This window comes from Kribbella qitaiheensis (genome assembly GCF_014217565.1).
Classification (GTDB): domain Bacteria; phylum Actinomycetota; class Actinomycetes; order Propionibacteriales; family Kribbellaceae; genus Kribbella; species Kribbella qitaiheensis_A.
On record NZ_CP043661.1, the window covers coordinates 1 to 56,025 of the forward strand.

The following is a 56,025-nucleotide window of genomic DNA, read 5'->3' on the forward strand; positions in this document are numbered from 1 at the left end:
ATGACTGACCATCCGGGCGAAGAATTTGTCGGCGAAGAGCCGCTGGTGGACGACTTGGTCGACGAAACGCGTCGGCCCGAGGACGTCCCGCACAGTGAACAGCCGGCCGATGACCAGCCCGATCCGCTCATTGCCCCCGAGCAGCCGAACTGATCCGGGTTTTCACGGCAGTACAGGGGGAACCGGGTCCGCAGGAATCACGGGGCACTCGAGGGCCCGGCGATTCCAGGTCCCGGTGTTCAGAAAACAGCGGCGGGGCCGCCCCGGCCGGGCAGGAACTAATCGGGTGGTTCGATCGGGCCGCCCTGCCTTCCGGGTAACCCGGGCCGCCTCGCTTCAATCCTGCGTGCCGGCGTTGTCGATGAGCTGGCTCGCGATCTGTCCGAGTGGCGTGCCGTTGGTGCGGGAGAGCTTCAGCAGGTGGTCGAAGGCCTCCTCCATGGTCACGTTCGAGGTTTGGACCAGGACGCCCTTGGCCCGTTCGATCACCACCCGCTCGTCGAGGGCGGCCCGGATGCGGGCGACGACGTCTTGGGCGGACAGCCGGCCGGAATGAATGATCGCCACGGTGGCGATGTCGGCGAACGCCTGGCCCACCTCGCCGATTCCGTCGGTATCCGGGCCGGCACTGAAGAACAGGTTGAGGGCGCCCAGGGCGTGATCGTGCCACAGCAGCGGATAGGCCCGCGCAGCGGCGAACCCGGCGGCCTCGAACGCGTCCAGGAGTTTCGGCCAACGGGCACCGATCTCATCGACACCTGTCGCGGCGACTTGCTGCCCGGTGCGTACTGCTTCGACGCAGGGCCCGTCGTCGATCTGCAGCTGGTACAGCTCGAGCTCGTGGGCCCGGTGGCTGGTCGAGGCCAGCAGTTCGAGCTTCTCATCGTCGGGTCGCGCCAGCACCAGGCCGCCCGCGGCCGCGCCGACAGCGCGAGTGCAGCCGGCCAACAGCGAGGTGGTCACGCCGACGACATCGTGTTCGACCGTCAGGGTGGTCGCGGCGGCGGCAAGTTCGCGGACCGCGCGTGCCTGCATCGCGCCGGTACCCGCCGCGCCCTGGTCGTACTGCGATGTCATGAGTCTCCCTCGAGGAAGTGGAGGCGACGGCCAACGACCTGATCGGCGATATCGGCCAGATTGGTGTCATTGGCGTAGGCGTGCGCGCGCAGGATCGCCAGCGCGTCGTCCGCGCTGAGCCGGAGTTGGGCAATGACCATGCCGGTTGCCTGATGGATCCGGGATCGCGACGACCACGCGCCCGCACCTTCGACACCGTCGCCTTGGCTTGGGTCGCGCAGCAGCGCCACCCCTACCGAGTTGGCCAGGAACTGTGCGGTGTCGTCCGCCTCGGCGACTTCGGTGGCGCCTCGCAAGTACAAGCTCAACGTGCCGAAGGTCTGGCCGGCCCGGGTGCATGGCGAAGCAGCGGATCGAGATGTCTTCGCCGACGACCTGGCGGGCAGACCGGGTGAACTCGGACCAGCGCAGGTGGTCCGCTGCCGCGCCGAGTCGCGCCACTACCGGCTGCCCGGTGTGGAATGCGTCCATGCAGGGACCCTCGCCCAGTACGTCCTGCAGGTCTTCCAGCCGCTTCGCGGTCTCGTCGGTCGCGGCCAGCATCAGCCGGCTGGGGGAGTCGTTGTAGACGCAGATCGAGGCGCCGTCGGCACCCAGGATCAGCCGGCACGCCTCGGCCAGCCGTTCGGCCAGATGCCGGTTCCGGTCGCTGGCCGCAGCGAGCCGGGCCAGCCGCGCCAGAATCGCCACTCGCTCGGTCATGCCGATCTCCACCTCCGGCAAGCGATCCCCGTAGTGGCAATCCACTCACACATCCCGTTGTCCCGCCAACGCTACTCCTTCCTTCGGTCACGTTCAGTGCGAGCGGACTGGGTGCCGATGGCACCGGAACCGAGCGGCGCGGCTAGCGGCGTAGCTGCAGTTCAGCGCTTGCAGAGCGAACTGCACGACCGCATCCACGGTCTCCTCGACGCCGCCGGCGTCACGCAACTCGACCGCCAGACGAGCGAACTCGGCAGCCGTCTGCCCACCGCTCGTCGCCAGGCCGGACTCCATGGGCGGCTCAATCTGAGCACCACGCCGTGCGGCGTCATCCATACCGCCATCATGCGCCCAGGCCGGACCGGGCCGGCCCTCAGCGGGGAGCGCCGGCCCGGATGACCACTCCTGGCGAATGGCGTCGGCCGGCATCCACGAGTCTGAGAGAGGAGCGAAGACGCCTGGAAGGGTGCGCAGCTTCATGCGGTGAACACCTCCGCGAGCCACGGGACGACGCCCTTCGGGCCGAGCGTCCGGAGGTGGTCGACCGGTGGCTTGTCGACCACCGCCCGTACGTCGTCCAGGCCGCCCGGCGCGAAAGGCTCGGCGGCGTCGATGAGATCGTGCAGGCAGCGGCGGGTCGGCCGGGACTCACCGGTACGAAGGTCCAGCAGCTCGCCACGGACGCCGTCGCGAAGCGCGGCCCATCGGTTCTCCGCGATCCGCCAGGTCGGCGCCGGCGATTGAAGCGTACCTAGCCGATGGAGCTCGGCCAGTCTCGCAGCGAGCGCGTAGACGAACCGGGCGATCGCGCTGGTCAGACCTGTGGTCGCCTGTACGTCGAGGACCCGCAGTTCGAGAGTGCCGTAGCGCAGGTGCGGCCGGAGCTCCCACCACCATTCCGAGCTGCCCATCACGGAAGCGCCCCAGGCGAGGTCCGTGGCGAACTCCTCCCAGGAGTTGATGATCGGGGGCACTCCCTGGCGGGGCAGCTCGGAGGCGATCACCGGTCGTACGGAGCACAGACCCGTGTCTCGTCCGCCGGCGAAGGGAGCGGCGCCCGCGAGCGCTGCCAATTCCGGGAGAAGGTCCCGCAATGCGTGGTAGACGCTCAGCGTGCAGTCGGCGTCGCCGAAGGCCAGATGCACCTGCAGCGAGGAGACCAACTGCCGGCCGATGACTTCGCCGTACCGGGCCCTGAGCCTGGCGGCCCTGCCCGTGGGAGACAACGCGTTAAGTCCGTCGACGAGTGGGTGGACGGGTGCGGCGATCACCGCCAGATCGGAACCACAGCCGGCGGCCAGCAGTTCGCGGCACGAGCGCAGCTCGTCGACGGCACCCGCCACGGTTTTGTGAACGGACGTGGCGATCTCGATCTGACCAGCCAGCAGTTCCGGCTTCACTCGCGGATCGCCGATGTCTGCTATCAGCGCGGCGGCTTCGGCGGCGGGCAGCCAGGTCCCGCGGTGCACCAGCAGGAGTTCCTCCTCGAACCCTACGGTCCCGGGGACCGTGCTCGAGAACAGCGATCGCAGCACCTCGGCGTCGGGCGGCGCTCCGGTTTCCGGTCGGCCGGAGACCGGAGAACCGCTGGATCGTTGGACCGGCCGTCGATCGATCACGGGCACATCCAGCATCGAGTCTCTTGTCCCACTCCCGTGCCGGGGTGGCCTGACGGCTTGGTCATCTGCTCGCTTTGTTCAGCCGGCGGCGATCTGCGGACAGTTGCCCTCGGCACCGGCGGAGCGGACGATCGCGTCCGGAAGGTCGCGTAGCGCATCCTCCACAACGCGGGCGACCGAGTGGTCCCAAGCGGCTTCGTCACCGGCCCAGACCTGATGGATAAGGACCGCCGACACTCTTTGCATGGACCTGTTGCAGCGGCGGGCCAAATTCTGCAGAAGCTTGTCGGCCTGGCCTAGGTTCAACCCGAAACACTCCACCAGGACGCACCTGGCCTGTTCCAGGCAGGCGGCATCCTTGCGGGCGAGAAAGAGATTCGGTGGGAGAGAAACCCCGGCGGGCCGCGGTTCGCTCGACCTGAGTGAATCTGACTGGCTCATGGCGTGATCGCCTGTTCGTGCTCAAAGCCGCAGGCAGTCTCTCAGGCTTCTTCGTAACCAGTGCGCCAACGGAACACTCCGGTACCCCGCTAGCGGTCCTTCAATCACCGATCCCGACATCCTCGAGCGACGTGGATCTTCGTCATCACCCTCTGCGCTGTCCACCAACTGCTACCGCGGATGCGGACGCGGTGCGAACGGTTCCCCGCGGCCGTTCATCTATTCGCCCGCGGCCGGGAAACACCGGAGATCGGAGAGCCCCGCCACTCATCGCGCATGTGTGGGTCATCGCCGGGTACTGGCACGCCCCGCAGGCCTGGGTGATTCCGAAGGGTGCCAAGAACGCCGGCGCCGGGTGTCAGTGGGCCAAGACCCTGACCACCGTGGACACCTGGAACAAGGCGGCCGCGGCGCGGATGCGGACGGTCCAGCAGAAGGGCACCTTCTTCACCGGCCTGTTCACCGGCAACAATCGCCGACGAGCAGATCAAGGCCAAGTACCTCAAACCCAGTGGCGACGCCGGTTTCGACGAGGCGATCAACAACTACTACCAGAGCCTCGACGTGGGGAAGGCGCTGAACCCGTCGGCGCCGGATCCGAGATCGATGCCGCCTGGAAGAGCGCCGTGACGAAGTCGTTGGCCGGCCAGGTCGCTCCGCAAGCGGCACTGGACCAAGCGCAGAACGTCTACGCGTTGATCTTCGTACCGACCGGGACCGTCGTGGCGCTGGCGCTGGCGATGATGCTTTGCCGGGTGGGCCGCGCGGCCGGGTTCTTCCGGACCTCCTTCTACCTGCCGGTGATGACCCCCGCGGTGGCGGCCAGCGCGATGTTCCTGCTGCTGCTCAACGGTCAGCGCGGCCTACTGGGGTCGGTATCCAGGGACCGAACTGGACCACGGATCCGGGCTGGCTGAAACCATCGCCGATGATCTCGGGCGCCTTGTCTTCACGATCATCACGCACACGATCGCCGCCCTGCAGATGTTCGACCAGGCCTACACGATGTTCTACGGGCCGCAGCTGAAGGCGACCGCGTCGGAAGAATCGCTTGTCTACATGGTCTACCTGTTCCAGAACGCCTTCCAGTTCTTCAAGATGGGCTACGCCTCCGCGATGGCATGGCTGCTGTTCCTGATCATCCTCGTGATCACGGTGATCCAACCGCGGATCGGCAAGCGCTACGTGTACTACGAGGGCGAGAGTGAGCGATGATGGTCGACTCGGCAATGGTTCACGTGCAGGCGGTCGAGAGGATCGCCGAACCACCGACGGCGACGCGCCCGACCGTCCCCGTCGGGCCGGATGGCGGCGGATCTCGTTCTATCTCGGGCTCACGGTGGCCACCTTCGCCTGCTGTTATCCACTGCTGTGGCTGGTCAGCGCCTCGCTGAAACCGAAGGCCCAGGTGTTCGACAACCGGCCGATCCCGGAGATCTTCCAGCCACAGAACTATGTGGAGGTCTGGACGACGGCGCCGGGCAGTTCCTCCTGGGCGTCCCCGGGAGTTGTTCGAAGCCGCGCGGGTCGACGGCTGTGGTTACTTCGGACTGTTCCGGCGGATCGCGCTGCCACTGTAGTACCACTGGGAGATCGCCATGGCGGCGAGCGTGATCGCCACGGTGCCGATGATCATCCTGTTCGCCCTCGGCTCGCCGACCTGACCTATCGGTCGCGTTGACCGAGGAATTCCGCCGGAACCGGGATTGCGGCGGTTTTCGGGGGATACCGAAGGCGCACTTCATCCCCTGGCCGGTTCTGCATCGGCTTTCAGAAAGGTAGGACCGTGGCTGACATGAATCGGGGTGCCATGACCGCGACCCCATCCAGAAGGCGGCAACTGCCGTCGGAGTGGTATTCCTGGCTGTCGGTGTGCGCGGCTTCATTCCCGGGATCACCACCGACTACGACCTGCTTTCGTTCGGCGGGCACCATCCGATGGCGAAATTGCTGGGTATTTTCCAGGTGTCCGTGCTGCACAACATCGTCCACCTGCTGTTCGGAGTGGCGGCCCCGGCCCTGGCCCGTACTGTCCAAGGCGCCCGGGCCTACCTGATCGGTGGCGGCATCATCTATTTGGTGCTGTGGATCTACGGGCTGGTGATCGACGAGACCAGCTCGGCCAACTTCGTGCCGCTCAACACGGCCGACGACTGGCTTCACCTGGTGCGCGGTACCACTGCCCGGGTCGCCAACGTCCGGCCGCCGCTGGATGGCGCGTACGGTGGGAAGTGGGCCACCTTCACCTGGTAGCCCCCCCCGGCTGGGTGAAGGTGGCTTCGCAGCGGCGCTATTGTTCTTTGCGGTCGGTGCGGTGATCCTGTGCCTAGCCGCACTTTTCCTAGGGGGGAATTGGAATGAGCCGATCAAGGTGGCGCGACGTCGCGCTGGATTTCCTGGAACGGATGGGTTGGTCCGCCGGGCAACTGTTCTTCGCGACGTTACTCGCGGGCGGTATGGCGGCCTCTGCCGCCGACCTGCCGTGGAAGTACGCGGGGACGATCGCCATCGGCGGCGCGGTGTCGTCCTTCGTTCTCACGGTGGTGCAATACCTGGCCGGATTAACGAATCTCAGCTTCTGGCCCGATGCGCTCGTACGCCTGCTGAAAACGTTCGTCAGCTCGTTTGCGGCCTCGATCGCCGCCGCCGGCGTCCTCGACATCCTGACGTTCGACTTCAAGACGGCGTTCAACGTGGCGTTCCTCGCCACGATCGGGGCCCTGGGCAAGGGCCTGCTGGCCCGCGAATCCGCCAAGGCAACTCCGGACGCCAGAGGCCCAAGCCCCTCGACACTACCGACCGAGACCTACGAAGCCGCTGTGACTGCTCCGGTTCCAAGCCTGAAGGGTGCGGGTGGCTAGTCAAGGCCTAGTGCCCCGAGTCCGAAGTTCTTTGACGTGGACCGGCGCCCACTGTCAAACAACTTCGGACTCGGGGCACTAGGTGATGATGTGGTCGAGGGATTCCAGGGGGAGGAAGACAGGTTCTCGGGTGGCGATGGATTCTGTGTGGGGGCCGGCCAAGGGGTCTGCTGACGCGTAGGCGGTCAGGTCGAGGCCGGTTGCGTCGGCGAGATCGGTGACGGAGATCTGGAAGGTTCGATAGGGGCCGAGGACGAAGCCCTCGACTGCTTCTACGCGGGAGCGCTTCTCCAGCAGTTCGCGGATGAGGTCGCCCTGGCTGAGCAGGTAGGCAGTCGCGTGCAGCTTCTCGCCGCCGGCCGCGAGCATCACGACCAGCTTCCAGAACTCCTGCGGGACGGCGAGACCGCTCGTGAGCTGGGGGTCGTCTTCGCGGAAGATCGGGCCGGTGAAGACACATGCCCTGAAGCCCTCGGTCCGTGCGCTGTCGAGGATGTAGTTCTCCAAGCCCTGCCAGAGCTGCTTGCCCTGGTTCAGCCGCGAGTGCTGAAGGGCGGCGTTGGTGTAGTGGAACGTGTCGAAGTTCGCCAGCGTCGCCAGCTCGGTCACGTTGCCGATGCCGGTCGCGGCGGTGTCCCAGTTCGGATCTTCCCGGCGCACCAGGTGGCCACGATCGATCTCGGGATCGTCGTAGTCGTCCTGGCCGAGTTGGTCCTCGATCGGGATCCGCTCGTCGGCGAACCACTTGTCGCCGGTCCGCTTGATCTTCACCGGGTGCTCGCCGTTGATGTTGACCGCGGTCATCAATGGCTGCTTGCGGCCCTGGTGGTACTTGACTCCGAAGTGCGTGTATCTCAGCTCGAAAGGCTGCCGCTTCGTCTCGTCGCTCGGACGGGCGAGCGATTGCTCCAGGGCGGCGGCGATGCCCGGCCAGGGAGCGCTGAACTTCTTGCCGAGGAAGGCCGGATCGTAGCCCTTCCGGTCGGTGAAGAAGGCAACCGGATGCGAGCCGTCCCGGGTCGACTCGGTGCGGAGCCGCTCGGCCGGCTGAGCTCCCGCAACCATCAATGGCCGCTCACCGGCGACCAGCTTCCGCAGGGTCTCAACGCCGACGGCGCTGTTGGCCACGCCGTACAGGCCGGAGTAGTGCAGGCCGACCACCTTGCCGTCCTCGAGGCTGATCAGCGGAGAGCCGGAGTTCCCGCCGAGACTTGTGCAGTCATGGGTGAGCGCCTTCTGGCCACCGAGTGCCTGCATGACGAAACCGGGTGCGAACCGCTTCACCTCGTACAGGTCCTTGAAGTAGCGGGCTTGGTCCTCGCGGTTGTTGCGAGGGTCGTACGCCGGGTAGCCGATCAGTGCGACCCGCAGACCTGTCTGCGCCTCGGAATCCGCGAGTTGCAGCGCGGAGGGCAGATCGTCACCCGTGATACGAAGCAGCGCGACGTCGGCGGAGGCGTCGTCGGCCAGGTAGATGATCTCCGTGACCTGGATCGGCCTCGCGTCGCCGGGGTTGGAGTTGACCTCCTCCTTGAAGTCGATCTCGGCTCCCAACCGCAGCCCGCTGACCGGCGAGCGCAGGAAGACTCCGCGACCATCGGCAGCACGCGTGGCAACCTCCTTGGCCACATGCCGGTTGGTCGCGATGACGCGCGTCTTCGCGTCCTTCTCTTCGATGACCCAACCCGTGCCGCCCCAGGCCATCGAGTGGTTGACGAACTCCACCCGCCCGACAGACAAGACATTCGGCTCGACGCCCTTGATGAGGGCGTCGGTGCCGGCGGCGAACTCGGGCAACGGCTCCAACGTGATCTGGTCGTTCTCGACGACGAGAGGCGGCCGGCCGATCCGCCTGACTATCGCCTCCAATGCGTCGATACTGACCGCGCTCTCGAGCGGGCTGCCCTTGTCCATCTCGTCAGCGGCCCGAGCCGGTACTACAGCTGCCGGGAGCCGGCCGTCCGCGATCGCCTTGTCGATCTCGGCCCTCAGCTCCGGTGCGTTGTCCAGCCTGGCCTGAGCATCCTGCAGTCGCTGTTCTTCGTTCCCGTTGGTCATGGCCGTGGCCTTTCTCCGGAGACCTGCATGCTGCGCTGGGGGAGTCGAAGGGGTCGCCCACTGGGGACGACGAGCAGCGCGATCCCGGGCACGAACGCGCTGGGAACGTTCCGCGCGAGCAGGACGGCTGCGGCGTCAACCGCGGTCCCGTCTGCCGCCGCGCGAGTCGCTGCGTCAATGGTTGCCGGAGCCCGCTTACGCAGCAGACCCAGTACATCGCCGTCGTGCCACGCTTCCAGTTGCGAGACGGCGCGGTCGATCGGGTTGGGTTCGGCGGCCAGCGCCGCGATCCGATCGGCGATCGTGACATCGATCGGGCGATCCCACTCGGGTGGCGTCGCCCCGCTTCCGTAGGACCAAGAGCCCGCCGTCGTACGACGCCAGCGTTCTGCGCAGCGCGCCACCAGATTGAGATCGCGATCGCCCCGCAAGCACGCCGCCGCACCGATCAGCTCCGCGAGCAGCCCGAGATCGGTCAAACTCTGCAGCGAAAGCGTAGGCGCGGTGTCCACATAGTCGCGCCATGGGGGAGAGCCCAGCGGGGCAAGGTTTCCCAGCTCGTTCAGGCGTTCCCGTACTGCGGCGGCGTAGTCGACGAGGTACTGGTGCGCCGGCAGTTGCCTCATCGTGCCCACCAGTTCGGCGAACGGGGTGACTACAGCCAAAGCCCTGGCCGCGAGCGTCGAAGGGTCGGCCGCGTGCCTATCGATGGGGCCGATCCGGGCAGTGATGCGCTCCCAGCCCTCGCCGCTGCCGAACTCGGAGCGGTCGGTGGACCTCCAGTAGTCGATGGCTTGCCCGGCCCCGTCGAACTTCCGTTGCGACTTGACCGGTACGGCGGCACTGTGGATGGCGAATCGCAATGCGGCGCCGGCGAGGCCGGACAGCGAAGGTTCCATCACCAGAGCGGCGACGCGCTGTCCGATACCGGGCTGGTCTCCGAACACCCGGACAGCACCGTCGAAGTCGAACTCAGCGGCCAGCTCCACCCTGCAGACGGCGTTCAGCTGATCCTTGTCCAGCTGTTCGCGCAGTTGGGGGCGGTACCAACCGTCTTGTTCCTTGAGCAAGGCCCTGGCATCCGACCATCGGCCGGAGCGCCACAGGAACGTGAGCGCCGCGTCCGCGTCCGGACCGTTCGGGTCGAAGACGGCGCCGGCAAAGGTGCGATCGTAGATGTAGTTCCCTTCGAGCCAGTCCGATCGATCGTTCATCGACCGCAGTTCGCGGGTCGCGTACGGATCCAGTGCGGTCCCGGGCACGACCCGATCACCGCGGTAGCTGGTGGACCGATCGCCTTGGGATCGATGGACGACGTCCTGGGCTGTCGCAGGCAACTCGCTGATCGTGATGAGGTCGAGCTGCGCCAGCACCGCAGGCGCGATCAACGGGACCGCCGACTCCCGACGCATCAATTGAAGACGGTGGTAGGCCGCCTCGATCTGACACCATGGCTCGGTCCGTGCGGCGAACCATTTCGCTGCCGCCCGGTCGATCCGCGCGGACTTCGCCGGAGCCGACTCGTACAGGAGCGGCAGCAGCACAGCCCGCATGTCCGATCGATGCCGCAAGAAGCCGATGGCGAGTGGATCGGGCTCGACCAGCCAGTGCTGGGTCGCCAGCGCCTGAAGGAGTTCCTCGGCGCGCGCCGGGCTGAGCTTGCCCAGGCCGACCTGTGGTCCGACGACCTCGCGGATCACGTCGGCGTTGATCCGTCGTACGACCAGCCCTGGATTCGCGAGCATCTTCAGGTCGGGATCGTCGATGCGCGAGAGGATGAAGCGGTACAAGGACGCCAGCGCCACCTCGCCGCGCTTACCGGCTTTCGCCAACTCACCGGCGCCATGCTCGTTGGTGAACTTGGCCGCCAGCCGTAGCGCCAACGGGTTACCGCCCGCGATCGATCGGATCAGCTCAAACGAACCAGGGTCGACGTCGAGGCTCTCCAGCAGCCGGTCGGCCCCGGAGTCGGCCAGTCCACGTAGGGGGAGATGTTCGCCGATGCGGGCCTGTGTACTGTCCAGCGCGTTGCCGCGGCCGGCACCGACCACCGCGATCGTCACCCGGGTCACGGAGGCGAGTTGATCGAGCCAGTCGAAGAGGCGGCCAGGGTGCGTCTCGCCGCGGCCACGCAGTACTTCCAAGGTGTCGAGAACCAGGAAGATACGCCGCGGCGGACTGGCGAGAGCATTCGCCAGGGCCAGGCCCAGATCCTCCGGGACCAGTTCCGGACTGTCGCCCTTGAGACTCGCGGCGCCGGGCAAAGTGCTGGCAGCCTTCGACCTGGCCTGCTGGATCGGCTGTTCGGCCCCGGGCACCTGGGCGGACACCTGACGGGCCAGTTCGAGGGTCAGGCCCACCGTGTCCTGGACGTCGAGCCCGGCCCGGTCGAAGTCGAACCGAACCACGACCCAATCGTCTCCCTGGCCGAGCAGCCGGGCCGCGACCTGTTCGACCAGGGTCGTCTTGCCAACGCCGGGAAGGCCCTCGATGTAGAGCGCGCTGGCCGGTCTGCCGGTGGACTCGGTGTCGAGCCACGCGATGATCCGCTGTAGCTCCTCCTCCCGCCCGAAGAATCCGTGGCTCTCCACGGTTCGAGCGGCCGCGACAAAGTCCAGATGGGTGAGCGCTGCCTTGATCGCAGGCAGTTGCCCGTACTGCGGCGCCAGCGACCCGGCTCGGCCGAGACCGACTACCAGCCGCTCCAGCGTGCCCCGGTCGGTGGCAGCGCTGACCACCGCCGAAACAGCGTCCGCGGTGAAGATCTCCTCGGCGGCGATGGCATTCAGGAGATCCTTGGTGGGTTGATCTTCCGCGCTGTCCCTTCGCTGCGCGATTGCCGCCGGCAACTGGTTGGAGCTTGCCAGTGCGTCGAGGGTTCGGCGGCGTTCGGCGCCGCGCATCAGCCAGTGGTCGCCGCCGGCAGCCATGGACCTGTCACAGGTCCGCGAGAGGCCGGCCGCGATGGCGGTGAGCTGCGCCGGATCGACGCTGGTCACCTGGTCGATGCTCCGCAGCGCCTGTGCCGGTTCGAAGGGTCCGGACAAGGCGGCGTACTGGCGGGCCTGGTCGACCCCGGCGGTGACGATGGACTGGTCCTGCCCGTCGGGTTGGGCCATGGCCTGGGTCGAGCCGGCGTCGTACGCGGTCATATCGTGGTCCCTGCGCTCTCGCGAAGCACCTGCAGGTAGGGCTGAAGCCGCGTGACGACAGTGCTGAGCGTCGCGTCGCGGTAAACGCCGTTGAACTTCTCCGATCCGACCAGTGCCACCTGGGTCATCGCTTCGATGCTCTGCTGATCAGCCTGGCCGGCGAGGCTCTCCGCGGCTCGGGTCAGGCAGTTGAGGACGTCCTGCCGGGTGAAGCCACCGACGTAGTCGACCACCAGTCCCGGTGGTCCCGAACCGCCGTCCGCCGGGGGACCATCGGCTCGGGCCGCGTCCGGGCCGGAGAACTCGAGTCCTGCCAGCGGGAGGGTTTCCAGGCCGGCGATGACGAGCCGGATCCGGGGCTGGACCAGACAGGAGGCGACGAAGCCTTCCAGGTGGAGCCGGGCCGGCTCCGAGAGCGGCACCGACGGATTGTCGACGAAGAACCAGACCGTACGGCCCGTCTTCGTGGCCGCCTCGTTCACCGCGGCCGCGAGCCGGTTCGCCTGGTCGCGCGCGGCGGCTTCGGCAGCGGCTTGGCCGGGATCGACGCCGCCTGGCGACGGGATGGCGTTCATCGCGACGCCGGCCGACTGGACTCGCTGGAAGATGTCGGAGACCAGGTCGGACACGGGCTCGTCGAGAGGAATCCGTACGGCGAGATGCTCTCCTCCTCGCCGCAGCAGCAACTCGTTGAGGATCCGGTAGGAGAAACCCAGGCCGGTTTCGTCGCCACTGCTGACATTGCGCCGCTTCACCCGGACTCCGCGCACTCGGCTGTCGTCCTGACCGGCCGCCGCGACGGCCGAAACGAAGAGATCGCGGCCGATCACCAGTTGCGAGTTCTCGCCGTCGAGGTGCCAGAGCTCCAGCGGAGCGATGTCTTTGCCGATCAGCTCGGCGACGTCGGCGGCGAACAGCGACAGCGGAACGAGTCGCCCGTCGTCGAGCTTGCCGCCGTTCCGTCCAGGGCCGCGTTGCTGCCGGCCCTGGTGCAGTCCGAACAGCTCGAAGCGGCTGTTGAAGCAGGCGCCTCCGGACGACCCTTCGGCCGTCTCGATGTCATGACGCATCCGCGCGGTGACCTTGCGAATCTTCCAGGTGGTCCCCTCACCCAGTTGTTCGTCCTGGCCTTTGGGGAAGTCGAGCAGATACAGCTTCGACCTCGAGACCACGGCCGGGGGGACCGGCGGCAGATGCGCGAAACCCAGGTGACGTGCCGCCGGAGTTCGCAGCGCCAGCAGGGCGACATCGTGCCGGTCCAGGACGTCGGAATCCGCGTGGGGCGCTTCGTTGATCCATTCTCTGTCTCCACAAGGAGACGCGTACGACGGTGGCACACCGGCCGGATGCTTGCTGCCGTCGGCCAGTACGACGGTCACCTTCGGCTCCGGATTCTGCTCGACCCCCGGACCCTGTACCCGGACGACGTGCCAGGCCGTGAGTACGAGGCCGGGACCGACCAGGCACCCGGTTCCCCTGAACGTGTCGTCGACCTCGACCCGGCAGCGGAAGGTCCTGGCCCGTTGCAGGAAGTCGGCCATCCCGGCCAAGTTGATCCGGGCGTTCTCGGGTACGTCGGTGTCGACCTCGATGCCACGGGCGAGCAGGGCCTGGACGAACGCGTCGCTGAAGCCGGTCGACTGGAGCAGGTTGACGCAGAGCTCCGCGGCGTCCGTGTTCAGGACGGCTGCAGCGGCGTTGAAGGAGTCGAGGTCCGGCGGCTTACCGTCGCCCTGCTGGATCGCGTGCAGTGCCTCGTTCGCGACAGCGGGGAACTCGTGGATGATCTCGATCAGGTCCGTCTCGGTCCACATCTGCAGGCCTCCCCGTGGCCGATCTCAGACCGTCTCGGGGGTGGGCTCGGCGAGCCAGTCGGGCAACTGGTTCGGCGCGTAGGTCTGGTACCGCTGCCAGAGCCGGCGGTTGTTCTTGTTGGTGGGATCGCCGAATCCCAGGAAGCGCAGCGCGTTCCCGCCCAGGAACGCGTCGGTCGCCGCCGCGTCGAACTTCGCCCGGTACAGGTCGCGATAGGTCGACAGGAACTTCTCCCAGTCGGGGTAGATGGCCAGCATGAACCAATCGGTCCCGTACATCAGGCGCCGCTGCATGGTCCTGGTGGTGTTGTCGGAGAACATCTTCTGCAGCCGATTGAGATAGGGCTGCGAGATCCCTTTGTCGTAGATCTTGTGATTGCCGGTATCGGCGAAGAGGAAGTCGAACCGGGTGGCGGCCGCCGCGATCTGGTAGATCCACGCGCTCTGCTGCTCGGCCGGATTGGCGCCGCCGAAGTGGCCGAGATTGAGATGGAGGCCCTCGTACTTCTCCAGCGCCTCGATCCAGCCGCCCGGTCCGGCGAGACCCGCTTGCTCGTACGCCGTACTCGCGTACTGGGAGTTGTTGCAGTGCGCGGTGATCGGCACCTGTTCGGTCTCGCACCAGGAGTAGAGGTCGGCGAGAACCTCATTCAGTTCGGCGGCTTCGGCGGCGTTGACATCGCCCACCGGCACGTTGTTGATCGGCCGGAACCCCATCGGCGGATAGACCTTCACGCCGACGAATCCGAACCGGTGGACGGCATCCTTGGCGACGTCGAGCGGCGTCTCGATGTCCCGGGCCCGGCGCGCCCGGACCTCGTGACGTGGGTCGAACCCCACGAACGGATGGATCCGCGCACCGGTTCGCCAGGGCAGCAGGCCGAGCATGCTGAGCCGGCTGATCTTCTCCTGCAGGATGACCTGCTGCCGGATCGTCGTCTTGGCGCTGTCGCCGAGCGCTGCGCCCAGATCGACCAGCATCGGGCAGAACAGATCCACGTCCGGATAAGTGGACGTGAGGACGCCGGCCAGATCGAGCCGCGACTTGGTGAACAGCTTGGCCCACTTCACTCCGCGGCGTAGTGCGCGGGCGAGGTCGATCGGACCTTCTTCGTCGCCGGCCGCTCGCACGTCGTCCGCGGCGAGATCCTGGGCGGCTCTGAAGGCCAGCTCCGGATTTCGGGCCTGCAGCTCGACCAGTTCCGCATCGACCTCGCGCTCGAGCTGGTCGAGGGGATCGACGGTGGGCGGAGCCGGCAGCACCCCCTCCAGTGCGTCGTCGAAGGTGCTGCTGCCGAGCAGGGAGTCGAGCCGGGGCTTCTCCTCGGCGTACCCCGGGGCGCCCTGCTGGACGATGACGTCGAGTAGACCGGCGACGGCTGGACTGATCACCGAGTCGTGCAAGGCGACATGCTGCACGAATCCGCGCACCGGCAGGTCATCGGCGTTGAAGTTGTGGCAGTGCACATCAACGATCGGCGTGGTCATGGTCTGCATTCCCCCCGACGTTCCGGGGAAGCCCGGAGCCATCAATCCCCTTGTTACTCTCCGTCAGCGCATGGGTCAATAGTCGGCCGCTCGCCGCCCGTTGGGGATTGACCTCGGGGCGGGTACGTGTCAATCTGCTGGGCGTTAGTGCTCATGATTGATGAATTATGAACAATAGAGTTCATTATTTGTTCATCGGTAGTGCTCGACCCCGCTGGTATGCCGCCCTGATTTCACAGAGGAGTAAGAGCATGAACCTCGGGCAGCAGTTGATCGCGAACGGTTCTCCTTCAAGGGGTCTCCGAGGCCATGCCGTCGGACAGCCACACGGGGGTGCTCCAGCGGTCGCTACGCCCGCAACCACAGCCCATGGATCGACTTCGACAACGTGCCGGCGGCCAGTAACGTCCGGTTGAGTTCGTTCCCCACCGACTACACGAAGCTGCCGCGGGTCTCGTTCGTCATCCCGGATCTGTGCCGGCAGCCCACAACTCATCGCCCACGACGCCGAGTCACCAGGCCCGCTGTGAGCAGCCCGGCGCTGTGGCTCTGCGAGCTAGTCCAGCGCCTCGATGCAAGCCACGAGGTCGTTCAGTAGGCGGTCTTGCTGAGGTGCGGAGAACGGCGCGAGCATCCGCTGTTCGACGGCGCGTACTGCGGCGCTGGCGGCGCGGAGTTGTTTGCGGCCCGCGGAGGTGAGTTGGCTCGGCAGGGCGCGGCCGTGGGGAGCGGTCGCCGGGCGGGTGATCAGGCCTCGATCCTGGAGCCCGCGGAGGACCAGGTTCATCGACTGGCGGGTGACGAACACCGCCCGGGCCAGCTCCGCGTTGGACAGCCCGGCCTGCTGGGAAAGCACTTCGAGGCAGGAGTACTGCGGCACGGTCAGGTCAAGTGGCCGTAGGGCGGTGTCCATGGCGGTGCGCAGTGCGGTAGCCGCTCGTTTCAGCATGTAACCCACCGCTTTGTCCAGGGGGCCGACCTGTTCGCCTTGACTCATGTCAACATCCTGACATACATTTCGGATGTCAGCACATTGACATACAACTGGAGGACGACATGACTGTGACCGGACCGGACTTTCTCGCTCTGCAGGTGCGCGACCTCGACCGTGCGGCCGAGTTCTACGAGTCCCGCCTCGGCCTGCGCAGGCTGTCGGCCAACCCGCCCGGCGCGGTGGTGTTCGACACCAAGCCGATCTCGTTCGCGGTGCGGGAGTCCTTGCCTGGCGTCGATCTGGACGCCGCCGCTCCGCGCCCGGGCCTGGGGGTCGCGCTGTGGCTGCACTCCGATGACGCGCAAGCCCTGCACGATCAGCTGGCCGACGCCGGCGTGCCGATCGTCGCGGACCCGTTCGACGGTCCGTTCGGCCGCACCTTCGTCTTCGCCGACCCGGACGGCTACGCGATCACCATCCACGACAAGGCCTGACGGCGATGGCACCTCATGAGGTGACCGTTGAAGTGCTCGGGCCTTGGTCGCTTGCCACGAGCAAGCGATTCTGGGAAGGGTTTGCACCCGCCACACTGCCGTCGCAGCGGGAGCTGGGGGAGATGTGGACAGTGTTCCGGGTCGAGGGTGACTGGAGCAGAGTCGAGGTGCGAGTGACCCAGGAGGGCAGCTCGGCGCGGATGGTCGTCGACGGTGATGGCGATCTTGAGCGGGCGGCTGCCCAGGCCTGCCGGTTCCTGTCCTTGGATATCGACGGCCGCGGCTGGCCTGAGGTCGGGCTCCGCGACGAGGTGATCGCGGAGGCCCAGGAACGGCTGCCCGGTCTGCGGCCGTGTGGGTTCCATTCGCCGTACGAGGCCGCGGCCTGGGCCGTGCTGTCCCAGCGATTGCGGATCGTGCAAGCCGCGAAACTTCGCGATGACCTGGTTCGTGTTCATGGCCAGGGCGGTGCGTTTCCTGCCCCGGACCAGTTGCGCGCTCTCGACCTGGATCTTCCCGGCCGCAAAACCGAGTACCTGCACGCCGTTGCCGAAGCAGCGCTGGACGGCCGGCTCGACGGTGACGCCCTTCGCGCGATGGAGGTCGAGCAGGCTGTGCGCGTAGTACAGGAAGTAAAGGGCCTCGGGCCGTTCGCTGCTGAGTTGGTCGTCCTTCGCGGGGCAAATGCCCCCGATGCAGTCCCGCACAACGAGCGTCGCCTGGACGACGAGATCACCTACCGGTACGGCGCCGACCGCACCCTCGCGGAAGTGTCGGCGGCATGGCGGCCGTTTCGGACCTGGGCGGCGGTTCACCTGCGGACTCTGCGCGAAGAACGCACCCACGAGATCAGTGGCCGCAGCCCTTCAGGCGGTGGCGTTTCGCCTGTGACGTAAGCCGTCCACGAGGAGATCGATCATGCGGTTGGTGCAGGTGGCCCAGCGGGCCGGAGTATCGGCGCAGACGGTGTAGAATGCGGTCAACAACCCTGAGCGGCTCGCTCCGGAGACGCTGAAGCGGATCCTGGCGGCGGTGGACGAACTCGGGTACGAGCCGAACCTGTCGGCGCGGGCACTCCGGAACCGCAGTTCGTCGCTGATCGCGTTCAAGACGCGGCCGGCCCGGCCGGACAAGGCGCCGAAATGGCCGTACCCCGCATTGTTGACGACGACATCGAGTCCGTCGAAGTGCTCCTCCGCAGTGTGGACGGCGTCGCTGACCGCGGCGGCATCAGTGACGTCGAATGTGATCGGCAAGATCGCGTCCGGGTACTTCTCGGTCAGGCCGGCGAGTGCCGAGATATCCCGCGCGGCCGCGGCGACGCGATCGCCGCGGCCGAGTGCGGCGCTGGTGAACGCCTTTCCGAAACCCCGTGAGGCTCCAGTGATCATCCAGGTCATGGTGTGCTGGTTTTGAGTCATGCCCTGACCATCGTCCGTACGGCGGATCGGAAGAAGGCTGCGTTCTGCCTGGGAGCGCCACACCCACCCTTCACGTACTTGTGCATGCCTACGATGGCGGCATGGCGACTGCTCCACTTGGTGAATACCCGCGGGCCCGTCGCGCGCAGGTGACACCTGCGGACGCCGGTCTGGCAACGTACGGCGTTCGCCGCGTTCCTGGGCTGCGGCGCGAAGAGGTGGCGATGTCGGCCGGGATGAGTGTCGACTACTACATCCGTCTCGAGCAAGGTCGCGAAAAGAGTCCATCGGCCCAGGTCCTCGACGCGCTGAGCCAGGTTCTGCAGCTCGACGACGACGCTCGGCTACACCTCTATCGCCGGGCAGGCCTTACCCCCACACCGACCCGGGTGAGCGTCCCGGAGCGCGTCGATCCCGAACTGCTGCGGTTGATGGACATGTGGCCTGACAATCCCGCGATCGTCCTCGGCCGGGCGTACGACATCCTCGCCGGTAATCGCCTGGCATGCGCGCTGTTCGACGGGTTCAAACAAGGCCCCAACCTGCTGAAGAAGATCTTTCTCGATCCTGACGCACAAGTCTTCTATCGCGATTGGGAGCAGGTCGCGCGCTACACCGTTGCGGGCTTTCGCCTGCTGCAGGGACGGACTCCCAACGATCCGCGAATCCGCGAGGTCGTTGAGGACCTGTCCCGGCGAAGCGCCGACTTCGTTGCGATGTGGGAACGGCACGAGGCTCGCGGCACCCGACTGGCGAGCAAACGGTTCCGTCACCCTGAGGCGGGTGACCTGACCCTTCGGATCAACGCCTTCGACGTACGTTCGACTCCTGGACAGGAGCTCATCGTCTATCACGCCGAGCCCGGCACCAGCAGCGCAGAAGCCCTTGCCCTCCTAGGAACCCTCGCCGCTACCGGCGAGGAGGAGCCCGTCCACTCTGCTCTGACACTGCCCGGCTACCGGCCGAGCTGACGACACCCCCGGGCCCGGCGGTCCGGCCTTGTATTAGTCCCTCGGGGTTACCGTGAGAGCGATCATGTCGCTGAGCAGAGGACGAGTAATGCTGGGTCTGCCCGCGCAGGTTCGCGCCTGCCTCTTCGATCTCGATGGTGTGTTGACCGATACCGCGGCGGTGCACGCGGCAGCTTGGAAGGAGATGTTCGACGACTATCTCCGGGCCGCCGCCGACCAGGCAGGCACCGAGTTCGTTCCGTTCGACAAGCACGCGGAGTACGACGAGTACGTCGACGGGAAGCCGCGGACCGATGGCGTCCGCGACTTCCTGGCGTCGCGCGGGATCGAGCTGCCCGAAGGTACGCCGGACGACAAGCCCGGCAGTGAGACCGTCAACGGTCTCGGGAACAAGAAGAACGAAGCAGTACTGCGCCGCATCCACACCGACGGCGTCAAGGTGTTCGAGGGGTCCAGGCGCTATCTGGAAGCGGCCAAGGCAGCGGGACTCCGACGAGTCGTTGTGTCGTCGAGCGCGAACACCCGTGAGGTGCTGGAGGTGACCGGCCTGGCGCCGCTGGTGGAGCACCGGGTCGACGGGGTGACCATTCGCGAGGAGAACCTGCACGGCAAGCCGGCGCCGGACACCTTCCTGGCCGGGGCGAAGTGGTGTGGCGTCGAACCGTCCGAGGCCGCCGTCTTCGAGGATGCCCTGGCCGGTGTCCAGGCGGGTCGCGCCGGCGCCTTCGGATTCGTCGTCGGCGTCGACCGGGTCGGGCAGGCCGAAGAGCTGACGAAGCACGGAGCTGACACGGTGGTCACCGACCTGGCCGACTTGATCGACCAGGCGGAGGACGCCAGATGATCGATCGTGGAACGCGCCCGATCGAGCCGTGGCAGTTGCGGGAGACGCAGTTGCCGCTGGACGAACTGGCCCAGGCCGAGTCCCTGTTCGCGCTGTCCAACGGCCATATCGGGCTGCGCGGCAACTTCGACGAGGGCGAGCCGTACGGCATCCCCGGCACCTACCTCAACTCCTTCTACGAGCGACGCCCGCTGCCGTACGCCGAAGCCGGCTACGGCTATCCCGAGTCGGGCCAGACGCTGGTCGACGTCACCAACGGCAAGCTGATCCGGCTGCTGGTGGACGACTCGCCGCTCGACGTCCGGTACGGCGTGGTGAACGCGCACGAACGCTGCCTCGACTTCCGTGCCGGGATGTTGCGGCGCGAGGTCGACTGGACCTCACCGGCCGGCAAGCGGGTCAAGGTCCGGTCCAAGCGGCTGGTCTCGTTGACCCAGCGCGCGGTCGCCGCCATCGAGTACGTCGTGGAGGCGGTCGACGAACCGATCCGGCTGGTGGTGCAGTCGGAACTGGTCGCGAACGAGACCCAGCCCCGGCTGTCCGACGATCCCCGCGTCTCCGCCGTCCTGGAGAGCCCGTTGCAGGCCGTCTCGCAGGACTCCGACGCCGAGGAAGTCATCCTGGCGCACCGGACCCGGGCGAGTGGGCTGTTGATGGCCGCGGGAATGGCGCACCTGGTCGAGTGTTCGGCGCGGATGGAGCAGGACGTCGACGTACGGGAGGACTGGGGACGCCACACGATCATCTGCGAGCTGAAGCCGGGGGAGACCCTGCGGGTGGTGAAGTTCCTCGCTTACGGATGGTCGGGTCTGCGGTCGGAGACGGCGGTGACAGACCAGGTCTCGGCGGCACTGGCAGCGGCCAAGTTCTCCGGCTGGGACGGGTTGGTCGAGCAGCAGCGGGACTACCTGGACGACTTCTGGGACGCGGCCGATGTGAAGGTCGAGGGCAATCCCGAACTGCAGCAGGCTGTTCGCTTCGCGTTGTTCCACGTCCTGCAGGCCGGCGCCCGGGCCGAGCGGCGGGGCATCCCGTCCAAGGGGCTGACCGGCGCGGGGTACGACGGGCACACGTTCTGGGACACCGAGGGCTTCGTGTTGCCTACCCTGACGCTGACCGTGCCGGACGCGACCGCCGACGCCCTGCGCTGGCGGCATTCCACCCTGCAGTTGGCGAAGGATCGGGCCGCGGAACTCGGCCTGAAGGGCGCGGCCTTTCCCTGGCGGACGATCCGGGGCCAGGAGTGCTCCGGGTACTGGCCGGCCGGTACTGCCGCCTTCCATCTCGATGCCGACATCGCCGCGGCGATCGAGCGCTATCACGCGGCCACCGGCGACGACGACTTCATCCAGGAGTGCGGCCTGGAACTGCTGGCCGAGACGGCCCGGCTGTGGATCTCGCTCGGGCACCACGACCGGCGCGGCAAGTGGCACCTGCCCGGCGTCACCGGCCCCGACGAGTACAGCGCTGTTGCCGACGACAACGTTTTCACCAACCTGATGGCCGCCCGCAATCTGAAGACCGCGGCGAGGATGGCGGCCAGGTTCCCCGACGATGCCCGCAAGCTGGGGGTGTCGGTGGAGGAGGAGGCCACCTGGCGTGATGCCGCTGCCGCGGTGTACATCCCGTACGACGAGGAACTGGGGGTGCATCCTCAGTCGGAGGGCTTCACCGGGTACGCGGAGTGGGACTTCGAGGCGTGGAAGGGCCGGTATCCGCTGCTCCTGCACGCGCCGTACTTCGAGCTGTACCGCAAGCAGGTCGTCAAGCAGGCGGATCTGATGCTGGCGATGTACTGGTGCGGCGACGAATTCACCGCGGAGCAGAAGGCCCGCAACGTCGACTACTACGAGCGGATCACCGTTCGCGACTCGTCCCTGTCGGCCTGCGTGCAGGCGGTGACCGCTGCCGAGGTCGGGCATCTGGATCTCGCCTACGACTACGCGTACGAGGCCGCGCTGATCGATCTACTCGACCTGCACAACAACACCGCCGACGGTCTGCACATGGCCTCGCTGGCGGGTGCGTGGACGGCGCTGGTCGCCGGCTTCGGCGGTCTGCGGGAGCGCGAGTCCGGGCCCTGCTTCGACCCTGCCCTCCCTGGCGGACTGACCGGCCTGACGTTCACCGTCCGCTGGCGCGATGTCCGGCTGCGCGTCAAGATCAGCCCGGACGAAGTCACGTACGACGTCCACGACGGCCCGACCGCAAGCCTCGCCATCTTCCACGCCGGCGAGAAGATCTTCGTGAAGGCCGGCACCCCGGTAACCCGCCGCCTGACCCCAAGAAAGCCGCTACTACCCCAACCCGTCCAACCCATAGGCCGCGAACCCCTAGCAGCCTTCGGCCGAACCCTCGGCGACCGCGGCACGTCCTGACGCTGGCGAGACCTGCACAGAACCTTCACGAGTTGTGCGCTCTTCCTGAGCAAACCTGCTTCTAGGCTCGCAGCATGGGAGTCAGCGAAGTTGACCGGAGGATCCTCGTGGTCGAGGACGAGCCGGTGATCAACCAGGCGGTCACCGATCGCCTGCGGGGCTCGGGGTACGACGTGGTGCAGGCGTGGGACGGGCCTGGTGCGGTCGCGATGTTCGAACAGACCGCGCCGGATCTGGTCCTGCTGGACGTGATGCTCCCCGGCTTCGACGGCCACGAGGTCTGCCGGCGGATCCAGGCCGGCCGGCCCGTCCCCGTGCTGATGCTGACAGCCCGGGACGACGAGGCGGACATCCTGGTGGGGCTGGGCGTGGGGGCCGACGACTATCTCACCAAGCCGTTCCGGATGCGTGAGCTGGTGGCCAGGGTCGCCGCGCTGCTGAGGCGGGTCGACCGTGCGGCCGAGCTCGCCGCCCACACCAGCAGCGATCTGGGCGATCTGCGGATCGATCCGGCCTCGCGCCGGGTCTGGGTCGCCGACACCGAGGTGCATCTGACACCGACCGAGTTCGATCTCCTGCTCTGCCTGGCAGCCAGCCCTGGTGTCGTCCTGACCAGGGAGAACCTGTACGCCGAAGTCTGGGGCTGGCCGGGTGCCTCCGGGACCCGCACGGTCGACAGTCACGTCAAGGCGCTGCGCGCCAAGATCGGTGCGGACCGGGTCCGCACAGTTCACGGCGTCGGCTATGCCCTCGAGTTGGTGGCGCCGAATGAGTAGCCCGGTGCTGGACCAGGTCCGCTCGGTCAAGGTGAAGCTCGGCCTCCTCGTCGCGATCAGCGTCACGGTGGCCTCGGTCCTGGCGGCGGTCGGCGCCACCGGCAGCGTGCCGGTCTGGCTCAGCGTCCCGGTCACGGTGGCTTTGGCCCTTGGCGTGACCCAGTTGCTGGCCGTCGGAATGACTTCGCCGCTGCGCGAGATGACCGCGGCCGCTCGGGTGATGGCGCGCGGCGACTACTCCGGCCGGGTCACCGCCACGTCGAGCGACGAGGTGGGTGAGCTGGCCCGGGCGTTCAACCGGATGGCCGAGGACCTGGCCGCCGTCGATCGCCAGCGCCGCGAACTGGTCGCGAACGTGAGCCATGAGTTGCGTACGCCGCTCGCCGCCTTGTGCGCAGTACTCGAGAACCTTGTCGACGGAGTAGCCGAGCCGGACCCCGTGACCCTGCGGACAGCGCTCGACCAGGCCGAACGGCTCACCGCCCTCGCCTCCGACCTGCTCGATCTTGCCCGGGTGGACGCAGGCGAGACCCAGCTGTCCACCACGCAGGTGCCGGTCCTGGAGTTGCTGGAACGCGCGGTAGCTGAGGCGGAGGTGAGCGGCCGAGAGGTGGGCTACGACGTACGGGTTCTGCCGCCGGGGCTGACTGTCCCGGCCGACCTGGCACGACTCCACCAGTTGGTGGCCAATCTGCTCGACAACGCGTCCCGGCACAGCCCTACCGGCGCCGTCGTCCGAATCACCGCCCAAGGGAACGCGACCGGCTGGCGGCTCGAGGTCGCCGACGAGGGGCCGGGGATTCCGATCGCCGATCGGGACCGGGTCTTCGAGCGGTTCGGGACGCTGGGCGAGGCCGAAGGCGGTGGCGGTACCGGCCTCGGTCTCGCGATCGCCCGCTGGGTCACCGAGCTGCACGGCGGCACCATCCACTTCGTCGAGCCCGAGCCGCGCAGTACGGGTGCCCGGGTCCGCGTCGAACTTCCGCACCATCCCGTCCACAAGAAAGTTCAGGAGCCAGTGATGACGAAGCCGGCCGATAGTCCGCCACCAACGGCACCGATCGCACCGACCCCACCAGCCGCGGCTGCGGTGGCCAGGGCGCCGGAGTCGGGACTGGACATGTTGTTCGGCAGCTTCTGGCCCGATGCCCGCGTGCCCGGGAAGGTGCGCGCGGTGCTCTACTGCCTGGCGGTCGGCCTGCTGGCCGGCATCATCCTTCCGTTCCGCGACCTCGGGATCGGCACGTTCGTACTCCTGGTTGCGGCCGGCGGCGTGATCCTGCGCTTCAGCGTCAACCGCCGGTCCCGCTTCACCCAGGCCTGTGCCGTGCTCTGTCTGCTGCTGGCGTCGACCGTTGCCGTCAGGGACGCCGAGTGGATCGCGATTCTGTGCCTCTTCGCCGGTGGTGCGGTCTGCATGGCCGCACTGGTGAACGGCCGCACCCTGCCCGCATTCGTTCTGGCCGGCATCGCCTGGCCGCTCGCCGGCCTCCGCGGGCTCCCGTGGCTGGGTCGCTCCCTGCAGGCTGTCACTGGTCTGAAGGCAAGTGCGGCGGCGCTGCGAACAGTCGTGTTGTCGGTCCTCGGGGTCCTTGTCTTCGGACTGCTGTTCGCCTCGGCCGACGCGGTCTTCGCCAAATGGGCGGGCGCGATCGTCCCGGACCTGGAGTTCGACTCGTTCGTACTACGGGCGTTCCTCACCGTCGCGGTCGGCGGCGTAGTGCTGGCCGCGACGTACCTCGGGCTGAACCCGCCGAAGGTCGAGCCGGCAGCCGGTACGGTGCGGCCCGTCGCGCGGCGGTACGAGTGGCTCGCACCAGTGCTGCTGGTGGTCGCGGTCTTCGTGGTCTTCCTTGCTGCGCAGGTCACTGCAAGCTTCGGCGGCCATGCCTACCTCAAGCGGATCACCGGGCTGACCTACGCGGAGTACGTCCATCAGGGCTTCGGTCAGCTCACGGTAGCTACCGCACTCACCCTGCTGGTGGTCTGGGCGGCCGCGCGCAAGGCACCTCGTACTACGGCCGCGGACGTGGCCTGGTTGCGCGGATCACTCGGCCTGCTTTGCGTACTGACCCTGGTCGTCGTTGCGTCGGCCCTCTACCGGATGCACGTCTACCAGGAGGCCTACGGCTTCACCCAGCTCCGCCTTCTGGTCGACGTGTTCGAAGGCTGGCTCGGACTGCTGGTGCTCGGCGTGATGGTGGCGGGTCTGACGCTCCGCGCGAACTGGCTGCCCCGCGCGGCGTTGCTCAGCGGCGCCGGTCTCCTGTTCCTGCTGGGCGCGATCAACCCGGATGCCTGGATCGCGCAGCACAACGTGGACCGGTACGCTGATACCGGTAAGGTGGATTGGCCTTTCCTGCAAGGGCTTTCGGACGATGCGGTCCCGGTCCTCAACAAGCTCCCCGCCGACGCGGCCGGCTGCGCGCTGAAAGGCCATGACGTGAGCGACGACGACTGGCTCGAATGGAACCTCGGTCGCCATCGCGCCCAGTCCATCCTGAAAACAGTGCCGAAGGACGGCGTCTGCCCCGGCCGTACCAGCTAGTCCTGAAAGACTGAAGGCCCCGACCGGGTGGGGCGGGTTCACGTGGTCGGGGCCTTCAGCAACTAGCGCTTAGCGGTTGCTGAGCTTGGTGTACTCCTGCTTGGTCATTTCGTGGAGTTCGTGCGAGGCGGTCTTCGGCTTCGGGCTGCCGCCGCCGACGTCGCCACCGCCGAAGCGGATGTTGGCCCAGTTGTTCTGGGCGGTCAGGGTCGACTTGCTGCCGTCGCCGTTGATGCTGGTGGACGTGGTGTCGGCGGTGTCGCCGTCACAGTTCCAGTCGATGCCGGCGTTGGCCGCACCCGACGTACGGGTGGTGCCGTTGGCGCACTTCCAGGACGTCTTCCAGGTCGAGGCCTGGCTGGTGTTCAGGCCGACCGACTCGTTCAGGCTCCGCTCGTTCAGCGCGGGCGGCGCGAAGGTGGAGTAGCTGAACCAGCTGGCGCCGCTGGTTCGCGGTACGCCATTGAACTGGAAGGCGTAGTTCATCACGCTGAGGTAGTTCGGCTTGTAGTTGACGCTGTCGGTGCCACCGTGGGTCAGGCCGAGGTCGTGCCCGAGTTCGTGGATGAAGGTGCCCACGTTCATGTTCTCGGTGACGGTCCACTGGCACTTCGGGCCCATCGTGACGATGAAGGTGTCGTTCGGGATGGCGAAGGCGTTGCCGCTGCTGCAACTGTTGTCGTAGTCGTCGGCCCAGAGCATGTAGTGGAAGACGGCCTTGCGGACCGAGGCGAAGTTGGCGTTCTTGATCGCGTCGGTCTGCGACTCGGCGGGGGACAGGTTGCTGTCGTAGGGCACCTGGTTGCCGCCGCCGAGGTCGTACGCCGCGCCGGCCGCCGCCCCACCGTCGAGGTGGATCCGGATCCCGGTACTGCCGTCCGGGTTGCTGATCGGCGCGTTGGCGAAGCTCTGGACGATCCGGTCGAACGCTGCCGTCGAGGCCAGTCGCCCGCTCATGTAGTCCATCTCGACGAACAGGTCCTTCTTGTTCGGCGTCGCGCCGAGGGCGGGCAGGTCGACGTCGACGACGCCGTCACCGTTGGCGTCGTAGCCATCGGTCTCCCAGGCATCTGGCAGCGAGTCGCCGTCCGTATCAGTCGCGGTAGTAGCGGCGGCGAGGGCTGGCGCCGGTGCGGGCGGTTGCTGCTTGTCCGGCGCGATCGAGGCGACGGCACCACTGGCAGCGGCGGCGGTCAGAGCGAGCGCGGACAGCGTGGCGAGCACGACGGCGCGAGGGCGGAATTTCATCGATCTCCTCAACTGGGGCGGGGCGGCGTTTCCACAGAATGAGGTCGATCGGCCACTGAATGCAATGATCATCTGCCGATGCGAGGGGTTTCCCGCAACCTGAACGTTGGCCCAACAAGGGGTTTCCCCTCTGCGGCCGGTCGGCTGTTCAAGGCGTTACTGAGTACGGAGTACAGGCTCCTGTGGTTCTGACAGGAGGGCGATGCGGGTGCGCGGGCGCTTGGGAAGACGAACAACGAGAAGACGAACGACGGGACGACGAGCACCAGAACGAGAAAGGCTCCAGGGCGAAGAGAACGCGAGGCCGATCTGCCCCGCCACGAAGACCAGGCCGGCGACTGCCATCCACGGCCGCCAGCGCTGCGGCCGCTGAAGGTCCGTCTGCGCCAGCCGAAGGGCGCCTGCCCGTACTTCGGGGTCCGCTGGAACAGGTCCGGTACGCGCCGCCCGGATCGCCGCCGTCCGGTCGGTCTGCGTCGCCTCGCCGAGCGCTCGCCGCTCTGCCCGCCACCTGAACTTGAGGGGGAGGGTCGTTGCGACGGCCAGAACGACGCCACCGACCGCTGCGAGCTCGAAGGCCGGCAGCAGGCTGTCGCCGCTGGCCAGGTTCACCGCGAAGAGGATGGCGGTCCAAGGAATCCAGGTGACCGGGAGCAGGGCCCAGACCGGCATGGACAGCAGGCGATCGAGTATGGGGCTCGCCGAGGCCAGGCGGGTCTACTTTGCCGGGTTTGTCATCAGGCGGACGGCTTCGACGATGTGCTCGCGGAGGGCCTGGGTGTCCTCGGTCTCTTCCGGGAAGTGGCCGAAGGGATTCGCCGCGGTGTAGGCCGTGGCCAGCGTCATCACGACGGTGAGCAGGAAATCCGCGGGGAAGTCGGGGTTCGTCTTGCCCTCGGCCTGGGCCGCCGCGATGCCGGCCACCTTCGAGTCCTGCGCCATCGCGCGCGCGGCCGGCTCGGTGGCCTGCTCCTCCAGGTTGGACCAGGCGAGCAGCCGCATCAGGTCGCGGTTCTCCATCGCGAAGTCGAAGACGCGCCCGGCCTTGCCCGGGAGATCCTCGGGGGTGGGGTCCATCTCGGCGTAGACCCGGGAGAGGTGCTTGTCGAGCACGGTGGTGAACAGCGTCTCCTTGTTCCCGAAGTAGACGTAGATCAGGTTCTTGTTGCACCCGGCCGTCTTCGCGATCCGGTCGACGCGCGCGCCGGCCACGCCGTATGCGGAGAACTCCGCCATCGCCGCCTCGAGGATCCGCTCCCTGGTCACGTCGGCCTTACCCATCAGCTCACCTCATCCGTTCGGGCCCAGAGTAACAATTGACTAACTGGTTAGCCAGTTGTACGCTCGATTTAGGTAACCAGTTAGTCAATTTTCTCTCTCAGAGGTGTGCGATGACCACGAATCTTCCCGGCGGCGCACTGAAGCTCGCCGACGACCTGACCATCAGCCGGATGGGCTACGGCGCGATGCAGTTGGCCGGCCCCGGCGTCTTCGGTCCGCCGAAGGACCACGACGAGGCGATCGCCGTACTGCGAACCGCCGTCGAGCTCGGCATCACCCACATCGACACCAGCGACTTCTACGGCCCGGTGGTCACCAACGAGCTGATCAAGGAAGCGCTGCACCCGTACGCCGCGGATCTGCACATCTTCACCAAGGTCGGTGCCCGGCGCGGTGACGACAAGAGCTGGATCCCGTCGCTCGATCCCGAGGACCTGAAGGCGCAGGTGCGGCAAAATCTCGACCACCTGGGGCTCGACGCCCTCGACGTCGTCAACCTCCGCGCGCCTGGCCTCGAGGAGACCACCGAGATCTCGATCGCCAAGGAGTTCACCGCATTGGCCGAGTTGCAGCAGGAGGGTCTGATCAAGCACCTCGGTCTCAGTAATGTCTCTGCTGCGCAGCTCACCGAGGCGCAGCAGATCGCCCCGGTCGTCACCGTGCAGAACCTCTACAACCTTGCCCAGCGCAACGATGACGAGCTGGTCGACCGGTGCGCGGCCGAGGGGATCGCCTACGCCTCGTTCTTCCCACTCGGCGGCTTCAGCCCGCTCCAGTCGGACACCCTCACCACCGTCGCCACCCGCCTCGGTGCCACCGCCCAACAGGTAGCCCTCGCCTGGCTCCTCCAGCGCTCCCCAACCATGGTCCTCATCCCGGGCACCTCCTCCGTCGCCCACCTCCACGAAAACGTCGCCGCGGCCACCCTCATCCTCCCCACCGACGCCGTCACCGAACTGAACACCATCGGCAAGTAGCAGGCTCTGTGTCACCTGCAACAACCTGCAAAACAAGGGTTTTGCAGGTTCGTGCAGTGCAGTACACCTGTTGCGATCAGTGATCGGTTCATAGCTTCGAGCTGTCTACTTTCCGAGTACAAGGAGATGGCATGAAGAACTTGCGTAGAGCCGCTACGGCCCTGATGGTGATGCCGCTGGCGATCGCGGGACTGGTCGCATCGTCCGGAGCGGCGTCGGCCTCGGCGACGGGCAGTGCCGGCAACGAAGCCACGGCTTCTGTGGTGGTGGGGCCGGGCCAAAGGGGGCACACGTGTAGTGGATACACGTACGCGGACTCCACTCACACCCGCTACTGGCAGACCTGTGCGTGGGTTGATCTCGGACACGTGTTTTTCACCGTCGAGTTCGGCAACTCGAGCAGCTTCGACTGGAACCCCTGGCTGACCTACGAGGACTACTACTCGTCCGGTACGGCCATGACCTGTGTGGATGGGCATGAGGACGCGTTCCTGGTCGCTGCCCATTCGACGCGAGGCACTGCCCCACAGCACTGCTGGATCCCCCGTGCGCGGGGCGCTTATGCCTCTATCGGGAAGGTTTGGTACAACAGCTCTCAGACGAGCGCCGTGGAGCAGCACAGTCCGACCCTTCAGGTTCTTTAGGTCCTGAGTCGCTGCCCCGGAACATCTGTGCCGGGGCAGCGGTTGGGGTTGATATGCATGGTGAATACAAGGTGCCTGGTGGGAAGTTGGTTGTGGCTGATCTCGACGTGGCCGACGAGGTGGTGCGGCGGGGTCGGATCAGTGGGGACTTCTTTCTCGAGCCGGATGATGCGCTGGCGTTGATCGATGCTGCGCTGGCCGGAGTGCCGGTTGGGGCGTCGGTGGCGCAGATCGCGGCTCGGGTGCGGGGCGTGCTGGGCGATGGCGTCGAGATGATCGGGTTTTCGCCTGAGGCGGTGGCTGTCGCGGTACGGCGTGCGCTGACTGGCGCGTCGGCGTGGACGGATCATGCGTGGGAGTTCGTCCACGACGTACCGCGGGAGCCGGCGTTGCAGATGGCGCTCGACGAGGTGCTGGCCGAGCAGGTCGGGTCGGGGGAGCGGGCGCCGACGTTGCGGATCTGGGAGTGGGCCGCGAACGCGGTCATCATCGGGAGCTTCCAGTCGCTCGCCAACGAGGTGGATCTGGGCGGTGCCGCCAAGAACGACGTGACAGTCGTACGGCGGATCAGCGGCGGCGGGGCGATGTTCGTCGAGCCCGGCAACACCATCACCTACTCGCTCTACGTACCGGAGTCGCTCGTCTCGGGGCTGTCGTTCGTCGACTCGTACGCGTTCCTCGACGACTGGGTGGTCGGCGCGCTGAACGAGCTGGGCATCGCCGCGACGTACCAGCCGATCAACGACATCACCTCGCCGGCGGGCAAGATCGCGGGTGCCGCGCAGAAGCGGTTCGCGGGCGGCGCAGTACTGCATCACGTCACGATGGCCTACGACATGGATGCCACGAAAATGCTTCAGGTGCTACGGATCGGCCGCGAGAAGTTGTCGGACAAGGGCACCACGAGCGCCAACAAACGAGTCGACCCGCTGCGCAGCCAGACCGGTCTGGAACGTGGTGAGGTGATCAAGCGACTGGTCGGCACCTTCGCCGCCCGGTACGGCCTCGCCGACGCCACGATCGACGACGAGACGCTCGCCGAGGCGCGACGCCGGGTGGAGACCAAGTTCGGTACCGAGGACTGGCTCACCCGGGTCCCGTGACGGATCCCCACCCGGCGGAGGGCGGGGGCGTGGGCTGGGGCTGGGGAACGGGGCAGAGTTTGATGCCTCATCGGGCACGACCTGACCGGGCCGGCGAGGCTAACGTCGGGGTATGGCGGACCGGGCGCGCCGTGCCCATGACTCCCGAGCAACCGCACCGGTTGCTGGGAGGAAGCAGCCTGCGCCGGAACACGAGCTGGCGAGGCTGCAACGGCAGGTGGGGAATCGGGTCGTCTCCGATTTCGTCAACGGTCTCGCGGTCCAGCGGCTCAAGGAAGGCGACGGGCCCTCGCACGACGTGGGGGTGATCCAGCAGCAGCTGAATCTCGTCAGCGGTGTGGCCCGCCTCGCGATCACCGGCCGCTTCGACGCGGCGACAACCGCCGCCGCCAAGGCGTTCCAGCGCAAGCTGATCGCCGAGGCTGTTGCCGGCGTGGTGGAGGACGGCATCGTCGTCGGCGTCACGCACGCCCAGCTGAAGACGCGTGCGCCATCAGTCACCATCAGTGGTACCGACACCGTCGTCGTCGGTCCGGGGAACACTCAAGTTCCCATGAGCCCCGCGCTCGGAACGCACAAGAAGGTGCTGGCCGGCGCCAAGGGCGTCGCGGTCAAGGAGTTGCAGGAGCGGCTCAACAACAGCGGTGCCACCACCGGCAAGAAGCTGGTCATCGACGGCATCTTCGGTGGCCTGACCGACGCCGCGCTGAAGGAGTTCCAGACCAGCGCCAAGGTGACCGCCAACGGAATCGCCGACCCCGGTACGTGGGCGAAGCTCGAGACCGCCGGTGCCGCGAGCCAGGGGCATGTCGAGTTCGACTGGCGCGAGGAGGTGGAGGGCGTGAAGAACGTGGGCCTGCGCGCGGCGTACGACTGGAAGCTCTCCAAGACCGCGCTGGCGATCAGCGTCGGGATCACCTTCAACAAGAAGCACGGTGGGGTCGAGGCGAAGATCGGCCAGTGGCTGAGCGACATCAAGGAGATCTGGAGCACCTTCAAGGCCGTCAACCACAGTGATCCGAAGAAGAAGAGCATGAACCTCGACTTCAAGGCTGTTCGCGGCGGCTCGGATCACGCCGTCGACGTGTTCAGGTTCGACACCGCGCTGCCGAAGAAGCAACGCGGCGACAGCCGGTCTAACTCGGGCACCTGGTACACGATCGACCCGCGTCGCTCGATGGCTCCGCACGAGTTCGGCCACCTGATCGGGCTCGCCGACGAGTACAACCGGACCGAGGACCACTACGTGACCACCACCGGCGAGGAGCCGGACGTCGGCGACCCGGCCGGCGTGGCCGCGGACGGCACCAAGCTCGCGACCAACATCAAGGCCAACCTGCCGCTCAGCGACGTACTGGCAGCCCCGATCGCCGCCGCTGACGACAAGCGCTGGGGCGCGAAGCTGGCCGGCGTGGTGAACGGGGGCCTGGGGGAGAAGCAGGGCGGCTTCTCTCGCTTCGTCGCGCAGGAGTATGCCAAGGCCAATGCGGGCGCTTCGGTCTACGACGACATCCAGGCGGCGTTCAACGCCAAGGCGGTGACCGGATTCCAGGACAACTTCCGCCTCGCGGTCACCCCCTTCCTCTACTCCAACAAGAGTCTGATGGGAACTATGGAAACCACACCGGCCAAGGGCGGCGGAGGTCTGAAGGCCGCGGATCACGAGCACCCGATCGAACCGCGGCACGTGCAGCCGTACGTGAACCTGCTGGCCAAGGAGTGGACGCTGCAGACCGGCGCCGCCGACGTCTGGAAGCCGGAACGCCGATGACACTTCGCCTGACGCTCAGCAACTACGGCTCGTCGACGCTCGAGATCGGCCTCGTGATCGACGACGACGGCCACATCACCGGCTGGCAGACGTCCGGGTGGCGGGTCGGCCGATTCGCCCGGGACCTGACCGCGAAGGAGCGGACGGAGCTCGACCGCGCACTGGAGTCGGCGCGGGCCGCCGACGCGCAGGCACCTCCCGCAGAAGGGCCTCGGTCGCCCAGCGGCTCGACCGAGCAGTTGGTCGCCGATGGGTTGCCGGACGCAACCTTCTCCTCCAATGCGAGTCCGCCGCCGGGGTTCGAAGAGCTCATCCGCGTACTCCGCGGCGTCCGCGAAAACCTCGCCGACTCCCCGTCGGCCGCGATCGAGCTCGAAGTCTCCGGTACGCCGTTGCGCGCGCGACTCAAGCACATCGGGAAGGAGCCGATCGACGTACGCGGTGACAGCGAGCTTCGCGTCGAGGCGCTCATCTATGACAAGGACTACGCCGTACTCGAGCGCGAGCTCCACACGGTTGACGCCGCCGGCCTGGATGGTGCGCTGTCCGACGGCTGGGAGCTGGAGCTCGTTGCTGGGCTGTCGTTGCCCACACCGCCGCGTGGCGGATTCCTGAGCGTCAATGCTGGTCCCCTGCGGGTCGACTCCATCGGTGACGGCGTCCTCCGGCGGGCCGAGTTCAGTTGGGTGACCGAATGACCGTTTCCGGAAAGTCGATCGAGTCGCTGCTCGACGGAGTACCAGAGCAGCCCGGTACTGCGCTGCGCCTGTCCGAGTCGCCGTTGTGGGACCGGCAGCGGCGCTTCTACGACCGCGGTGCGCCGGACATCTGGGGGAGTGGCGCCGTACCGCACGGCATCACCGGCAACCCGCGGATCGCCAGCACGTACGCCCGGATCGCCCAGGAGTTCCTCCGCGCGAGCATGACGGCTGACACCGCGGAGGTGCCGCACATCGTCGAGTTCGGGGGCGGGACCGGCCGGTTCGCGTACCTGTTCGTCCGGCAACTGAGAGCGCTTGCTCCCGGTCTGCGCTTCACCTACGTGGTGACCGACTTCGCGGCCGATCGGGTGCAGGCGTGGGCCGCCCACCCGTCGTACCGGCCCTTCATCGACGAAGGCCTGATCGACTTCGCCGTCCTCGACGCCGACAACCCCGGCCCGCTCGAGCTTCTCGTCTCCGGCCGGACCATCACTCCCGGCTCGCTGCGCGCACCGGTGATCGGCATCGCCAACTACGTGTTCGACACCTTGCGCCACGACTGTTTCGCCCTCAGCGGCGGCGACCTGATGGAGCTGAAGGTGGCGCCGGTCGGCGACGACCAGGAACCGTCGATCGAGTGGGAGAGCGCTCCCTGTGGTGAGATCGCCGATGATCTCGCTGCCGTCCTCGACCACTACCGGGACTGGCTGGACGACACCGCCGTTCTCGCGCCGGTCGGCGGGATGCGCTGCCTGGAGTTCCTGGACGACCTGACCCAGGGCCCGAGTCTCGCGATCATCGCCGACAAGGGGCACCGGACCAGGGTAGAGCTGTGTTCGTACCCCAGCCCATCAGTGGTGTTCCACGGCAGCGCGTTCTCGCTGATGGTCAATTTCGACCTGCTCGCCCGCTGGGTACGGCAGCGTGGCGGCGTCGGGATCCTGCCCACCGAGCCCGCGAACAGCCTGGTGGTCGGTGCTTTCGTGCAAGGACCGATGCCGGAGCCGGAGCGGCTGACCGCCTGGGTTCAGGACCAACTGGTCGATACCGGTCCCGACAACGCGTTCAGCCTCCGCCCCTTGCTCAGTACGGCGAGTTCGCTGTCGCTGGAGGCGATGCTGGCGAGCCTGCGCCTGTCGCGATCCGACCCGACGTTGCTGATCGAGTTCCTGCCCACCTTGCTGGACGTCCTGCCGGGCGCTCCCGAGGTCGTCAAGAACGAGATGCACCGGCTCCTCGGCCAGGTCTGGGACAACTACTTCCCGATCGGCGAACCGATCGACATGGCATTGTGCATGGGCCTGATCCTGTCCGCCATCCAGCGTTTCCCCGACGCGATCGAATTCCTGGAGCTCTCGGTCAAAGATCACCCGGAGAGCGCGCCCGCGGCGTTCGCGATGGCTGTGGCGCTGCGTGGCATGCGCGATCTCCGCGCGGCCCGGGACTGGGTCGACCGCGCTCTCGAGTTCGAACCCGGCTTCTCCGAGGCGCGCTCGTTGCGGGCCATGCTGGCCGAGTCCGACGCGGGAGTGTTCTGATGTTCCGCGAGGTTCTCGACTTCCTGGCCGCTGACGGTTGGCCGGTCGCGCCCGACTCCTTCGACGGCGTTCCGTGCATCCGGACGCGGTTCATCGGCAGCGCGGAGGCCTGGGACTGCCGCGCGCGCCCGTACGACCCGTTCGGCCAGCTCGCGTTCGAGTCGATCCTGCCGATCAGCGTCGATGCCGGCCAGCTCGAAGCCATCACCCAACTCGTCGTTCGGGCGAACTGGCGGCTGCTGACCGGCGCCTTCCAGCTGGATCTCGACACCGGCGAGCTGGTGTTCCGGACGATGGTGTTCCTGTCCGACGGGGTCGAACTGCCCGAACCGCTGTGCCGCGGGCTGATCTACAGCAACGTGCTCACCGTGGACCGCTGCCTGGCCGAGTTCAAGGCGGGCCCGCCGCCGGTGACGACCCGATCGAGGCCTACGAGCGCCTCGCGCTCTGAGCGCGATTGTTGCCTGGGCGACGGGGTACCGGGCGAGCAGGCGGAAAGGAGAACTCTCATGCCTGCTGGTTCGAGCAAGAAGCGTGAGCGACAGTACGAGCACATCAAGGCCGGACTGAAGAAACGCGGCCGCAGCGAGGACACGGCCGAGGAGATCGCCGCCCGCACGGTCAACAAGGAACGGGCCCGCTCCGGCGAGGCCAAGGCTCAGCTCGCCAAGGCCGTCGGCCGGGGCTGACCCACTCCCTCTCCTCGTACTACCTGCCGCCGGGTGTTCTTGACGAGTTTCGAACACACATGGTGAAACGTTTTCGCGCGATCAGCGATAGGTGGTGTGGGGAGAGGAGCGGAACGGTGCTGGGGACTGACATAGGGCGACGACTGATCGCGCTGCTCCGGATCGTGGAGCGCACGGCTGGTGACCACGCGGACGTGGTCACCGACGACGCCCTGCTCGACGCCTGGTTCGGCCCGCGATCACCCGCGGCACACCGGGAAATCCTCTGAGTGACCCCCGGGCGAACAGTAACGCCGAAGTTATGCACAAGCTGCTGCCTGGGTGGCTCCGAGGATGCATCATATGGACGTTGACCACTCCAGCAACGTGGGTGGCTCTGGCCTTGATGCATGCCTGGAGTACGACATGTTCAACCCCGCAGAATTGTCCGTCGCCGACGTGTTCGCGCGCCTGGCGACCGAGTTGCACGATTCCGACGGTGTCGACGAGACCGTCGACGCGGTCGTGGAGTTCGCCGTCCGGGCGCTCAGCTGCAGTCATGCGGGTGTCGTCTTCGTGGCCCGTGGCGGCCGGCCGGAGATCGCCGCGGTCAGCGATCCCGCGATCAGGACCATCTACGAGTGCCAGATCGACGTCGGTGACGGTCCGATGGTCGAGTCCCTTCGCGAGGGGGCCGTGGTCCACATCCCGGATGCGAAGGCCGATCCGCGCTGGCCGAGCTGGTCCGAGCTGGTCAGCGGGTTCGGCATCCATTCCGTCCTGCATCTCCCGCTGGCGGTGACCGACCGGCGCGTCGGCGGCGTACTGAGCGTCTACAGCACCGCCCCGGCCGCCTTCACGGCCGACGACGAAGCGGTCGCGCACATCCTGGCCCGGCATGCGGCGGTGGCGCTGTCCTCGGCGCGCGAAGAGGCGAGCCTGGCGCAGGCGGTCGACGCGCGGAAGTTGATCGGCCAGGCGATGGGAATCCTGATGGAACGCTTCGACCTGGACGCCGACCGGGCCTTCGAGGTGCTGAAGCGCTACTCGCAGGACGGCAACATCAAGCTCCGCGAAGTCGCCCAGCAACTCGTCGACACCCGCAAGCTGCCGCGCTCGTAGTACCGGCCGGGTGCTCGCCGAGGCGCACAGTACTCAGCGTGGTGGTCGGAGGGCTTCGCAGTACTCAGCCTGGTGGTCGGAGGGCTTCGCAGTACTCAGCCTGGTGGTCGGAGGGCTTCGCAGTACTCAGCCTGGTGGTCGGAGGGCTTCGCAGTACTCAGCTTGGGCTTTTTGTGTTGTCCTTCTCGGGGGCGTTGCCCCAGCGGCCGCCGCCCTCGCCACGCATCTCCATGGACAACGCCATCACGATCGCGCGGGTGGTGCTGCTGCCGAAGTACCCGAGGCTGTACGGCTCGATGAGCGCGCCTGCCTCCCAGTACGGCACTCGCTGGGCGCCGTACTTGACGTAGCGGACCGCCGGCTCGTCGCCGACCTTCACCCGTGCCGCGCACTGGGTGCAGGCCGGCACTCGGCGCGTTCCACCGTTCGAAGGAGTCCATTGGATGTCGAGGGTCGACGGGCCGTGCTGCGGGTTGAAGAAGCAGGGGGACCGTCGCTCCGGAACCGGCTGTCCGGCGGCGCGGGCACGGACGCAGGCGACGGCGTACCGGCCCTCGGCCAAGGCGTCGACGACGGTGCTGATCGCGTCCGCGGCGCGCAGGTGGGCGACCTTGCGGCCGGCCGACTCGTAGGCATCGAGCGCGCGCTGGTAGTCGTGCCGGGTGTCCACGTCGAGTTCCTGACCGGCGATGACGACGTCGAGGCGGCTGAGCTCCTCACCGAACTCGGTGACGTCCTCGTCGGCGACCTTGCGGATCTCTTCCAGCTCAGCGGTATCCATCCGGCGAGCCGCGCGCCGGTCCCACAGATAACGTCCTGCCAGTGCGGCACCACCGCCCCCCAGCAGGAACACAAGCCACTCCATCCACAGATGGTAGGTCCGGGGCGCGCCCACGGACAGGAGTCGAGGCACCAGTCCGGAGCCACACGCGGTAGGTAGGGTCACACAACCGGACAGGGTTCCTCGGTACCCTGGCGGGCGCCGCTTGCCGGCCGGCCGACCGGATAGGAGACGATGTCCACCGTGACTTCTCGACGTACCCAGGACTCTGAGCCGCGGCCGGCGCCGACAGAGGTCGATCCGGCCGTCGGGAGCCTGAGTGTGGGCCTGGGCGGCGTGGCCGGCCGGTTCGCGCGGCTCGGCGGCTCCTGGTGGACGCCGTTGCGGATCGCACTCGCGGTCTGCACGATCACCTTCGCGCTCGGTGTGCTGCAGAAGGCGCCCTGTATGGAGGCGGGCTGGGACCGGCAGAGCTGGCGGCCGTTCAAGGCGCTGTGCTACTCCGACATCGGCTACCTCTACCAGGAGCGCGGCTTCGCCGAGGGCAACCGGCCGTTCCTCGACACCGGTAACTACCCGGTGCTGGAGTACCCGGTGCTGACCGGTGGGTTCATGGAGGTCGCGGCGAAGATCACCTGGCAGATCACCGGTGATCCGAAGAAGGACCTGACCGTCGAGCAGAAGCGCGATACCGCCGGGGTCTTCTTCGTCGTCAACGTTGTGCTGCTCTTCCTCTGCACGCTGCTGCTGGTCGGTCTGACCGTCGCCACCGCGCGCGGCGTAGCAACTCGCCCCGGCGCGGCTCGTGGGCAACCACTCGACGCCCTGTACGTCGCGGCCGCGCCGGTGCTGGCGTTCACCTCGACGATCAACTGGGATCTGTTCGCCGTCGTACTAACTGCAGGCGCGATGTACGCGTGGTCGAGAGGTAAGCCGATCTGGTTCGGCATCCTGCTCGGGCTCGGAACGGCAGCGAAGTTCTACCCATTCCTGCTGCTCGGTCCGCTGCTGATCGTCTGCCTGCGCGGCCGCAAACTGTGGCCGTGGTTCCAGGCGACGGTCGCCGCGATCTTCGCGTGGGGCCTGGTGAACGCGCCGATCTACCTGCTGGCCAAGAACGAATGGATGTCGTTCTGGGTCTTCAACGACGAGCGCGAGAGCGACTACGGCTCGATCTGGTACGTGCTGAAGCTGGCCAAGCACGAGGTCTCCGACGTGAACCAGCTGAACATCGTGATCTTCGCGGGGCTCTGCCTGTCGATCGCGATCCTCGGGCTGATGGCGCCGAGACCGCCACGCTTCGCGCAACTGGCGTTCCTGGTGGTCGCCGCGTTCCTGCTGATCAACAAGGTGTACTCACCGCAGTACGTGCTCTGGTTGCTGCCGCTGGTCGCGCTGGCCCGCCCGAAGTTGCGGGACTGGCTGATCTGGCAGGCCTGCGAGTTGTTCTACTGGATGATGGTCTGGCTCCATCTGGCCCAGTTCCTGGCGCCCGGGCAGCCGGACGCGCCGGACAAGATCTACTGGTTCGCGGTGATCCTGCGGATGGCCGGGACGCTGTGGCTGATGCTCGTCGTCGCCCGCGACATCCTGCTGCCGGAGAACGATCCGGTCCGCCACGGTGACCTGGTCAACGACCCGAGCGACGGTGTGGTCTCCGACCTGCCACCTCGTCAGTTGGACCCCGCGCACGCCTGAAGAGCAAGGGGAAGGAAGGCGGGCGTGGCCGTCAGAGGTTGAGTTTTGCCACGTCGAGGTTGCCGCCGCTGACCACGGCGGCAGTCAGGCCGTGGAGCTCGATCTTGCCCTCGAGCAGCGCCGCGAAAGGGGCGGCCGCTGCTGGTTCGAGGGCGAGCTTGGTGCGGGACATCACCAGCCGGGTCGCCTCGATCAGGGCGGCCTCGCTGACGCGGACCACCTGATCGACGTACTGCTGGATGATCGCGAAGTTGTGCGTCCCGCAGACCGGTGCAGCGAGACCATCCGCGACCGACTTGGCGGTAGGGAGCTTCTGCGCTGAGCCCGCTTCGAGGCTGCGGCTGACCACGTCGGCGGTCTCGGGCTCGATGCCGATCACGCGGATCGTGGGCTTGAGCAGCTTGACCGCCAGCGCGACGCCGGAGATCAGACCGCCGCCGCCGACCGGGACCAGCACGGTGTCGATGTCGGGGGAGTCGGCCAGCAGTTCGAGGCCGAGGCTGCCGTGCCCGGTGATCACGTCGAGGTCGTCGAACGGGTGGACGCCGGTCAGCTTGCGCTCGTCCCGGATCGATTCGTACGCCGCGATCAGGTCGCCCTCGACGAGCTCCACCTGAGCGCCGTACGCGCGAGCCGCGTCGATCTTGGCCGGTACGGCGGTCTTCGCCATCACCACGGTCGCCGGTACGCCGGCGTCGCGGGCCGCCCACGCGAGCGCCCCCGCCGCGTTCCCGGCCGACACCGTGATGACGCCGCGCTCGCGCTCCTCGGGAGTCAGCTGGAGTGTCTTGTGGAGCAGGCCGCGCACCTTGAAGCTGCCCGTCTTCTGGAACAGCTCCGCCTTCAGCGTCAGCCGGCCGCCGAAGATCTCGTCCAACGCGGTGGATCCGAGCATCGGCGTACGGTGAATCCGCCCTTGCAGACCGGCGGCGGCACGGCGAACATCCTCGAGGCTCGGCATACGCCAGACCTTAGTCGCCTACTTGCTGACCGGTACCTGCCAGAGCCCGACGAGCGCATCGATCAGCCCGGTCGCCAGACCTTGCCAATCGGCGCGCGGCACCGGCGTACCGTCGGCCAGGCCGCGTCCGTGCTCGGCGAGCATGTGCACCATCAGGTGCCGGAGCATCGCACTGCGTTCGAGCCGGACCTCGAGCGGCAGCGCGGGCAGACTGCGTCGCAGCCCGTCGATGATCTGCTGCAGGGACGGCGAGGTCAGGGATTCGGCGATCATGATGTCGCGCAGCTCGGGATCCGTCATCACCTGCGCGCCGAACCGGGCGAACCAGGTCGGACTGCCCAGGCCGGCCAGGTGGTCGGTCGCCGGGCGGACCAGGCAGGTGATCCAGTCCCGGACCTCCAGGCTGTCGCCGAGGTCGGTCAGCATCCGCAGCCGATTCTCCGGGTGCCCGCGGCGACGGCCGTAGAGAAGCTTCTCGCCGGCCGCCGTACCGGTGAACTTGGTGCGGCGGGCCCATTCGCGGCACTCGGCGAGCACCGGGCAGGCGGTGAGGCACAGCTCGCGGGCCTTCCGCTGCTCCCACGGGCTGGCGGTTTCGTCGTACGCGGGACCCTGGCCGACACAGGCGGCGCGGCTCATCCACTGGTCGGCGGGGTCTGCGATCACAGTCAGCGTCGGCCTCATAACCCTGACGGTATGCGCGTTCCCCGCCGTCCTGCCGGCGGTCTTACTATATGAGAGTAATGCTACTCAATTACTATACTTAAGCTAGACGGCTGGCGACCGCTGTAGCCAGCTGGACGTCGGCGGCCGGGTGCTGGGGGAGGAAGAGGTAGGGCTCGATGAGCTCGACTTCCATCAGCAGGAAGCGGCCGGTCACGACGACCCCGTCGACCCGGGCGTAGACCGGTGCGTGCTTGCTGTCGACCGCGGCCAGTACGGCGTCCGCAGCGGCTCGTACTGCGGGAGTCGGGTCGGCCGACGTCGCCGTACCTCCCATGTCGCTCTGGACCCGGTAGTCGCCGTCGGCCGGGCGCTTCAGAACCGAGTGGCTGTACTCGCCGTCGAGGTAGATCAGCGACCACTCGCCCTCGGACTGGATCTCGGGCAGGAACGGCTGCACCAGGTAGACGTCATCCGGCAGATCGCCCATCGCGCGGCTCAGCTCGCCGGACCCGGCCAGACCCCGGATGGTGTTGTGCGCGGTGGCGCTCACCGTCGGCTTGATCACGATCTGCTGACCGTCGAGCCCGGCGACCACCTCGTGCAGGCAGGCGCCGGCCGCCACCTGGGACGGCACGATCGCGACACCGCGCTCGCGGAGCTCCAGCAGGTACCGCTTGTCGCCGTTCCAGCGGAGCAGGTCGGTGTCGTTGAACACCGGTACGCAGGCCTTGTCGAGCTGGCCGAGCCACTCGGTGAACTCCAGGTACCGGGTGTGGTAATCCCAGACCGACCGGAGCAGCACCGCGTCGTACGACGACCAGTCCACCGACGGATCGGTCCAGACCTCCGCGACCGGGTCGAGTCCCGCGGTCCGGAGCGCGGCCGCGAGCGGCAGGTCGGCCGGGTGCAGGTCCGCGTGGTCGGCGGAGGTGGCAAGGGCGATGCGTGTAGTCACGTCGATCAGTGTCGGAGCGCTTCAGCCGGAACGTCAAACTGCGGTCCAGCGGTCAAGCGGTGACGCAGTGTGATGGTGGCGGCGACGATGACAGCCGCGGTCAGGTAGAACAGGCCGGGCTGGTGCTCGTGTCCGAAGCTGGCGTAGGAGAGGTAGGCGGCGGCCGGGACGACCAGCCATTCGAGCTGCCCGGCGAGAACGGCCAGGGCGATCAAGGGCAGCCCGTACCACGGGTAGGTGGGCGTGGTGATGAGTAGCGCGGCGCCGTACAGCCAGCAGCAGGTGACCGCGATCGGCTCACGCCCGTGCCTGCGGATCGCCAGCAGCGCCAGCCCCACGGCGAGGATGCCGGCAGCGAGCTGGCGCGCCTCAGGAGGCAGCACCAGCGCGAGAATCGCCGATCGGGAGCTGCCGTCGGAGAACCCTTCCTGGGTCAGATAGCCGGGCAGGAAGCCGACTACCAAGGTGCCGGCGACGAGCAGATGGGGGATGTACGACGCGATGAAGGTGCCGACGGCAACCAATGGTGTGCGAAGCCTGCGGGTGGTGAACGCGGGGAGGAGCAGGAGGGGAAGGAGCTTGACGCTGGCGGCGGCGCCGAGGAGTAGCCCGGCGACGACTGGTTTGCGTCTGGCGGCGGCGAGTACCGCGGCCACGATGAGCAGGGCGGCGAGGACGTCCACGTGGGCGGCGCTGCCGGCTTCCAAGGTGACGATCGGTGACCAACCCCACATAGCCGCCCAGCGTGGATCACGCCCGCGACGGCGTAATTCCACAGCGAGTAACGCTGTGAGTACTACGGCGAGTAGTGCCGCGGCCAGTTGGAGTCCTTCGGTGCCTGCTGACCAGGGGGTGAGCAGAGCGACGGCGGTGAAGTACGCCTGGGCCACGGGCGGATAGATGGTCGGTACGCGCGGGCGGTTGATCTTGGTGCGTGGATCGTCGGTGGAGAGGGCTGTCACGGCCGCTGAGTCGTGCGGGACGCGTGGTGGTCCGACTACGCCGGACCTGTCCGTGGGGGAGAGGCCCGGGAAGAGCAGCGGGTCACGTAGTTGGGCTAGGCCGTCGTCCAGCGGCACATGCGAGTACGGCGAACTGCCTGAGAGCTGGACCCTGCCGTCCCACACGTAGCGATAGGCGTCGGTGCTGGTGATGGGTGCGGTGGTCAGGCCAGGCACCTGGCAGAGCGCGGCGAAGGCGACCACGAACAGGATGGTGCGGTTGCCTTCGGGGCGTCTGGTGATCAGCCAGACGACTCCCGAGACTCCCGCGAAGGCGGTCAGCAGGACAGCGTTCTGCCACCAGTTGGCGGACTCGGCAGCGATCACCGCTGCGCTAGCGGCGGCTGCAAGCAGCCCCCCGACTGCAAGGCGGAGGTGAGGGCTCTTGCCCGGCCTGGTGCCAGAGTCACTCACTGGTGGGCTGCCGTGAGTAGGGCGGAGGTAGTTGAGGTGCTGCAGCGGCGGAAGGTGAGGAAGGCCCGGCCTTCGGCACGCCAGTCCTCGGTGGCGAGCAGGTCTGCCGCGAGGGCGTACCGGAGTACGGCGCGGCTTCCTACCCTTGCCCAAGGCAACGGGTGTGAGCGGCGGCTGGCACTGCGCAGGACGATGGGCGCGGAGTCGTCCAGGTCGTCGTCGGGGTCGACCTCGACCAGGACGAGTCCTTCCGGCCGGACCAGCTCGGCACAGCGCCGCAGGAGTGCCTCCGGGGCGCCACCGATGCCGATATTGCCGTCCATCAGCAGGACGCTTCCCCAGCGGCCCTCGCCCGGCAGCGGCTCCTGCACCGGCCGCCGCAGCGCGGGAGCGCCTCGCTCGTTCGTCAGCATCACTGCCTGGGCAGAGATGTCTACGCCGAGCGCCGGGATCCCTTGTTCAGCTAACGCGGTGACTATCCGGCCAGGACCGCAGCCAATGTCCAGGACCGGTCCCTCGCAGCGGCTCAATGCCAACCTGTCCACTGCGTCGGCCGGCGCCTGCCAGCGGTCCACCTCCGACAGCGACGTCACCGTGCGGCCGTCGGCGCCGGTGGCAACGACGCGTGCGCCCTCCAGCGCCTTGTCGAAGAGCAGCGACGGGTGAGCCGAGTGATGCAGTCTGCGGTGCAGCCGGGAGGTGCGCAGATTCGGATAGGTCGTCGCTATAGCCGCAGCGTCTGCAGGCGTATCCATATCCCGCAGCGTCGGCACGAGGAAAACGCTGTAGCCGAGTGACCGAAGCCGCGCGAGCTGGTCGGCACCGGTGTGATCCGTGGACATCGGTACGCCGACAAGTGCGCGGCGATCGGGTTGTTGAAGGCCGAGACACCAGTAGCCGCCGTCCTCGGTCAACCCGAGCACCGCGTCGTACTGGGACCAGTCGGCCCGGAGCAACGCCGGGGTCACCTGCGGGGTGTCCATGCCGATCAGCAGCATCGGCGTACCGGCGTACGCATCCTCGAAGGCCGCAGCCAGTCGCTCGTCGAGGCCGTCACCGCGCTGCGGTACGACGGTGAAGCCGGGCCAGGCCTCGGAGTTGCCCTCCAGCGCGAGCACCTTTCGGCGTACGCCGGTGGCTCGTACGGCGGCCAGCGTGTCAGCGAGGGAGGCTCTGGCCAGCGCAGCCGCTTCGGCCGGGGTGAACTCGGTCTGGAGCCGCGTCTTGACCCGCCCCGCGACAGGTTCCTTCGCGATCACGATCAGGGTGTCGGCTGTCATCGGCCGAGCACCTTCGTCATGTCCTTGACCGCCCGGGCGGCACCGAGCGGCGTACCGGTGACCTTGGAACGGCCCGAGCGTGGCAGGTAGTCGACCTCCACCTCGGCGATCCGCCAGCCTGCGTCGGCGGCGCGGACGACCGTCTCCAGCGGGTAGCCGGAGCGACGATCCACCAGTCCGAGGGCGAGCAGTGCCTCGCGGCGAGCGGCCCGCATCGGTCCGAGGTCATGCAGCCGTACGCCGGTGCGCCGCCTGATCCGGCGGGACAGTTCGGCGTTGGCAAGGCGGAGGTGCCACGGCCAGACGTCTCGGGACACAGGTCGGCGTCGGCCGAGCATCAGGTCCGCGCGCCCGGACAGGACCGGCGCGGTGACCCTTACGAGCTGGCGAGGATCGAGAGACGCGTCTGCGTCGAGGAAAGCGACCACTGGCGCCGTTGCGGCTTCCAAGCCGGCGTGGCAGGCAGCACCGTACCCGCGCACCTCACAGCTGACCACTGTGGCTCCTAGCCGTGCCGCGATCTCTGGTGAGCCGTCGGTGGAACCGTTGTCGACGACAACGGCACGGACGCCATCGGGGAGTCTGCCGAGTACCCATGGCAGGGCGGCGGCCTCGTCGAGGCACGGGAGGATGAGGTCGACTTCTACTGACTGCACCATTCGACGGTAGGGAAGTTCCCGCGGCTACTGGGCCGGAACGCGGCTACGGCTCGCTTACGGCGACTTCCCGACAGCTCTCTGTGGCGCTTGGCGGTGGCTGGAAGATCTAGGCTCGTGCCGTGGCTACTCGTGTTCTAGTGGTGGACGACGACCCGACGGTGTCGAACGTGGTTTCTGCGTACCTGACCAAAGCCGGGTATGAGGCCCGCGTGGTGGCCGACGGCGTACTGGCGCTCGAGGTCTGGCAGCAGTGGAAGCCCTCGGTCGTAGTACTGGATGTGATGCTGCCTGGTCTGTCGGGCCTGGACGTCCTGCGCCGGATGCGTGCGGCCGATGACGGTGCCGCCGTGATCATGTTGTCCGCTCGCGGTGAGGAGGAGGACCGGCTTGTGGGGTTGGAGGTCGGCGCCGACGATTACGTCGTGAAGCCGTTCAGCCCTCGCGAGCTGACCCTTCGGGTGCAGGCGATGCTGCGCCGGGAGGAACGCCTGGGTGGTGTGGATCTCACCCCGACCAAGCTGACCGCTGGGCCGATCACTGTCGACACAGCTGCTCGTACTGCGTTCCTGGCTGACGCTGAGCTGTCACTGACGCACCGCGAGTTCGACCTGCTCGCCTTCCTCGCCGCGCATCCCGGCAAGGCCTACACGAAAGCGGAGCTGCTCCGCCGGGTCTGGGGCTGGGACTTCGGCGACTCGTCGACGGTGACCGTGCATGTGCGCCGGCTGCGGGAGAAGATCGAGGTCGACCCGTCCGATCCGCAGCTAGTGCTGACGGTGCCGCGCACGGGCTACCGGTTCGCAGGGGAGGCCGAATGAACCGCGACACGATGACCATCCTCACGCTGACCACGCTGTCGACGTTGGTGGTCGCGGCGATCGGTGGCGCGATCTTGTGGCAGTTCCGGCGCCGCTCGGTGCGGATCACCATGATCGTGGCTGCGCTCGCGCCGATGGCTGCCGCGCTTGCCGCCGTGCTGCAGAGCGTGCGGGCAATGTTCATCTCGCAGCACGACTCGCTGGTGGTGCTGTGGACTCTGGCGTTCTCGGCGCTGCTGGGGCTCGGGATGTCGGTGCTGCTGGGTCACTGGATCACTGCAGGGTCCCGAGACATCGAGCGTCGCTTGCGGCACCTCGGCACGTCGTACGAGCCTGCTGTGGCCGGTAGTAAGGGCAGCGTGCCTCTGGAGCTGTCTGCACTGACCGACGAGCTGGAGATGACTCGTAAGCGGCTGGCGGCCTCGTCCCAACGCGAGCGTGCTCTGGAGGCCAGCCGGCGGGAGCTGGTCGCCTTCATGTCCCACGACCTCCGTACGCCGCTCGCCGGGTTGCGGGCCGTCTCCGAGGGCTTGGAGGACGGGGTCGTCGACGACGTCCCCGGGGCGCTTCGGCAGATGCGCACCACGGTTGACCGGATGACCGGGTTGGTGGACGACCTGTTCGAGCTGTCCCGGTTGTCGGCCGCACCGCCGCCGCGTCGACGGTCCGCGGTGAGTCTGCGGGAGTTGGCCGAGGACGTGGCAGGGGAGACCTGTGAGCACGCGCGCTCGGAGGGCGTGAAGTTGACGGTGAACATGCCTGATGACGACGACCGGCTCGCGGTGCATGGTGATGCGGACGAGCTGACCCGAGCGGTGACGAACCTGGTCGGCAACGCGATCCGGCACACCGAATCCGGCGGAACCGTGCAGCTGTCGGTAGATCGCGAGTCCGACGGCCGAGTCCGGCTGGCCGTGACCGACGGCTGTGGCGGCATCCCCGACGACGACCTGGAGCGAGTCTTCGACATCGGCTGGCGAGGCGACGAACAACGCACCCCGGCCAACGCTTCAGTCAACAGCAGCGGTGGCGGCCTGGGCCTGGCCATCGCCCGAGGCGTGGTCGAATCCCACGAAGGCACCATCGCAGTAACCAACGTCACCGGCGGCTGCGCCTTCCAGATAGACCTCCCCCCAGTCCCAGCCACCGCCCCGTAGGTCGCCTCAGCTACCTGCCCAACTGCAACCACCCGCGCGCTCAGCTGTCGGCCCCACTCCGCAGTAGCCTCAGCCACAGACCGCTTCAGCTACTCGCCCACCCCGCAGTAACCGCAACCACCCGCGCGCTCAGCTGTCCGCCCCACTCCGCAGTAGCCTCAGCCACAGACCGCTTCAGCTACTCGCCCACCCCGCAGTAACCGCAACCACCCGCGCGCTCAGCTGTCGGCCCCACTCCGCAGTAGCCTCAGCCACAGACCGCCTCAGCTACTCGCCCACCCCGCAGTAACCGCAACCACCCGCGCGCTCAGCTGTCCGCCCACTCCGCAGTAGCCTCAGCCACAGACCGCCTCAGCTGTTGAGCAGGTCCGTGATGCCTGTTCTCAGGTCGTAGTCGGGCTTCCAGTGGAGGGTTTCCCGGAGACGCTCGGACGACGCCGTGATGTGCCTGACGTCGCCAAGGCGGTAGTCACCCGTGACGACGGGCGCGGGACCGCCGTACGCGCGGGACAGCTCTTCGGCCAGATCACCGATCGTCCGGACGGTCCCGCTGCCCACGTTGTACGCCGCGAACTGCGGATGGTCACCCAGCGCGCCGGCAGCCGCAGTCACCGCAGTAGCCACATCGCCGACATGGACGAAATCGCGCCGCTGCCGACCATCCTCGAACACCCGCGGCGCCTCGCCCCGCTCCAACGCGGAGCGGAACAGAGCAGCAACCCCGGCGTACGGCGTATTGCGCGGCATCCCCGGCCCGTACACATTGTGGAACCGCATCGCCGCAACCCGCCCACCCGTCTCGCGGCACCACGCGACCGCCAGGTGCTCGCCATTGAGCTTGGTGGCGGCGTACGTGTTGCGCGGGTCGGTCGGCGCGGTCTCGTCAACCAATCCGGGCCGCAGCGGATCACCACAGAACGGACAAGGCGGCTCGAACTGCCCACCCTCCAGGTCCTGCACCCGCCGAGGACCGGGCGCGACGACACCATGCCGATCGCACTCGTACCGGCCTTCGCCGTACACGACCATCGAGCTCGCGTAGACCAGCTGACGCACCTTCCGCCGACCCATCGCGCGGAGCAGCACCGCCGTACCGAGGCTGTTGCTGCTGACGTAGTCGTCCATGTCGTCGAGATCGACACCCAACCCGACCTTCGCCGCCAGATGCACGACCTTGTCGACCCCGTCCAACGCCCGGTCGACGACCTCGGCGTCACGGATGTCGCCGACGATCAACCCGTCCAGCGCGGGCGGATTCTGATGGACATCCGCACGGAGGGAGTCGAGTACGACGATGTCGTGGCCCTCGGCAACCAGTTGGCGGTGGACGTGTTGCCCGATGAAGCCGGCGCCGCCGGTCAGCAGGATTCTCACCAGAGGTCCACGGCGGCCGTGCCGTCCAGCGAATGCCGGCACTCGCAGTCTTCCGCGGATTTGGGCAACTGCCCGATCACCTCGGCCAGCAGGTCCTTGAGTCGCTCGATGCTCCGGCCGAACACCGCGAACACCTCCGCCTGCGTCACGCCCTCACCGGCGGCGATCCCGGCGTCGTGATCTGTCACCACGGCGACAGAGGTGTAGCAGAGCGCCAGCTCCCTAGCGATCGAGGCTTCCGGCGCGCCGGTCATCCCTACGACCGACCACCCTTGCTCGGCGTGCCAGCGCGACTCGGCCCGAGTCGAGAACCGCGGCCCGTTGATCACCACCATCGTTCCGCTCGCCACCACCCGACCCGGTTCCACGTCGCGGAGCGCCCTCGCGTCCTCGGTCACCGCGGCCAGATGTTGGTTGCCGGCGGCAATCACGGCAGCGCGGCCGACGGCGCAGTACGGGTCGGCGGGGGAGACGTGGACGACGGGGCGCCCGTCGGCGTACACGGTGTGTTTGCGGCCCCAGGTGCGGTCGACGTACTGGTCCGGGACGACGAACGTGCCGGGGGTCAGCTCAGCCTTGAGCGAGCCGACGGCGCACGGTGCGAGGACCTGCCGTACGCCGAGTTCGCGGAGCGCCCAGAGGTTCGCGCGGTAGTTCACCTGGTGGGGTGGGAAGCGGTGGTCCGCGCCGTGTCTGGGGATGAACGCGACCTCGCGACCGTTGACCTCGCCCACCACTGGTGGTTCGCTCGGCCGCCCGAAGGGGGTGTCGAGCTCGACCGGCCGCGCGCCGGACAGGAACGAGTAGAAGCCGGATCCACCGATCACACCGATTTCTGCCATACCTCTGACCCTAGAAGCCGAAAACGCCGCGACTACGCGATTCGCCGACACCGTCAGCAGCCCGTAATCGCCCCGGCCCGTACCGGAGTCGGTGGTTCCCTCCGCCGCTGGGGGTTCCCCCACTGGTGTGCGAGTGGGGGAACCCCCAGGGGGAGGGGGGAACCCCAGGAGGGAGGGGGAACCACCCGCTTCGGCTGAGCGGGTGGTTCCCTCCGCGGAGGGGAGCCCCGGCCCGTACCGGAGTCGGTGGTTCCCTCTGCGGCTGGGGGTTCCCCCACTGGTGTGCGAGTGGGGGAACCCCCAGGGGGAGGGGTGAACCCCGGGAGGGAGGGGGGGACCACCCGCTTCGGCTGAGCGGGTGGTTCCCTCCGCGGAGGGGAGCCCCGGCCCGTACCGGAGTCGGTGGTTCCCTCTGCGGCTGGGGGTTCCCCCACTGGTGTGCGAGTGGGGGAACCCCCAGGGGGAGGGGTGAACCCCGGGAGGGAGGGGGGAACCACCCGCTTCGGCTGAGCGGCTGGATGGTCGAATGGGGGCGTGCAGGCGTACTGGGTGCTGGTGGTGGTGGGAGGTCTGCTGTTGTTGCTGGGCGCCTACCTGAGCTGGACTGCGGGCAGGTTGGATCGGCTGCATCACCGGGTGGCGACCGCGCGAGCCTCGTTGGCGACAGAGCTGGCGCGGAGGTCTGCACTGGTCGCGGAGCTCGCCGGTAGCGGGGTACTCGATCCAGCGTCGTCCCTGCTTCTCCTGGATGCGGCACATCGAGCCCGAACAGCCGAGACCGAGGACCGTGAGCAGTGTGAGTCGGTCCTGAGCAGAGCAGTCGCTGCGACGGCTACCGACATCGAGCCGTGGTCCGTCGAGCTAGGGGTCGCTATGCGGCGGGTGCAGATGGCCCGGCGGTTCCACAACGACATAGTGGTGTCGACGCGGAACCTGCGTACCCGGCGCCTGGTCAGGTGGTTCCGGCTGGCCGGACATGCCCCACTGCCGTGCACAATCGAGCTGGAGGATGGCAGCTGATGACTGTGACCGAGGAGGCGTTCACTGAACAGGTGGAGCGACACCGGCACGAGCTGCGCGTGCACTGCTACCGGATGCTCGGCTCGTTCGACGAGGCCGAGGACATGGTGCAGGAGACCTTCCTGCGCGCATGGCGGCGGCGGACGGACTTCGAGGGCAGGTCCAGCTTCCGTGCCTGGCTGTACCGCATCGCCACCAACGCCTGCATCGATGAGACCCGTCGTCCGCAGCGGGTGCTGCCGCATCAGCTCGAGCCTGCGTCCTTCCCGACCACAGCAGTGCCCGCGCGGGAGGACTTGCCCTGGCTGCAGCCGTTCCCCGACGTACTGCTCGACCGGGCGGAGGAACCCGACGCCGAAGCCGTACGGCGGGAGACGATCGAGCTGGCGTTCCTGATAGCCATCCAGCACCTCCCGGCGCGGCAGCGCGCAGTACTGATCTTCAGGGACGTGCTCGGCTGGTCAGCCAAGGAGACTGCCGAAGCAACAGACCTGACAGTGGCAGCCGTGAACAGCGCGCTGCAACGAGCCAGGCCCGTACTGCGGGAGCAGTTGCCGGAGCGAAGGATGGAGTGGGCGCCGTCGCAGGACCCGTCGACGGCCGAGAAGCTGCTGCTGGCGAAGTACATGGAAGCCTGGGAGCGGGCGGATCCGGCAGCGATCGCCGCGTTGATGCACGAGGATGTGCGGATCACCATGCCGCCGTGGCCGTTCTGGTTCCAGGGCCGTGCCGATGCCCACCGCATCATGGCGGCGAACCTCGAGCCGACCGGCATGGCCTACCGCGGCCATTGGCAGTTCCTGCCGGTCGGCATCAACCGCCAGCCCGCGCTGGCCGGCTACCTCCGCAAGCCCGGCGACACCCTGTACCTGCCGTTCGGCGTCGACGTCTTCCGGGTCGAGAACGGACTGATCGCCGAAATGACCGCCTTCGAGATCACCGACTTCCCCCGCTTGGGGCTTCCCGATCACTTGGCGTCGGCGTAGCACTCGACGATGGCGGTGTCGAAGGGGAAGCGGGTCGGGGTCTCGCCGAAGGTGATCCGGCCGGCCAGGTCACTCGCGGGCCTGGATCGCCGCGGCGACCTGATCGGCCTCGTCGGCGGGGCAGTGCACGATCACCTCGTCGTGCTGGAAGAACACCAGCTCGGCCTTCAGCGTGGTGATCGACTGGCGGAGCGCGGCCATCATCAGCAGGGCCCAGTCGGCGGCACTGCCCTGGACCACGAAGTTCCGGGTGAAGCGGCCGCGGGCGCGGGCCCGGCGGCTGTCCTGCTGCGGCTCGTCGATCGGTGGACCTTCGAGCAGCGCGGCGTCGATCGGGGCGCCGTCGGGCGGACAGGTGCGCCCGAGCCAGGTCCGCACCAGCTTGCCCTCCTCGCCGGCCCGCGCGGCGTCATCGACGTACGCGACGGCCTTGGGGAACCGCTTCCGCAGCGCGGCCAGGTTCTGCAGCCCATCACCTGACGTCTGCCCGTAGACAGCGCCCAGTACTGCGAGTTTGGCCATCGCGCGATCGCCCGAGAACGCCTTGTCCGAGACGGCTTTGTAGAGGTCTCCCGCGCTGCCCGCGACCTCCATCAGCCCCGGATCGCGCGAGATCGCCGCCAGCACGCGCGGCTCCATCTGGGCGGCGTCGGCGACGACCAGCCGCCAGCCGGGATCGGCCACCACGGCCCGGCGGATGACCTTGGGGATCTGCAGCCCGCCACCGCCGTTCGTGATCCAGCGCCCGGACACCGTGCCACCCGGAACGAAGCCTGGGCGGAAGCGGCCGTCGTGGACCCAGTCGTTCAGCCAGGTCCAGCCGTTGGCGGTGTAGATCCGGTAGAGCTTCTTGTACTCGATCAGGGGCTCGACGGCCGGGTGGTCGATGTTCTGCAGCTCCCACCGGCGGGTCGAGGTCAGCTGGTGGCCGGCCTGCTTGAACGCCTTCAGCACGTCGGCCGGCAGATCCGGCCGCACCCGTCGGCCGAAGGCGGTCGACACCTGGTCGGCGAGCTCGGTCAATCGGCGCGGCTCGCCACCGCCCGCGAACCGCTCACCCAGCAGCTCGCTCAGCAAGGCCCGATGCGCGTCCGCGCTCCACGGCAGGCCGGCGCGGTCCATCTCGGCCGCGATGAGCCAGCCGGACGACTCCGATGCCGTCAGCAACCGCATCCGGTCCGGGAACTCGGCCTCCTGGTGGCGCCGCAGTTGATCGGCGTACACCCGCAGGAGCGCCTCGAACGCGACCGGCTCGGCTTGGATCTCGAACAAAGACGACTGCTCGCCCGGATCGACTCCACGCAGCGGTGGATCGGCAGGAATCGGGCCGCCGGACAACCGCGCCCACGCAGCCGCGGCCGAGTGCGGCTCGCCGAGGCGTCCCGCATGCCCGAGCAAGAGGGTCTCGCTGTTCTCGATGTCGTAGCAGCGCTCGACCCGTACTCCGGCAGCCAGCAGCCGCGGGTAGATCTCCGAGCTCGACCGCCACACCCACCGACTCACCTGCGGACGCGACCCAACAGCTGCCGCCAGGTCGGGCTCGTGCAGCACCTCGCCGGCCGGCTGACCGTCCGGATGCAGGGCGACGAGAACCGCCCCGCCACCCTCCTCCGGCGCCACCGCCCACCGCTCGTCCATACCCCGAATCCTCACACCTGCCGCCGACATTTCCGCGACCCCTTCCACCCGCCCTCCTCGCCGCCATTCCGTGAGCCTCCCCGCCCCGCCTTCCCGCCGACTCCGTCAGCTGTAGGTGGGGTGGCTCCCTGTGAGGCCAGTGGTGGGAGACTGGACTTATGTGGCGGGGGAGTGATCTGGATCCGGCGGACGGGACCAAGACCGAACAGGTCGAGGCCCTGGTACTGCGGCGGATCGAGCGGGGTGACCTGTCGATCGGGTCCCGGCTCCCGTCGGAGCGCGTGCTCTCGGAGCGTCTCGGGCTCAGTCGGGTGACCGTAGTACGGGCTCTGGATCAGTTGCGGGCTGATGGCGTGCTGGAGACCAAGCGGGGCTCCGGGACGCATGTGCGGCCGCTGGACCGGTTGCTGGACCCGATCGCTCCGGCGTCGACCGTGACCGCTGGCGATCAGCCCATGCTGGACCTCCGCTTCGCCACCACGGCTGCTCCGCACGACGTTGCTGAGGTTGCAGCGCAGGTCGTGGCCGAGGGACTGCCGCAAGCGATGGGCGGAGACGGCCCACCCTCGGGTGGCTCACTAGACCTTCGTACTGCGCTAGCTGAGCGCCTCACGAAGGAAGGCGTTCCGACAGAGCCGGGCCAGCTAACGCTCACCGTCGGTGCGGCTGCCGGTCTGAACGCAGCCTTGGCAGGGCTGGACCTGGGACCAGGAGTAGCGATCACCGAGTCCCCGACGTATCCCGCGGCCTTTGACCTGCTCAGGAAGCACCGGCTGGATGTCGTGGGCTGGCCGGCCGGTGTCTGGGACACGGATCAGTTGGCGCACCTCTGCAGGCGGCACAAGCCGAAGGTGATCTACCTGCAGGCGGACAACCACAACCCGACCGGCCTGAGCCTGCCCGCCGATCGCCGTACTGCGGTGGTCGAGATCGCCCGGCGGTACGACGCTGCGCTGATCAGCGACGAGACCATGCGCCCGCTCTGGTTGGCCAGTGGCGACCAGCCCGACCCGCTGAGCCGCTACCCGCGCACAGTAAGTGTCGGCTCGCTCAGTAAGACCGTGTGGGGTGGGCTGCGAGTCGGCTGGGTCCGGACCGGGCGGCAGCTGCGCAGGCGGATCAACACGTCCGCACAGCTCAGCGTGGTCTCGCCGAGTGCACTGGACGACCTACTGGCGCAGGCGATCCTCGGCAGGCTCGACCGGGTGATCTCCCGACGCAAGACGCGGCTGCGGGCCAACCTGCAAGCGCTGGAGAGTGGGCTGAAGACCCTGGATGGCGTGGCCTGGGCGACCCCCACCGGTGGGATGACGCTCTGGCTGGAGCTGACAGAGGTCAGGGCGCGCCGGGTGCTGGACGCGGCCCGGCAGCAGGGCCTGCTGCTAGGTGCCGGCGACCTGTTCACTCCCGACGGCACTGACCGGCGGCATATCCGGATCCCGTTCACCGCCCCACCGGCCACGCTTCGCCTGGTCGTCGCCCGCCTCGGCGCCGCGCTTGCTCAGTCCAGTTGATCTGAGGTGGACTGAAGTCGGGCGGCGGTCGAGACCTAGGCTGGGGCTGTGACGAGCCGCGACCAGGAGGATGCAGTGACCGAGACCCAGAACAGCCCGCAGACCGGTACCGCGAAGGTGAAGCGGGGCATGGCCGAGATGCTCAAGGGCGGCGTGATCATGGACGTGGTCACCGCCGAGCAGGCGAAGATCGCCGAGGACGCCGGTGCCGTCGCGGTGATGGCGCTCGAGCGGGTCCCGGCCGACATCCGTGCCCAGGGTGGCGTCTCCCGGATGAGCGACCCGGACATGATCGACTCGATCATCAGCTCCGTCTCGATCCCGGTGATGGCCAAGGCCCGGATCGGTCACTTCGTCGAGGCACAGGTGCTGCAGAGCCTCGGTGTCGACTACATCGACGAGTCCGAGGTGCTCACCCCGGCCGACTACGCGAACCACATCGACAAGTGGAACTTCACCGTTCCCTTCGTCTGCGGCGCGACCAACCTGGGCGAGGCGCTGCGCCGGATCACCGAGGGCGCGGCGATGATCCGCTCCAAGGGCGAGGCCGGTACCGGTGACGTCTCCAACGCCACCACCCACATGCGCCAGATCCGCCAGCAGCTCCGGCACCTGCAGAACCTGCCGGAGGACGAGCTGTTCGTCGCCGCCAAGGAGCTGCAGGCGCCGTACGAGCTGGTCAAGGAGGTCGCCGCTCTGGGCAAGCTCCCGGTCGTGCTCTTCACCGCCGGTGGTATCGCCACCCCGGCCGACGCCGCGATGATGATGCAGCTCGGCGCCGAGGGCGTGTTCGTCGGCTCCGGCATCTTCAAGTCCGGCAACCCGGCCCAGCGCGCCGAGGCGATCGTCAAGGCCACCACGTTCTACGACGACCCGGACGTGCTCGCCAAGGTCTCCCGCGGCCTGGGCGAGGCCATGGTCGGCATCAACGTAGACGAAATTGCAGCCCCGCACCGCCTCGCAGAACGCGGTTGGTAGTCGACCGCACCTTGTCCCGTTCGCCTCAGCTTCCAGCGTAAATTGGGTGTGGGGTCCTGAGGTGGTCGGTGCTGAAGGCCCGTCGATCAGGGGCGAACAATTTTGAGCCACGGCATGGACCGATCGGGCTGGTGTTTTGGTCCAAAGTGGGGAGCTAGTCGAGGATTGAACGCAACACCGAGTGGCGCGTCTCTCGGATCGTGGCTGACGGGGTTGTCTCGACGTAGGCTGGAGGCCGTGCAGTGTGCCTGCTCCCAGGGCTACACGACTGGCGCGAGGATGCCGGCGGTCAGCGCCAGGTAGGACCGCGATCCAGACACTGAACCGCTGGCTAATGAGCCGCCAGGGATTGTGCAGTTCGCGCAGACGTCAGTGGTCACGACAATCTGGTGCGCTGTATAACGCCGAAGGCGTTTGTACGGCGCAGTAGTCGGCGAGGTTGGTCCGCGGCACCAGAGCCTTGGTCAGGACAAAAGTCGAGACCAGTCATCGCCGCGGCAAGCAGGCCACCACAGCGACCCCAGCAGATTCACTACCGATGCCCCTAGGCCCCGACGTCGCCCCTACCCACCGCCCTTCGGCGACACGCCTGGGCGCTACTTGTCTGACACCGACCGTTGTGACAGCGTGCAAAGCCTCGTTGGCTGACTTT

Annotated in this window: 52 protein-coding genes; 29 read left to right on the plus strand and 23 right to left on the minus strand. The window is 67.7% G+C overall.

Annotated features, from left to right (window positions below; translation table 11 throughout):
- On the plus strand, nucleotides 1-153 hold the full coding sequence (locus F1D05_RS00005; protein ID WP_185445112.1) for a hypothetical protein: 153 nt from the start codon (nucleotides 1-3) through the stop codon (nucleotides 151-153).
- 183 nt (nucleotides 154-336) lie between these two features.
- Here F1D05_RS00005 and F1D05_RS00010 read toward each other — a convergent pair whose 3' ends face one another.
- Both F1D05_RS00010 and F1D05_RS39485 read right to left on the minus strand, forming a co-directional pair.
- Nucleotides 337-1,077: an ANTAR domain-containing protein gene (locus F1D05_RS00010; protein WP_185445113.1), complete on the minus strand. Its 741-nt coding sequence runs from the start codon at nucleotides 1,075-1,077 to the stop codon at nucleotides 337-339.
- Nucleotides 1,074-1,385 (minus strand): ANTAR domain-containing protein, encoded by a 312-nt coding sequence (locus F1D05_RS39485; RefSeq protein WP_246486320.1) that lies wholly within the window; start codon nucleotides 1,383-1,385, stop codon nucleotides 1,074-1,076. The genes F1D05_RS00010 and F1D05_RS39485 overlap by 4 nt, the downstream gene beginning before the upstream one ends.
- 1 nt (nucleotide 1,386) lies before the next feature.
- Between F1D05_RS39485 and F1D05_RS42710 the strand changes: the two genes are divergently transcribed.
- Nucleotides 1,387-2,178, plus strand: a complete 792-nt coding sequence (locus tag F1D05_RS42710; protein WP_428994989.1) for a hypothetical protein — start codon at nucleotides 1,387-1,389, stop codon at nucleotides 2,176-2,178.
- Nucleotides 2,179-2,255: 77 nt separating this feature from the next.
- Here F1D05_RS42710 and F1D05_RS00025 read toward each other — a convergent pair whose 3' ends face one another.
- Complete coding sequence (locus tag F1D05_RS00025) at nucleotides 2,256-3,413, minus strand: carboxylate-amine ligase (protein WP_185445115.1); 1,158 nt, start codon at nucleotides 3,411-3,413, stop codon at nucleotides 2,256-2,258.
- A gap of 63 nt (nucleotides 3,414-3,476) precedes the next feature.
- A complete protein-coding gene (locus tag F1D05_RS00030) occupies nucleotides 3,477-3,635 on the minus strand; it encodes a hypothetical protein (RefSeq protein ID WP_185445116.1) in 159 nt (52 codons plus the stop codon).
- A gap of 482 nt (nucleotides 3,636-4,117) precedes the next feature.
- On the opposite strand from F1D05_RS00030, the gene F1D05_RS00035 reads away from it, so the two are divergent.
- From F1D05_RS00035 to F1D05_RS00050, 4 genes are all read left to right on the plus strand, one after another.
- Nucleotides 4,118-4,756: a sugar ABC transporter permease gene (locus F1D05_RS00035; RefSeq protein WP_185445117.1), complete on the plus strand. Its 639-nt coding sequence runs from the start codon at nucleotides 4,118-4,120 to the stop codon at nucleotides 4,754-4,756.
- A 67-nt stretch (nucleotides 4,757-4,823) separates the two neighbouring features.
- The gene (locus F1D05_RS00040) at nucleotides 4,824-5,054 is read left to right on the plus strand and encodes a sugar ABC transporter permease (RefSeq protein ID WP_185445118.1); all 231 of its coding nucleotides are present in this window, start codon (nucleotides 4,824-4,826) and stop codon (nucleotides 5,052-5,054) included.
- Between the two features lie 657 nt (nucleotides 5,055-5,711).
- The gene (locus F1D05_RS00045; RefSeq protein ID WP_246486321.1) at nucleotides 5,712-6,092 is read left to right on the plus strand and encodes a DUF4383 domain-containing protein; all 381 of its coding nucleotides are present in this window, start codon (nucleotides 5,712-5,714) and stop codon (nucleotides 6,090-6,092) included.
- A 104-nt stretch (nucleotides 6,093-6,196) separates the two neighbouring features.
- Nucleotides 6,197-6,700, plus strand: coding sequence for a hypothetical protein (locus F1D05_RS00050; RefSeq protein ID WP_185445119.1), 504 nt, complete (start codon nucleotides 6,197-6,199; stop codon nucleotides 6,698-6,700).
- A 78-nt stretch (nucleotides 6,701-6,778) separates the two neighbouring features.
- Here the strand turns inward: F1D05_RS00050 and F1D05_RS00055 are convergent, their stop codons facing one another.
- The 5 genes from F1D05_RS00055 to F1D05_RS00075 all read right to left on the minus strand — a co-directional run bounded on the left by F1D05_RS00055 (nucleotide 6,779) and on the right by F1D05_RS00075 (nucleotide 16,209).
- Nucleotides 6,779-8,758, minus strand: a complete 1,980-nt coding sequence (locus tag F1D05_RS00055) for a DNA/RNA non-specific endonuclease (RefSeq protein ID WP_185445120.1) — start codon at nucleotides 8,756-8,758, stop codon at nucleotides 6,779-6,781.
- The gene (locus F1D05_RS00060; protein ID WP_185445121.1) at nucleotides 8,755-11,910 is read right to left on the minus strand and encodes an ATP-binding protein; all 3,156 of its coding nucleotides are present in this window, start codon (nucleotides 11,908-11,910) and stop codon (nucleotides 8,755-8,757) included. Before F1D05_RS00060 ends, F1D05_RS00055 begins: the two co-directional genes overlap by 4 nt.
- Nucleotides 11,907-13,724: a trypsin-like serine peptidase gene (locus F1D05_RS00065; protein ID WP_185445122.1), complete on the minus strand. Its 1,818-nt coding sequence runs from the start codon at nucleotides 13,722-13,724 to the stop codon at nucleotides 11,907-11,909. The genes F1D05_RS00060 and F1D05_RS00065 overlap by 4 nt, the downstream gene beginning before the upstream one ends.
- 24 nt (nucleotides 13,725-13,748) lie before the next feature.
- Entirely contained in the window at nucleotides 13,749-15,212 is a 1,464-nt protein-coding gene (locus tag F1D05_RS00070; protein WP_185445123.1) for an amidohydrolase family protein, read from the minus strand.
- Between the two features lie 556 nt (nucleotides 15,213-15,768).
- Entirely contained in the window at nucleotides 15,769-16,209 is a 441-nt protein-coding gene (locus F1D05_RS00075) for a MarR family winged helix-turn-helix transcriptional regulator (protein WP_185445124.1), read from the minus strand.
- A gap of 59 nt (nucleotides 16,210-16,268) precedes the next feature.
- On the opposite strand from F1D05_RS00075, the gene F1D05_RS00080 reads away from it, so the two are divergent.
- Nucleotides 16,269-16,640 (plus strand): VOC family protein, encoded by a 372-nt coding sequence (locus F1D05_RS00080; protein ID WP_185445125.1) that lies wholly within the window; start codon nucleotides 16,269-16,271, stop codon nucleotides 16,638-16,640.
- Nucleotides 16,641-16,660: 20 nt separating this feature from the next.
- On the plus strand, nucleotides 16,661-17,536 hold the full coding sequence (locus F1D05_RS00085; RefSeq protein WP_206686009.1) for a DNA-3-methyladenine glycosylase family protein: 876 nt from the start codon (nucleotides 16,661-16,663) through the stop codon (nucleotides 17,534-17,536).
- Here F1D05_RS00085 and F1D05_RS42440 read toward each other — a convergent pair.
- Nucleotides 17,507-18,031 (minus strand): SDR family NAD(P)-dependent oxidoreductase, encoded by a 525-nt coding sequence (locus tag F1D05_RS42440; RefSeq protein WP_343066559.1) that lies wholly within the window; start codon nucleotides 18,029-18,031, stop codon nucleotides 17,507-17,509. The genes F1D05_RS00085 and F1D05_RS42440 overlap by 30 nt on opposite strands.
- A 131-nt stretch (nucleotides 18,032-18,162) precedes the next feature.
- On the opposite strand from F1D05_RS42440, the gene F1D05_RS00100 reads away from it, so the two are divergent.
- The 5 genes from F1D05_RS00100 (at nucleotide 18,163) to F1D05_RS00120 (ending at nucleotide 25,578) form a co-directional block, all read left to right on the plus strand.
- Nucleotides 18,163-19,032, plus strand: a complete 870-nt coding sequence (locus tag F1D05_RS00100) for a helix-turn-helix domain-containing protein (protein ID WP_185445127.1) — start codon at nucleotides 18,163-18,165, stop codon at nucleotides 19,030-19,032.
- An 88-nt stretch (nucleotides 19,033-19,120) separates the two neighbouring features.
- Nucleotides 19,121-19,876, plus strand: a complete 756-nt coding sequence (locus tag F1D05_RS00105; RefSeq protein ID WP_185445128.1) for a beta-phosphoglucomutase family hydrolase — start codon at nucleotides 19,121-19,123, stop codon at nucleotides 19,874-19,876.
- A complete protein-coding gene (locus tag F1D05_RS00110; protein WP_185445129.1) occupies nucleotides 19,873-22,254 on the plus strand; it encodes a glycoside hydrolase family 65 protein in 2,382 nt (793 codons plus the stop codon). The genes F1D05_RS00105 and F1D05_RS00110 overlap by 4 nt, the downstream gene beginning before the upstream one ends.
- A 74-nt stretch (nucleotides 22,255-22,328) precedes the next feature.
- Complete coding sequence (locus F1D05_RS00115; RefSeq protein WP_185445130.1) at nucleotides 22,329-23,030, plus strand: response regulator transcription factor; 702 nt, start codon at nucleotides 22,329-22,331, stop codon at nucleotides 23,028-23,030.
- Nucleotides 23,023-25,578 (plus strand): DUF4153 domain-containing protein, encoded by a 2,556-nt coding sequence (locus F1D05_RS00120; protein ID WP_185445131.1) that lies wholly within the window; start codon nucleotides 23,023-23,025, stop codon nucleotides 25,576-25,578. The genes F1D05_RS00115 and F1D05_RS00120 overlap by 8 nt, the downstream gene beginning before the upstream one ends.
- Nucleotides 25,579-25,647: 69 nt before the next feature.
- On the opposite strand, the gene F1D05_RS00125 is transcribed toward F1D05_RS00120, so the two are convergent.
- From F1D05_RS00125 to F1D05_RS00135, 3 genes are all read right to left on the minus strand, one after another.
- Complete coding sequence (locus F1D05_RS00125) at nucleotides 25,648-26,826, minus strand: hypothetical protein (RefSeq protein ID WP_185445132.1); 1,179 nt, start codon at nucleotides 26,824-26,826, stop codon at nucleotides 25,648-25,650.
- Between the two features lie 156 nt (nucleotides 26,827-26,982).
- The gene (locus F1D05_RS00130; RefSeq protein ID WP_185445133.1) at nucleotides 26,983-27,498 is read right to left on the minus strand and encodes a hypothetical protein; all 516 of its coding nucleotides are present in this window, start codon (nucleotides 27,496-27,498) and stop codon (nucleotides 26,983-26,985) included.
- A gap of 45 nt (nucleotides 27,499-27,543) precedes the next feature.
- Nucleotides 27,544-28,107 (minus strand): TetR family transcriptional regulator, encoded by a 564-nt coding sequence (locus F1D05_RS00135; protein ID WP_185445134.1) that lies wholly within the window; start codon nucleotides 28,105-28,107, stop codon nucleotides 27,544-27,546.
- 110 nt (nucleotides 28,108-28,217) lie between these two features.
- Here F1D05_RS00135 and F1D05_RS00140 point away from each other — a divergent pair, with 110 nt between their 5' ends.
- The 9 genes from F1D05_RS00140 (at nucleotide 28,218) to F1D05_RS00180 (ending at nucleotide 36,631) form a co-directional block, all read left to right on the plus strand.
- Complete coding sequence (locus tag F1D05_RS00140) at nucleotides 28,218-29,084, plus strand: oxidoreductase (RefSeq protein ID WP_185445135.1); 867 nt, start codon at nucleotides 28,218-28,220, stop codon at nucleotides 29,082-29,084.
- Nucleotides 29,085-29,215: 131 nt separating this feature from the next.
- Nucleotides 29,216-29,728: a hypothetical protein gene (locus F1D05_RS00145; protein WP_185445137.1), complete on the plus strand. Its 513-nt coding sequence runs from the start codon at nucleotides 29,216-29,218 to the stop codon at nucleotides 29,726-29,728.
- Between the two features lie 92 nt (nucleotides 29,729-29,820).
- Nucleotides 29,821-30,831, plus strand: a complete 1,011-nt coding sequence (locus F1D05_RS00150) for a lipoate--protein ligase family protein (RefSeq protein ID WP_343066560.1) — start codon at nucleotides 29,821-29,823, stop codon at nucleotides 30,829-30,831.
- Between the two features lie 217 nt (nucleotides 30,832-31,048).
- Nucleotides 31,049-32,602 carry a peptidoglycan-binding domain-containing protein gene (locus F1D05_RS00155; RefSeq protein ID WP_185445141.1) on the plus strand — a complete coding sequence of 518 codons (1,554 nt, stop codon included), beginning with the start codon at nucleotides 31,049-31,051 and terminating at the stop codon, nucleotides 32,600-32,602.
- Nucleotides 32,599-33,300: a hypothetical protein gene (locus F1D05_RS00160; RefSeq protein ID WP_185445143.1), complete on the plus strand. Its 702-nt coding sequence runs from the start codon at nucleotides 32,599-32,601 to the stop codon at nucleotides 33,298-33,300. The genes F1D05_RS00155 and F1D05_RS00160 overlap by 4 nt, the downstream gene beginning before the upstream one ends.
- Nucleotides 33,297-34,841: a tetratricopeptide repeat protein gene (locus tag F1D05_RS00165; RefSeq protein ID WP_185445145.1), complete on the plus strand. Its 1,545-nt coding sequence runs from the start codon at nucleotides 33,297-33,299 to the stop codon at nucleotides 34,839-34,841. The genes F1D05_RS00160 and F1D05_RS00165 overlap by 4 nt, the downstream gene beginning before the upstream one ends.
- On the plus strand, nucleotides 34,841-35,530 hold the full coding sequence (locus F1D05_RS39500) for a YbjN domain-containing protein (RefSeq protein ID WP_246486322.1): 690 nt from the start codon (nucleotides 34,841-34,843) through the stop codon (nucleotides 35,528-35,530). Before F1D05_RS00165 ends, F1D05_RS39500 begins: the two co-directional genes overlap by 1 nt.
- A 116-nt stretch (nucleotides 35,531-35,646) precedes the next feature.
- A complete protein-coding gene (locus F1D05_RS00175; protein ID WP_185445148.1) occupies nucleotides 35,647-35,799 on the plus strand; it encodes a hypothetical protein in 153 nt (50 codons plus the stop codon).
- 73 nt (nucleotides 35,800-35,872) lie between these two features.
- The gene (locus F1D05_RS00180) at nucleotides 35,873-36,631 is read left to right on the plus strand and encodes a GAF and ANTAR domain-containing protein (RefSeq protein ID WP_343066561.1); all 759 of its coding nucleotides are present in this window, start codon (nucleotides 35,873-35,875) and stop codon (nucleotides 36,629-36,631) included.
- A gap of 157 nt (nucleotides 36,632-36,788) precedes the next feature.
- On the opposite strand, the gene F1D05_RS00185 is transcribed toward F1D05_RS00180, so the two are convergent.
- A complete protein-coding gene (locus F1D05_RS00185; protein ID WP_185445150.1) occupies nucleotides 36,789-37,496 on the minus strand; it encodes a hypothetical protein in 708 nt (235 codons plus the stop codon).
- 150 nt (nucleotides 37,497-37,646) lie between these two features.
- Here F1D05_RS00185 and F1D05_RS00190 point away from each other — a divergent pair, with 150 nt between their 5' ends.
- A complete protein-coding gene (locus tag F1D05_RS00190; RefSeq protein ID WP_185445152.1) occupies nucleotides 37,647-39,110 on the plus strand; it encodes a glycosyltransferase family 87 protein in 1,464 nt (487 codons plus the stop codon).
- Nucleotides 39,111-39,141: 31 nt separating this feature from the next.
- On the opposite strand, the gene F1D05_RS00195 is transcribed toward F1D05_RS00190, so the two are convergent.
- The 6 genes from F1D05_RS00195 to F1D05_RS00220 all read right to left on the minus strand — a co-directional run bounded on the left by F1D05_RS00195 (nucleotide 39,142) and on the right by F1D05_RS00220 (nucleotide 45,043).
- The gene (locus F1D05_RS00195) at nucleotides 39,142-40,071 is read right to left on the minus strand and encodes a threonine/serine dehydratase (protein WP_185445154.1); all 930 of its coding nucleotides are present in this window, start codon (nucleotides 40,069-40,071) and stop codon (nucleotides 39,142-39,144) included.
- 18 nt (nucleotides 40,072-40,089) lie between these two features.
- Complete coding sequence (locus tag F1D05_RS39505; RefSeq protein ID WP_185445156.1) at nucleotides 40,090-40,755, minus strand: WhiB family transcriptional regulator; 666 nt, start codon at nucleotides 40,753-40,755, stop codon at nucleotides 40,090-40,092.
- Between the two features lie 79 nt (nucleotides 40,756-40,834).
- Complete coding sequence (locus tag F1D05_RS00205) at nucleotides 40,835-41,692, minus strand: ATP-grasp domain-containing protein (protein WP_185445157.1); 858 nt, start codon at nucleotides 41,690-41,692, stop codon at nucleotides 40,835-40,837.
- A 5-nt stretch (nucleotides 41,693-41,697) separates the two neighbouring features.
- Complete coding sequence (locus F1D05_RS00210) at nucleotides 41,698-43,020, minus strand: glycosyltransferase 87 family protein (protein ID WP_185445159.1); 1,323 nt, start codon at nucleotides 43,018-43,020, stop codon at nucleotides 41,698-41,700.
- 83 nt (nucleotides 43,021-43,103) lie between these two features.
- On the minus strand, nucleotides 43,104-44,387 hold the full coding sequence (locus F1D05_RS38535) for a DUF2064 domain-containing protein (RefSeq protein ID WP_206686010.1): 1,284 nt from the start codon (nucleotides 44,385-44,387) through the stop codon (nucleotides 43,104-43,106).
- Nucleotides 44,384-45,043 (minus strand): glycosyltransferase family 2 protein, encoded by a 660-nt coding sequence (locus tag F1D05_RS00220; protein WP_206686011.1) that lies wholly within the window; start codon nucleotides 45,041-45,043, stop codon nucleotides 44,384-44,386. Before F1D05_RS00220 ends, F1D05_RS38535 begins: the two co-directional genes overlap by 4 nt.
- Nucleotides 45,044-45,165: 122 nt before the next feature.
- On the opposite strand from F1D05_RS00220, the gene F1D05_RS00225 reads away from it, so the two are divergent.
- Nucleotides 45,166-45,864 carry a response regulator transcription factor gene (locus F1D05_RS00225; protein WP_185445163.1) on the plus strand — a complete coding sequence of 233 codons (699 nt, stop codon included), beginning with the start codon at nucleotides 45,166-45,168 and terminating at the stop codon, nucleotides 45,862-45,864.
- Nucleotides 45,861-47,021, plus strand: a complete 1,161-nt coding sequence (locus F1D05_RS00230) for a sensor histidine kinase (protein ID WP_185445165.1) — start codon at nucleotides 45,861-45,863, stop codon at nucleotides 47,019-47,021. The genes F1D05_RS00225 and F1D05_RS00230 overlap by 4 nt, the downstream gene beginning before the upstream one ends.
- Nucleotides 47,022-47,372: 351 nt before the next feature.
- On the opposite strand, the gene F1D05_RS00235 is transcribed toward F1D05_RS00230, so the two are convergent.
- Complete coding sequence (locus F1D05_RS00235) at nucleotides 47,373-48,395, minus strand: NAD-dependent epimerase/dehydratase family protein (RefSeq protein WP_185445167.1); 1,023 nt, start codon at nucleotides 48,393-48,395, stop codon at nucleotides 47,373-47,375.
- The gene (locus tag F1D05_RS00240) at nucleotides 48,392-49,237 is read right to left on the minus strand and encodes an S-methyl-5'-thioadenosine phosphorylase (protein ID WP_185445169.1); all 846 of its coding nucleotides are present in this window, start codon (nucleotides 49,235-49,237) and stop codon (nucleotides 48,392-48,394) included. The genes F1D05_RS00235 and F1D05_RS00240 overlap by 4 nt, the downstream gene beginning before the upstream one ends.
- 534 nt (nucleotides 49,238-49,771) lie before the next feature.
- Between F1D05_RS00240 and F1D05_RS00245 the strand changes: the two genes are divergently transcribed.
- Both F1D05_RS00245 and F1D05_RS00250 read left to right on the plus strand, forming a co-directional pair.
- The gene (locus F1D05_RS00245) at nucleotides 49,772-50,257 is read left to right on the plus strand and encodes a hypothetical protein (RefSeq protein ID WP_246486323.1); all 486 of its coding nucleotides are present in this window, start codon (nucleotides 49,772-49,774) and stop codon (nucleotides 50,255-50,257) included.
- On the plus strand, nucleotides 50,257-51,243 hold the full coding sequence (locus F1D05_RS00250; protein ID WP_246486324.1) for an RNA polymerase subunit sigma-70: 987 nt from the start codon (nucleotides 50,257-50,259) through the stop codon (nucleotides 51,241-51,243). The genes F1D05_RS00245 and F1D05_RS00250 overlap by 1 nt, the downstream gene beginning before the upstream one ends.
- 69 nt (nucleotides 51,244-51,312) lie before the next feature.
- On the opposite strand, the gene F1D05_RS00255 is transcribed toward F1D05_RS00250, so the two are convergent.
- Nucleotides 51,313-52,881: a bifunctional 3'-5' exonuclease/DNA polymerase gene (locus tag F1D05_RS00255; RefSeq protein ID WP_246486325.1), complete on the minus strand. Its 1,569-nt coding sequence runs from the start codon at nucleotides 52,879-52,881 to the stop codon at nucleotides 51,313-51,315.
- 158 nt (nucleotides 52,882-53,039) lie between these two features.
- Between F1D05_RS00255 and F1D05_RS00260 the strand changes: the two genes are divergently transcribed.
- Both F1D05_RS00260 and pdxS read left to right on the plus strand, forming a co-directional pair.
- On the plus strand, nucleotides 53,040-54,395 hold the full coding sequence (locus F1D05_RS00260) for a PLP-dependent aminotransferase family protein (protein WP_185445171.1): 1,356 nt from the start codon (nucleotides 53,040-53,042) through the stop codon (nucleotides 54,393-54,395).
- Between the two features lie 75 nt (nucleotides 54,396-54,470).
- Entirely contained in the window at nucleotides 54,471-55,373 is a 903-nt protein-coding gene (gene pdxS / locus F1D05_RS00265) for a pyridoxal 5'-phosphate synthase lyase subunit PdxS (RefSeq protein ID WP_185445173.1), read from the plus strand.
- Nucleotides 55,374-56,025 lie beyond the last annotated feature (652 nt).

What these genes read in the sequence shown, in the direction of transcription:
- F1D05_RS00005 (WP_185445112.1), top strand. Translation starts at nt 1, where the DNA reads ATGACTGACCATCCGGGCGAAGAATTTGTCGGCGAAGAGCCGCTGGTG.
- F1D05_RS00010 (WP_185445113.1), bottom strand. Translation starts at nt 1,077, where the DNA reads ATGACATCGCAGTACGACCAGGGCGCGGCGGGTACCGGCGCGATGCAG.
- F1D05_RS00025 (WP_185445115.1), bottom strand. Translation starts at nt 3,413, where the DNA reads ATGCTGGATGTGCCCGTGATCGATCGACGGCCGGTCCAACGATCCAGC.
- F1D05_RS00040 (WP_185445118.1), top strand. Translation starts at nt 4,824, where the DNA reads ATGTTCGACCAGGCCTACACGATGTTCTACGGGCCGCAGCTGAAGGCG.
- F1D05_RS00050 (WP_185445119.1), top strand. Translation starts at nt 6,197, where the DNA reads ATGAGCCGATCAAGGTGGCGCGACGTCGCGCTGGATTTCCTGGAACGG.
- F1D05_RS00055 (WP_185445120.1), bottom strand. Translation starts at nt 8,758, where the DNA reads ATGACCAACGGGAACGAAGAACAGCGACTGCAGGATGCTCAGGCCAGG.
- F1D05_RS00060 (WP_185445121.1), bottom strand. Translation starts at nt 11,910, where the DNA reads ATGACCGCGTACGACGCCGGCTCGACCCAGGCCATGGCCCAACCCGAC.
- F1D05_RS00065 (WP_185445122.1), bottom strand. Translation starts at nt 13,724, where the DNA reads ATGTGGACCGAGACGGACCTGATCGAGATCATCCACGAGTTCCCCGCT.
- F1D05_RS00070 (WP_185445123.1), bottom strand. Translation starts at nt 15,212, where the DNA reads ATGACCACGCCGATCGTTGATGTGCACTGCCACAACTTCAACGCCGAT.
- F1D05_RS00075 (WP_185445124.1), bottom strand. Translation starts at nt 16,209, where the DNA reads ATGAGTCAAGGCGAACAGGTCGGCCCCCTGGACAAAGCGGTGGGTTAC.
- F1D05_RS00080 (WP_185445125.1), top strand. Translation starts at nt 16,269, where the DNA reads ATGACTGTGACCGGACCGGACTTTCTCGCTCTGCAGGTGCGCGACCTC.
- F1D05_RS42440 (WP_343066559.1), bottom strand. Translation starts at nt 18,031, where the DNA reads ATGATCACTGGAGCCTCACGGGGTTTCGGAAAGGCGTTCACCAGCGCC.
- F1D05_RS00100 (WP_185445127.1), top strand. Translation starts at nt 18,163, where the DNA reads ATGGCGACTGCTCCACTTGGTGAATACCCGCGGGCCCGTCGCGCGCAG.
- F1D05_RS00105 (WP_185445128.1), top strand. Translation starts at nt 19,121, where the DNA reads ATGCTGGGTCTGCCCGCGCAGGTTCGCGCCTGCCTCTTCGATCTCGAT.
- F1D05_RS00110 (WP_185445129.1), top strand. Translation starts at nt 19,873, where the DNA reads ATGATCGATCGTGGAACGCGCCCGATCGAGCCGTGGCAGTTGCGGGAG.
- F1D05_RS00115 (WP_185445130.1), top strand. Translation starts at nt 22,329, where the DNA reads ATGGGAGTCAGCGAAGTTGACCGGAGGATCCTCGTGGTCGAGGACGAG.
- F1D05_RS00120 (WP_185445131.1), top strand. Translation starts at nt 23,023, where the DNA reads ATGAGTAGCCCGGTGCTGGACCAGGTCCGCTCGGTCAAGGTGAAGCTC.
- F1D05_RS00125 (WP_185445132.1), bottom strand. Translation starts at nt 26,826, where the DNA reads ATGAAATTCCGCCCTCGCGCCGTCGTGCTCGCCACGCTGTCCGCGCTC.
- F1D05_RS00130 (WP_185445133.1), bottom strand. Translation starts at nt 27,498, where the DNA reads ATGCCGGTCTGGGCCCTGCTCCCGGTCACCTGGATTCCTTGGACCGCC.
- F1D05_RS00135 (WP_185445134.1), bottom strand. Translation starts at nt 28,107, where the DNA reads ATGGGTAAGGCCGACGTGACCAGGGAGCGGATCCTCGAGGCGGCGATG.
- F1D05_RS00140 (WP_185445135.1), top strand. Translation starts at nt 28,218, where the DNA reads ATGACCACGAATCTTCCCGGCGGCGCACTGAAGCTCGCCGACGACCTG.
- F1D05_RS00145 (WP_185445137.1), top strand. Translation starts at nt 29,216, where the DNA reads ATGAAGAACTTGCGTAGAGCCGCTACGGCCCTGATGGTGATGCCGCTG.
- F1D05_RS00160 (WP_185445143.1), top strand. Translation starts at nt 32,599, where the DNA reads ATGACACTTCGCCTGACGCTCAGCAACTACGGCTCGTCGACGCTCGAG.
- F1D05_RS00165 (WP_185445145.1), top strand. Translation starts at nt 33,297, where the DNA reads ATGACCGTTTCCGGAAAGTCGATCGAGTCGCTGCTCGACGGAGTACCA.
- F1D05_RS39500 (WP_246486322.1), top strand. Translation starts at nt 34,841, where the DNA reads ATGTTCCGCGAGGTTCTCGACTTCCTGGCCGCTGACGGTTGGCCGGTC.
- F1D05_RS00180 (WP_343066561.1), top strand. Translation starts at nt 35,873, where the DNA reads ATGGACGTTGACCACTCCAGCAACGTGGGTGGCTCTGGCCTTGATGCA.
- F1D05_RS00185 (WP_185445150.1), bottom strand. Translation starts at nt 37,496, where the DNA reads ATGGAGTGGCTTGTGTTCCTGCTGGGGGGCGGTGGTGCCGCACTGGCA.
- F1D05_RS00190 (WP_185445152.1), top strand. Translation starts at nt 37,647, where the DNA reads ATGTCCACCGTGACTTCTCGACGTACCCAGGACTCTGAGCCGCGGCCG.
- F1D05_RS00195 (WP_185445154.1), bottom strand. Translation starts at nt 40,071, where the DNA reads ATGCCGAGCCTCGAGGATGTTCGCCGTGCCGCCGCCGGTCTGCAAGGG.
- F1D05_RS39505 (WP_185445156.1), bottom strand. Translation starts at nt 40,755, where the DNA reads ATGAGGCCGACGCTGACTGTGATCGCAGACCCCGCCGACCAGTGGATG.
- F1D05_RS38535 (WP_206686010.1), bottom strand. Translation starts at nt 44,387, where the DNA reads ATGACAGCCGACACCCTGATCGTGATCGCGAAGGAACCTGTCGCGGGG.
- F1D05_RS00230 (WP_185445165.1), top strand. Translation starts at nt 45,861, where the DNA reads ATGAACCGCGACACGATGACCATCCTCACGCTGACCACGCTGTCGACG.
- F1D05_RS00240 (WP_185445169.1), bottom strand. Translation starts at nt 49,237, where the DNA reads ATGGCAGAAATCGGTGTGATCGGTGGATCCGGCTTCTACTCGTTCCTG.
- F1D05_RS00250 (WP_246486324.1), top strand. Translation starts at nt 50,257, where the DNA reads ATGACTGTGACCGAGGAGGCGTTCACTGAACAGGTGGAGCGACACCGG.
- F1D05_RS00255 (WP_246486325.1), bottom strand. Translation starts at nt 52,881, where the DNA reads ATGGACGAGCGGTGGGCGGTGGCGCCGGAGGAGGGTGGCGGGGCGGTT.
- F1D05_RS00260 (WP_185445171.1), top strand. Translation starts at nt 53,040, where the DNA reads ATGTGGCGGGGGAGTGATCTGGATCCGGCGGACGGGACCAAGACCGAA.